Origin of the sequence: Proteus sp. PR00208, assembly GCF_016238545.1 — a bacterium.
Lineage (GTDB): Bacteria > Pseudomonadota > Gammaproteobacteria > Enterobacterales > Enterobacteriaceae > Proteus.
Genome location: NZ_JAEHQE010000001.1, coordinates 345,117 through 402,787, shown reverse-complemented (window position 1 = coordinate 402,787; position 57,671 = coordinate 345,117). Strand labels below are relative to the sequence as shown.

The 57,671-nt window shown below is 37.0% G+C and carries 59 protein-coding genes and 1 other annotated feature (1 of these 60 only partly in view); of the genes, 24 read left to right on the top strand and 35 right to left on the bottom strand.

The window, feature by feature from the left end:
* The 5 genes from JEP36_RS01905 to JEP36_RS01885 form a co-directional block, all read left to right on the top strand.
* On the top strand, positions 1–597 hold the 3' portion of the coding sequence (locus JEP36_RS01905) for a hemin-degrading factor (RefSeq protein WP_198619624.1). Its footprint begins 453 nt before the window's first position; 597 of the gene's 1,050 nt are visible here — the last part of the coding sequence; its start codon lies beyond the left edge, outside the window; it ends in the stop codon at positions 595–597.
* 15 nt (positions 598–612) lie between these two features.
* Positions 613–1,428 (top strand): heme/hemin ABC transporter substrate-binding protein, encoded by an 816-nt coding sequence (locus JEP36_RS01900; protein ID WP_198619625.1) that lies wholly within the window; start codon positions 613–615, stop codon positions 1,426–1,428.
* A complete protein-coding gene (locus JEP36_RS01895; protein WP_198619626.1) occupies positions 1,428–2,432 on the top strand; it encodes a FecCD family ABC transporter permease in 1,005 nt (334 codons plus the stop codon). Before JEP36_RS01900 ends, JEP36_RS01895 begins: the two co-directional genes overlap by 1 nt.
* Positions 2,429–3,223: a heme ABC transporter ATP-binding protein gene (locus JEP36_RS01890; protein WP_198619627.1), complete on the top strand. Its 795-nt coding sequence runs from the start codon at positions 2,429–2,431 to the stop codon at positions 3,221–3,223. Before JEP36_RS01895 ends, JEP36_RS01890 begins: the two co-directional genes overlap by 4 nt.
* 527 nt (positions 3,224–3,750) lie before the next feature.
* Positions 3,751–4,119 (top strand): helix-turn-helix domain-containing protein, encoded by a 369-nt coding sequence (locus tag JEP36_RS01885; RefSeq protein ID WP_069369334.1) that lies wholly within the window; start codon positions 3,751–3,753, stop codon positions 4,117–4,119.
* Between the two features lie 93 nt (positions 4,120–4,212).
* Here the strand turns inward: JEP36_RS01885 and JEP36_RS01880 are convergent, their stop codons facing one another.
* The 19 genes from JEP36_RS01880 to thrS all read right to left on the bottom strand — a co-directional run bounded on the left by JEP36_RS01880 (position 4,213) and on the right by thrS (position 22,831).
* Positions 4,213–5,232: a lipoate--protein ligase A gene (locus JEP36_RS01880; RefSeq protein WP_198629814.1), complete on the bottom strand. Its 1,020-nt coding sequence runs from the start codon at positions 5,230–5,232 to the stop codon at positions 4,213–4,215.
* A 77-nt stretch (positions 5,233–5,309) separates the two neighbouring features.
* Positions 5,310–5,801, bottom strand: coding sequence for a C40 family peptidase (locus JEP36_RS01875; protein ID WP_036937364.1), 492 nt, complete (start codon positions 5,799–5,801; stop codon positions 5,310–5,312).
* Between the two features lie 149 nt (positions 5,802–5,950).
* The gene (gene arnF / locus JEP36_RS01870) at positions 5,951–6,349 is read right to left on the bottom strand and encodes a 4-amino-4-deoxy-L-arabinose-phosphoundecaprenol flippase subunit ArnF (RefSeq protein ID WP_198619629.1); all 399 of its coding nucleotides are present in this window, start codon (positions 6,347–6,349) and stop codon (positions 5,951–5,953) included.
* Positions 6,346–6,687 (bottom strand): 4-amino-4-deoxy-L-arabinose-phosphoundecaprenol flippase subunit ArnE, encoded by a 342-nt coding sequence (gene arnE / locus JEP36_RS01865; protein ID WP_198629813.1) that lies wholly within the window; start codon positions 6,685–6,687, stop codon positions 6,346–6,348. Before arnE ends, arnF begins: the two co-directional genes overlap by 4 nt.
* Positions 6,687–8,351, bottom strand: coding sequence for a lipid IV(A) 4-amino-4-deoxy-L-arabinosyltransferase (gene arnT / locus JEP36_RS01860; protein ID WP_198629812.1), 1,665 nt, complete (start codon positions 8,349–8,351; stop codon positions 6,687–6,689). Before arnT ends, arnE begins: the two co-directional genes overlap by 1 nt.
* Positions 8,352–8,358: 7 nt before the next feature.
* Entirely contained in the window at positions 8,359–9,252 is an 894-nt protein-coding gene (arnD, locus tag JEP36_RS01855) for a 4-deoxy-4-formamido-L-arabinose-phosphoundecaprenol deformylase (protein WP_198629811.1), read from the bottom strand.
* Positions 9,253–9,261: 9 nt separating this feature from the next.
* The gene (gene arnA, locus JEP36_RS01850) at positions 9,262–11,244 is read right to left on the bottom strand and encodes a bifunctional UDP-4-amino-4-deoxy-L-arabinose formyltransferase/UDP-glucuronic acid oxidase ArnA (protein ID WP_198629810.1); all 1,983 of its coding nucleotides are present in this window, start codon (positions 11,242–11,244) and stop codon (positions 9,262–9,264) included.
* Positions 11,244–12,224, bottom strand: coding sequence for an undecaprenyl-phosphate 4-deoxy-4-formamido-L-arabinose transferase (gene arnC, locus JEP36_RS01845; RefSeq protein ID WP_198619632.1), 981 nt, complete (start codon positions 12,222–12,224; stop codon positions 11,244–11,246). The genes arnA and arnC overlap by 1 nt, the downstream gene beginning before the upstream one ends.
* Positions 12,225–13,370: a UDP-4-amino-4-deoxy-L-arabinose aminotransferase gene (gene arnB, locus JEP36_RS01840; RefSeq protein WP_109372452.1), complete on the bottom strand. Its 1,146-nt coding sequence runs from the start codon at positions 13,368–13,370 to the stop codon at positions 12,225–12,227.
* 133 nt (positions 13,371–13,503) lie between these two features.
* A complete protein-coding gene (locus tag JEP36_RS01835; protein WP_198619634.1) occupies positions 13,504–14,253 on the bottom strand; it encodes a vitamin B12 ABC transporter ATP-binding protein BtuD in 750 nt (249 codons plus the stop codon).
* Between the two features lies 1 nt (position 14,254).
* The gene (gene btuC, locus JEP36_RS01830) at positions 14,255–15,271 is read right to left on the bottom strand and encodes a vitamin B12 ABC transporter permease BtuC (RefSeq protein ID WP_198625557.1); all 1,017 of its coding nucleotides are present in this window, start codon (positions 15,269–15,271) and stop codon (positions 14,255–14,257) included.
* A 380-nt stretch (positions 15,272–15,651) separates the two neighbouring features.
* Entirely contained in the window at positions 15,652–15,948 is a 297-nt protein-coding gene (gene ihfA / locus JEP36_RS01825) for an integration host factor subunit alpha (RefSeq protein ID WP_023582381.1), read from the bottom strand.
* 4 nt (positions 15,949–15,952) lie between these two features.
* Positions 15,953–18,340 carry a phenylalanine--tRNA ligase subunit beta gene (gene pheT / locus JEP36_RS01820; RefSeq protein WP_109372455.1) on the bottom strand — a complete coding sequence of 796 codons (2,388 nt, stop codon included), beginning with the start codon at positions 18,338–18,340 and terminating at the stop codon, positions 15,953–15,955.
* A gap of 14 nt (positions 18,341–18,354) precedes the next feature.
* On the bottom strand, positions 18,355–19,338 hold the full coding sequence (gene pheS, locus JEP36_RS01815; RefSeq protein WP_023582383.1) for a phenylalanine--tRNA ligase subunit alpha: 984 nt from the start codon (positions 19,336–19,338) through the stop codon (positions 18,355–18,357).
* Between the two features lie 99 nt (positions 19,339–19,437).
* Positions 19,438–19,561: a sequence feature (Phe leader region), on the bottom strand.
* On the bottom strand, positions 19,513–19,560 hold the full coding sequence (gene pheM, locus JEP36_RS17905) for a pheST operon leader peptide PheM (RefSeq protein ID WP_120655563.1): 48 nt from the start codon (positions 19,558–19,560) through the stop codon (positions 19,513–19,515). It overlaps the preceding feature by 48 nt.
* A gap of 107 nt (positions 19,562–19,668) precedes the next feature.
* The gene (rplT, locus tag JEP36_RS01805) at positions 19,669–20,025 is read right to left on the bottom strand and encodes a 50S ribosomal protein L20 (RefSeq protein ID WP_006537111.1); all 357 of its coding nucleotides are present in this window, start codon (positions 20,023–20,025) and stop codon (positions 19,669–19,671) included.
* 42 nt (positions 20,026–20,067) lie between these two features.
* Complete coding sequence (gene rpmI, locus JEP36_RS01800) at positions 20,068–20,265, bottom strand: 50S ribosomal protein L35 (protein WP_004263702.1); 198 nt, start codon at positions 20,263–20,265, stop codon at positions 20,068–20,070.
* A gap of 94 nt (positions 20,266–20,359) precedes the next feature.
* Entirely contained in the window at positions 20,360–20,899 is a 540-nt protein-coding gene (gene infC / locus JEP36_RS01795; protein ID WP_036937410.1) for a translation initiation factor IF-3, read from the bottom strand.
* A gap of 3 nt (positions 20,900–20,902) precedes the next feature.
* On the bottom strand, positions 20,903–22,831 hold the full coding sequence (gene thrS, locus JEP36_RS01790) for a threonine--tRNA ligase (RefSeq protein ID WP_198629809.1): 1,929 nt from the start codon (positions 22,829–22,831) through the stop codon (positions 20,903–20,905).
* 380 nt (positions 22,832–23,211) lie between these two features.
* Between thrS and JEP36_RS01785 the strand changes: the two genes are divergently transcribed.
* The gene (locus JEP36_RS01785) at positions 23,212–23,652 is read left to right on the top strand and encodes a PACE efflux transporter (protein WP_198619637.1); all 441 of its coding nucleotides are present in this window, start codon (positions 23,212–23,214) and stop codon (positions 23,650–23,652) included.
* A 4-nt stretch (positions 23,653–23,656) separates the two neighbouring features.
* Here the strand turns inward: JEP36_RS01785 and JEP36_RS01780 are convergent, their stop codons facing one another.
* Together JEP36_RS01780 and JEP36_RS01775 are read right to left on the bottom strand one after the other, a co-directional pair.
* Entirely contained in the window at positions 23,657–24,346 is a 690-nt protein-coding gene (locus JEP36_RS01780) for an AraC family transcriptional regulator (RefSeq protein ID WP_109372519.1), read from the bottom strand.
* A gap of 99 nt (positions 24,347–24,445) precedes the next feature.
* Positions 24,446–24,784, bottom strand: a complete 339-nt coding sequence (locus JEP36_RS01775) for a tRNA-binding protein (protein ID WP_088495790.1) — start codon at positions 24,782–24,784, stop codon at positions 24,446–24,448.
* Positions 24,785–25,047: 263 nt separating this feature from the next.
* Between JEP36_RS01775 and JEP36_RS01770 the strand changes: the two genes are divergently transcribed.
* Positions 25,048–25,641 carry a GNAT family N-acetyltransferase gene (locus JEP36_RS01770; RefSeq protein ID WP_198619692.1) on the top strand — a complete coding sequence of 198 codons (594 nt, stop codon included), beginning with the start codon at positions 25,048–25,050 and terminating at the stop codon, positions 25,639–25,641.
* Between the two features lie 99 nt (positions 25,642–25,740).
* Positions 25,741–26,454: a MarC family NAAT transporter gene (locus tag JEP36_RS01765; RefSeq protein WP_198625554.1), complete on the top strand. Its 714-nt coding sequence runs from the start codon at positions 25,741–25,743 to the stop codon at positions 26,452–26,454.
* On the opposite strand, the gene JEP36_RS01760 is transcribed toward JEP36_RS01765, so the two are convergent.
* The 3 genes from JEP36_RS01760 to JEP36_RS01750 all read right to left on the bottom strand — a co-directional run bounded on the left by JEP36_RS01760 (position 26,451) and on the right by JEP36_RS01750 (position 29,664).
* Positions 26,451–27,122, bottom strand: coding sequence for a transglycosylase SLT domain-containing protein (locus JEP36_RS01760; protein ID WP_109372521.1), 672 nt, complete (start codon positions 27,120–27,122; stop codon positions 26,451–26,453). The genes JEP36_RS01765 and JEP36_RS01760 overlap by 4 nt on opposite strands.
* 692 nt (positions 27,123–27,814) lie before the next feature.
* Positions 27,815–28,069, bottom strand: coding sequence for a colicin E3-like toxin immunity protein (locus JEP36_RS01755; protein ID WP_198625553.1), 255 nt, complete (start codon positions 28,067–28,069; stop codon positions 27,815–27,817).
* A 14-nt stretch (positions 28,070–28,083) separates the two neighbouring features.
* The gene (locus JEP36_RS01750; protein ID WP_232797440.1) at positions 28,084–29,664 is read right to left on the bottom strand and encodes a colicin E3/pyocin S6 family cytotoxin; all 1,581 of its coding nucleotides are present in this window, start codon (positions 29,662–29,664) and stop codon (positions 28,084–28,086) included.
* A gap of 375 nt (positions 29,665–30,039) precedes the next feature.
* Between JEP36_RS01750 and JEP36_RS01745 the strand changes: the two genes are divergently transcribed.
* Positions 30,040–30,372: a colicin E1 immunity protein gene (locus JEP36_RS01745; protein ID WP_232805390.1), complete on the top strand. Its 333-nt coding sequence runs from the start codon at positions 30,040–30,042 to the stop codon at positions 30,370–30,372.
* A gap of 26 nt (positions 30,373–30,398) precedes the next feature.
* On the opposite strand, the gene JEP36_RS01740 is transcribed toward JEP36_RS01745, so the two are convergent.
* The gene (locus tag JEP36_RS01740; protein WP_311748540.1) at positions 30,399–31,322 is read right to left on the bottom strand and encodes a colicin-like pore-forming protein; all 924 of its coding nucleotides are present in this window, start codon (positions 31,320–31,322) and stop codon (positions 30,399–30,401) included.
* Here JEP36_RS01740 and JEP36_RS01735 point away from each other — a divergent pair.
* From JEP36_RS01735 to JEP36_RS01710, 6 genes are all read left to right on the top strand, one after another.
* Complete coding sequence (locus JEP36_RS01735; protein ID WP_311747406.1) at positions 31,314–31,532, top strand: tyrosine-type recombinase/integrase; 219 nt, start codon at positions 31,314–31,316, stop codon at positions 31,530–31,532. The genes JEP36_RS01740 and JEP36_RS01735 overlap by 9 nt on opposite strands.
* 329 nt (positions 31,533–31,861) lie before the next feature.
* Positions 31,862–32,719 carry a metal ABC transporter substrate-binding protein gene (locus JEP36_RS01730; RefSeq protein WP_232797469.1) on the top strand — a complete coding sequence of 286 codons (858 nt, stop codon included), beginning with the start codon at positions 31,862–31,864 and terminating at the stop codon, positions 32,717–32,719.
* Entirely contained in the window at positions 32,716–33,603 is an 888-nt protein-coding gene (locus JEP36_RS01725) for a manganese/iron ABC transporter ATP-binding protein (RefSeq protein WP_006537128.1), read from the top strand. The genes JEP36_RS01730 and JEP36_RS01725 overlap by 4 nt, the downstream gene beginning before the upstream one ends.
* A gap of 2 nt (positions 33,604–33,605) precedes the next feature.
* Positions 33,606–34,517: a metal ABC transporter permease gene (locus JEP36_RS01720; protein WP_099073583.1), complete on the top strand. Its 912-nt coding sequence runs from the start codon at positions 33,606–33,608 to the stop codon at positions 34,515–34,517.
* A complete protein-coding gene (locus JEP36_RS01715) occupies positions 34,514–35,371 on the top strand; it encodes a metal ABC transporter permease (RefSeq protein WP_198619644.1) in 858 nt (285 codons plus the stop codon). The genes JEP36_RS01720 and JEP36_RS01715 overlap by 4 nt, the downstream gene beginning before the upstream one ends.
* Positions 35,372–35,525: 154 nt before the next feature.
* The gene (locus JEP36_RS01710; RefSeq protein WP_198629807.1) at positions 35,526–36,398 is read left to right on the top strand and encodes a fructosamine kinase family protein; all 873 of its coding nucleotides are present in this window, start codon (positions 35,526–35,528) and stop codon (positions 36,396–36,398) included.
* A gap of 135 nt (positions 36,399–36,533) precedes the next feature.
* Here JEP36_RS01710 and JEP36_RS01705 read toward each other — a convergent pair whose 3' ends face one another.
* Complete coding sequence (locus JEP36_RS01705; RefSeq protein WP_109372526.1) at positions 36,534–37,073, bottom strand: YniB family protein; 540 nt, start codon at positions 37,071–37,073, stop codon at positions 36,534–36,536.
* Between the two features lie 204 nt (positions 37,074–37,277).
* Between JEP36_RS01705 and hxpB the strand changes: the two genes are divergently transcribed.
* The 4 genes from hxpB to JEP36_RS01685 all read left to right on the top strand — a co-directional run bounded on the left by hxpB (position 37,278) and on the right by JEP36_RS01685 (position 41,456).
* The gene (gene hxpB, locus JEP36_RS01700; RefSeq protein WP_198619646.1) at positions 37,278–37,946 is read left to right on the top strand and encodes a hexitol phosphatase HxpB; all 669 of its coding nucleotides are present in this window, start codon (positions 37,278–37,280) and stop codon (positions 37,944–37,946) included.
* A 309-nt stretch (positions 37,947–38,255) separates the two neighbouring features.
* Complete coding sequence (locus tag JEP36_RS01695; RefSeq protein WP_198619647.1) at positions 38,256–38,822, top strand: metal-dependent hydrolase; 567 nt, start codon at positions 38,256–38,258, stop codon at positions 38,820–38,822.
* A gap of 243 nt (positions 38,823–39,065) precedes the next feature.
* Complete coding sequence (locus tag JEP36_RS01690) at positions 39,066–40,457, top strand: L-cystine transporter (protein ID WP_198619648.1); 1,392 nt, start codon at positions 39,066–39,068, stop codon at positions 40,455–40,457.
* Between the two features lie 135 nt (positions 40,458–40,592).
* On the top strand, positions 40,593–41,456 hold the full coding sequence (locus JEP36_RS01685) for a hypothetical protein (RefSeq protein ID WP_311748536.1): 864 nt from the start codon (positions 40,593–40,595) through the stop codon (positions 41,454–41,456).
* An 87-nt stretch (positions 41,457–41,543) separates the two neighbouring features.
* On the opposite strand, the gene htpX is transcribed toward JEP36_RS01685, so the two are convergent.
* From htpX to JEP36_RS01660, 5 genes are all read right to left on the bottom strand, one after another.
* A complete protein-coding gene (htpX, locus tag JEP36_RS01680; RefSeq protein ID WP_088495802.1) occupies positions 41,544–42,422 on the bottom strand; it encodes a protease HtpX in 879 nt (292 codons plus the stop codon).
* Between the two features lie 430 nt (positions 42,423–42,852).
* Positions 42,853–44,205 (bottom strand): OprD family outer membrane porin, encoded by a 1,353-nt coding sequence (locus tag JEP36_RS01675; protein ID WP_198619649.1) that lies wholly within the window; start codon positions 44,203–44,205, stop codon positions 42,853–42,855.
* A gap of 912 nt (positions 44,206–45,117) precedes the next feature.
* A complete protein-coding gene (gene prc / locus JEP36_RS01670) occupies positions 45,118–47,178 on the bottom strand; it encodes a carboxy terminal-processing peptidase (RefSeq protein ID WP_109372531.1) in 2,061 nt (686 codons plus the stop codon).
* Positions 47,179–47,197: 19 nt separating this feature from the next.
* Positions 47,198–47,893 (bottom strand): RNA chaperone ProQ, encoded by a 696-nt coding sequence (gene proQ / locus JEP36_RS01665; protein ID WP_198629806.1) that lies wholly within the window; start codon positions 47,891–47,893, stop codon positions 47,198–47,200.
* A 95-nt stretch (positions 47,894–47,988) separates the two neighbouring features.
* The gene (locus tag JEP36_RS01660; RefSeq protein ID WP_088495806.1) at positions 47,989–48,486 is read right to left on the bottom strand and encodes a GAF domain-containing protein; all 498 of its coding nucleotides are present in this window, start codon (positions 48,484–48,486) and stop codon (positions 47,989–47,991) included.
* A 278-nt stretch (positions 48,487–48,764) separates the two neighbouring features.
* On the opposite strand from JEP36_RS01660, the gene yebS reads away from it, so the two are divergent.
* From yebS to JEP36_RS01645, 3 genes are all read left to right on the top strand, one after another.
* A complete protein-coding gene (yebS, locus tag JEP36_RS01655) occupies positions 48,765–50,015 on the top strand; it encodes a membrane integrity lipid transport subunit YebS (RefSeq protein ID WP_198619650.1) in 1,251 nt (416 codons plus the stop codon).
* Positions 49,963–52,281, top strand: coding sequence for a PqiB family protein (locus JEP36_RS01650; RefSeq protein WP_198629805.1), 2,319 nt, complete (start codon positions 49,963–49,965; stop codon positions 52,279–52,281). Before yebS ends, JEP36_RS01650 begins: the two co-directional genes overlap by 53 nt.
* 211 nt (positions 52,282–52,492) lie before the next feature.
* The gene (locus JEP36_RS01645; protein WP_023582410.1) at positions 52,493–52,735 is read left to right on the top strand and encodes a DUF1480 family protein; all 243 of its coding nucleotides are present in this window, start codon (positions 52,493–52,495) and stop codon (positions 52,733–52,735) included.
* Between the two features lie 307 nt (positions 52,736–53,042).
* Here JEP36_RS01645 and JEP36_RS01640 read toward each other — a convergent pair whose 3' ends face one another.
* The 4 genes from JEP36_RS01640 to ftnA all read right to left on the bottom strand — a co-directional run bounded on the left by JEP36_RS01640 (position 53,043) and on the right by ftnA (position 55,671).
* A complete protein-coding gene (locus JEP36_RS01640) occupies positions 53,043–53,387 on the bottom strand; it encodes a YebY family protein (RefSeq protein WP_109372534.1) in 345 nt (114 codons plus the stop codon).
* Positions 53,388–53,434: 47 nt separating this feature from the next.
* The gene (copD, locus tag JEP36_RS01635; RefSeq protein ID WP_198629804.1) at positions 53,435–54,331 is read right to left on the bottom strand and encodes a copper homeostasis membrane protein CopD; all 897 of its coding nucleotides are present in this window, start codon (positions 54,329–54,331) and stop codon (positions 53,435–53,437) included.
* Positions 54,331–54,723 (bottom strand): copper homeostasis periplasmic binding protein CopC, encoded by a 393-nt coding sequence (gene copC / locus JEP36_RS01630; RefSeq protein WP_023582413.1) that lies wholly within the window; start codon positions 54,721–54,723, stop codon positions 54,331–54,333. Before copC ends, copD begins: the two co-directional genes overlap by 1 nt.
* A 444-nt stretch (positions 54,724–55,167) precedes the next feature.
* On the bottom strand, positions 55,168–55,671 hold the full coding sequence (ftnA, locus tag JEP36_RS01625) for a non-heme ferritin (protein WP_075673382.1): 504 nt from the start codon (positions 55,669–55,671) through the stop codon (positions 55,168–55,170).
* A 700-nt stretch (positions 55,672–56,371) separates the two neighbouring features.
* Between ftnA and JEP36_RS01620 the strand changes: the two genes are divergently transcribed.
* Together JEP36_RS01620 and JEP36_RS01615 are read left to right on the top strand one after the other, a co-directional pair.
* Complete coding sequence (locus tag JEP36_RS01620) at positions 56,372–56,806, top strand: universal stress protein (protein WP_072062602.1); 435 nt, start codon at positions 56,372–56,374, stop codon at positions 56,804–56,806.
* A gap of 315 nt (positions 56,807–57,121) precedes the next feature.
* The gene (locus tag JEP36_RS01615; protein ID WP_023582416.1) at positions 57,122–57,502 is read left to right on the top strand and encodes a DUF2628 domain-containing protein; all 381 of its coding nucleotides are present in this window, start codon (positions 57,122–57,124) and stop codon (positions 57,500–57,502) included.
* The last annotated feature ends 169 nt before the right edge of the window (positions 57,503–57,671 follow it).

Here is a 57,671-nt window from a genome sequence, read left to right as displayed (position 1 = left end):
GCACTTATTCAAGCATTTTTATCTGAAGAAAACCCCGTTCTAAATATCACTCCTGTTGAACCATACTCAAACACGCCTGTTAGTAATGAATTAGCGGAACAACTTGAACAACAATGGCGTTCAATGACTGACGTTCACCAATTCTTCAAATTACTAAAAGAAAATAACTTAAGTCGTCAACAAGCATTCAAAGCGGTTCCTGATGACCTTGCTTATCAAGTTGATAACAACGCGCTGAAAACCTTATTAGAGCTCGCTAAAGAAGCGCAAAACGAGATCATGATATTTGTCGGTAGCCGTGGCTGTGTACAAATTTTTACAGGCCAAATTGATCGTCTAGTACCGCATCAATTTGAAAATAGTGAGCAAGTTTGGATCAACGTTTTCAATCCTGCTTTTACACTTCATTTAATTGAAAGTGAAATTGCAGAGAGTTGGGTAACACGTAAACCAACTCAAGATGGGTTTGTTACCAGCCTTGAAATCTTTGATAACAAGGGACAGCAAATTGCTCAACTCTACGGACAACGCACTGAAGGTACTGCTGAGCAACTACAGTGGCGTGAACAAGTGAATACCCTCACTAAAATCGCCTAATCGGAGAATTATTTAATGAAAAAATGGCTTCTTTTGATCCTGTGTAGCGTCATGTCGTTCATTAGCTCTGCCAATGAACGTATCGTAACCATTGGTGGTGATATCACAGAGATTGTTTTCGCATTAGGTGCAGGCGAGCAGATTATTGCAAGAGACAGCACCAGTTTAGTTCCTGAACAAGTGAAAACACTTCCTGATGTGGGTTATATGCGAATGCTAAACCCAGAAGGAATTTTATCTGTCAAACCAACGTTGATCATTACCAGTGAACTCGCTCGCCCTTCTTTAGCATTACGTCGTATTAAAGAAGCTGGAGTTGCTGTTAAAACGATTACAGGTACACATTCATTAGAAGCCATTAATGAAAAAATAGACACCATTGCGACGGTTTTAAATAAAGAACAAGAAGGCAATCAACTAAAAGAGAAACTCGCCCTCTCTATTAAGCAAATTTCAACCACTCCTATCAATAAGAAAGTCATTTATATCATGAGTCATGGTGGTGTTGTTCCAATGGCTGCGGGTCAAAATACAGCTGCGGATACCATTATTTCACTGGTCGGCGGTAAAAACGCCATGCAAGGGTTTACAAGCTATCGCCCACTTTCTCAAGAAGGTGTTATTGCAAGCCAACCTGATATTTTGTTAGTAACCAAAGAAGGTATTAAAGGTATTGGCGGAATTGAAAAACTATGGGAGTTACCTGGCATAAAATACACACCAGCGGGTAAAAACAAGCATTATGTTGTTGTTGATGACATGGGATTATTAGGCTTTACCCTTTCAACACCAGAAGTCATGCATCAAATTCGTCAAGCGTTGGAGCAATAATGTCTCGTTTTCGTTCACCGTGGATGAGTATTTTAGTTTTACTCTTTTTACTCACTACGGTTACATTAATTTCTGTGAATAGCGGTGCATTAGCCCTTTCGTTTCATACATTATGGAATAGCTCTTTTGATGATATGGAATGGCAAATTTGGCTAGATATCCGTCTACCTCGCGTATTATTAGCCATTCTTGTTGGAGGAGCTTTAGCAATATCGGGCGCAATAATGCAGGGATTATTTAGAAACTCATTAGCTGATCCTGGTTTACTTGGTATTAGTAGCGGTGCAGCACTAATGGTTGCCATTGTGATTATTCTACCGTTCTCTTTTTCGCCAGCCTTTGCATTTTACAGTCATATTGTTGCCGCCTTTATTGGCGGTTTAATTGTGGCAATGATTATCTTCTCATTGCATCAATTAAGTGATGGTAATTTAGCGCGGTTATTGCTTGCCGGTATTGCTATCAATGCGCTATGTATGTCTTTTATTGGTGTATTAAGTTACATCAGTACCGACCAACAGTTACGTCAATTCTCACTTTGGATGATGGGTTCATTAAGCCAGATTGACTGGAAAACTTTATCTATTGCAACCATTGTGATCATTCCTGTCAGCATTTTGGCATGTTGGCAAAGCCATAAATTAAACCTATTACAACTTGGTGATGAAGAAGCGCATTACTTAGGGCTAAATGTGAGAAGAACCAAGTTTATTTTGTTACTTCTTAGCGCCATTTTAATTGGCTGTGCTGTCGCACTGAGTGGTGTTATTGGATTTATTGGACTTGTTGTTCCGCACCTTATTCGTATGCGCATTGGGAGTAATCATGTATGGCTATTACCTGCCACTATTTTAGGTGGTGCGACACTATTACTCGCTGCTGACACATTATCACGAACATTGGTATCTCCAGCAGAAATCCCTGTGGGGCTCATTACAGGATTAATTGGTGGTCCTTATTTCCTTTGGCTGATCTTACGACAACCCGCAGGAAGAATGTCATGATTGAAAAACAAAACACGCCATTACTTTATGGAAATAATTTAACTTACCGAATCGGCAATAAGACCATTATTGATGATGTGTCGCTTTCGTTTAATGCTGGGGAATTAGTTACCATTATTGGCCCTAATGGCGCAGGAAAATCATCGCTATTACGCTTATTAACAGGCTATACAACACCAACACAAGGTCAATGTTATTTTAAACAAAAAAACTATTCACAATGGAATAGCCAGCAATTAGCGCAAAACCGTGCTGTTATGCGACAAAATAGTCAGCTTTCATTTTCATTTTCAGTCGAAGAAGTGGTTGCTATGGGAAGAACACCTCATGGGCAGCAACATAAAAAAATGGCAATTGAAACCGCACTACTCCAAACAGACTGTTTAAAATTTAAAGATAGAGACTATCGTCAATTATCGGGAGGAGAACAACAGCGAGTACAACTTGCTAGAGTGTTAGCGCAATTATGGCACCCTACACCACAAGAAGCCGTATTGTTCCTTGATGAACCAACCTCCGCACTTGATCTTTACCACCAGCAACACAGCTTACGTTTATTAAAAAAATTGGCAAAAACACAAAATCTTATGGTGTGTTGTGTTTTGCATGATCTTAATTTAGCGTCTCTTTATGCTGATAGAATTTTATTACTGCATCAAGGAAAGTTAGTTTGTGAAGGTACACCACACAGCGTACTCACAACAGAAAATATACAAAAATGGTATGGCGCAGATGTGAGTGTTAATACTCATCCAGAACATTTATATCCTCAAGTTTTTCTACGCCCCTAAAAAGAGCACCACCTAAATTTTTATTACCAAGCCACCTTTTAGCATTACTTTCTAATAGGTGGCTTAGTTAATTTATTATCAATAAACTTATCAATTGAAAATAAAATGGTGAAGGTAATATCACATTAATTGATTAATAAATCTTATTTTAATTTTTCGATACTCAGTCAAATAAATTGAATTTCAAATACACCTTAATCAATGATTAGCTTGCGTTTCACACCAAAAAGCATAACAGAGCGACAAATAAAAGGTATAACAGAACTATTAAGTTAAAAAAATAAATCAATAAATTCAACAAAGTAAAAGTCATACAAAATATCATTTTTAATTAGAAATATTCAGCAAACTGAACTTTACTTAAACTATATAAGTCACGCCTATCGTTGTGATAATGATTATCAATCACGAAAAGCACTTTTTGCCTACCTGTTATTTTCCCCATGCTTAAAATAGGTTATAAATAACATACGTTACTATTCTATTTACTTGGGCACTGTGTCCCCACCATTTTTGTGGGAGGTTTTATGGCTGAAAATGTCGTTAATGATATTCTGAAATGGTTAGAAACCCAGTTACAACGTAACGAAGGTATAAAAATCGATACGATTGCAAATAAAAGTGGCTACTCTAAGTGGCACTTGCAACGCATTTTTAAAGATTTTAAAGGCTGCACATTAGGCGAATATGTTCGTAAACGTCGCTTATTAGAAGCTGCTAAATCATTACAAGAAAAAGATATGTCTATTCTAGATATCGCTTTAATGTATGGTTTTAGCTCTCAAGCAACATTTACACGTATCTTTAAAAAGCATTTCAATACTACACCCGCTAAATTTAGAGAAAATGGCAAAATGCCAGACACTCATTGCTTTATGTCATGTGAAAATCACTAATCAATTTCACATCACAGTATTCTTCATGAAAAAAACCAGCTTTTTAGCTGGTTTTTATGCTTATTGTTTATCGTTTTCTAACATTGATAAAAATTACGCTATCGCTGTCACAAGCCATTCTTGAAGCTCGTTAAGCTCTATTTTATTATTAGGATATCGCTGAATGAGTTGCTCAATAAGCGCTTTTAGAGACTCAGGTGTGTAACGTTGCCCTACCAACATCTCTGATAATGCTTCTAATGGCGCAGGATCTAAACTGTCTGTATATATTTGACTTCTAATAACGTTGCCACGCTCAATATCAAAATGCAGCTCAACGCCCCCCCATTTAAAACGATTATCTAAAAGATGTGAAAATGCAGGTGCTTGTCCAAAATTCCATTCCCAGCTACTTTGTTTAGTGAAAGTTTCTTCAAAACCGGGTAAATCAGGTAATTTTTGCGGTGAAATAATCTCTGCTTCTACTCGTTCACCATAGTATTCAAAAAAGCTTTCAGTGATAGTTTCACAAAGTTTTTCATGGGTAATATTAGGTTGAAGCTCGATCAAATTAGCCACTCGAGAGCGAACAGAAGTGATACCTTTAGCTTGAAGTTTTTTCGGATCTGGATTGAGGTAATTAGCTAGTCTAGATAAGTTAGAATTTATTAATAATGTACCATGATGAAAACCACGATCTTTAGTCTCTTTATAGGCTGATCCAGAAACCTTTCTTTCACCATCATCTTGAGGAACCACCAAATCGTTACGTCCTGATGCCGTAGCATTAATGCCCGCTTTTAACAATCCATCAAGAATAATTTGAGTTGAAATTGTTTTATTATATTCTGGCTTTCCTGCCATAAAGGTAAAACAGGTATTGCCAAGATCATGGAAAACAGCCCCACCACCACTTGAACGGCGAGCTAATTTCACACCATCTTCATCCATTTTACGGGTATTACACTCTTTCCATGGATTCTGTGCTCGACCAATAACTACCGTATTATCGTTACGCCAAAGAAAAAGTACGCGTTGATCAGCGGGCATTTGTCTAAAAATACACTCTTCAACAGCAAGGTTAAACCAAGGATCATAAGACTCGGAAATTAACAGACGCAATTTGCCTGACATAAGGAATACCTATATGAAGAAAATAAGGTATAAGATACCATAACTCTCAATATATTAGGCTGTTAAATGGCACGAAACTACAATCGGCGAGCCTGCCAAAATGTCTTTTTCCAATAGACATTATCAAGGGATGAACGAGTTACTCCTTTGCTAGTTGATGCATGAATAAATGTATTATCAGTATCATAAATACCGACATGAAGCCCATTTTCACCACCGCCCGTTTTGAAGAAAACCAAATCACCAGGCATTAAATCACTTTTACTGATTTGTGTACCATATTTGGTTTGATCAATGGTCATTCGAGGAAGTTTTATATCAAAACGATCACTGTAAGTTTTATACACGAAGCCTGAACAATCAATACCAGAAGGCGTCATTCCACCATAGCTGTAAGGCGTACCATACCATTGCTCAAGTTGCGATTTTAATTGCACTATCACCATGATGGGATCGGAAAGTTGTGTTTTTAAGGGAGGCGCTGGTGGAATACGCTTAGACGGACTAGATGAACACCCAGCCAGCAGAATAATACAGAGTAAGAAAGGATAAAAAACGGACTTTCTCATTGCATCCACCATTGTTATTACCATAGATTTTAAAATCTATCTGCTTTTTTAAGCAAAAACAAGTTATTGAAGATGAATGAGTGATGATTGGTAGAATAAATCGCACAATTAACAACAGGGATCAGAAAATAAATTCTGCAATCATTAAGTTAATGTGATTGTGCTTCTTTCGTTTTTTGGCTTATTAACCACACTCCGACCATGATAAATGCTACACCCGCTGTTTTTGTCCATGATGGTGTTTCTTGAAACCAAGGCAATATCACTGCAAGAATATAAACAAACACATAACTCAAGCTGATCAGCGGATAGGCTTTATTTAAAGGAATGGTACGTAAAGTGAATAGCCAGCAAACCATAGAAAGAACATAACCGACAAGGCCAGCAAACACGATAGCGAGTGGCGTTACATTGGCCCACAACCATGAAAAATCAACCCACTGTTTTTCTAGCTGTAAAGCTGGTAATTCAGACATACCAAACTTTAGCAACAATTGAGCTGCCGTCACTAATAATGCGCTTCCAATTGCCCATAGATAGCCTTTCATACTTGTATACTCATCAATATAATACCAATCATAATTGACGCGATACCAATCCAATGTTTTACATTAACGGGCTCTTTATAAACAAACTGGCCAATTAATGTCACCACAATAAAGTTAATACTTAACATAGGATAAGCAATACTAAGAGGCAGAATTTGTAATAATCGTAACCAAAACAACATCCCCAAACCAAGCATTGCAATGGCAATAAAAAGCCAGAAAATCGTTTTTCTGGCTTTTGTTAATGAGTCACTTTGCCAGCTAACCACCGCTTGCTTTTGACAAACTTGCCCTATGCAGGTCAAAAAGCTCACGATCAGCAATAAAACAAATGACATTAATTACGCTTCTCATAAGTTAAAATAGCAACTCGATGGTTTGTCACCAGCTCTTCAGGTCTTGGTAATTGTGCTAGTTTCTTAGGATCTTTAAAGGTAATAACAACTGAAACATTCCCTTCTTTTCTTGCTTCTTCTAACCACTGAGCAAAATTATCAGGCTTAATTAATTTATGCTGAGAATCAGGGTACTCTTCAACACCGTAAGTTAATTCGCCTGTTCTTTCATAAAGGTAAATATCGCTACGCTGTAATTCCCACGCTAATCCCGCGCCGATACCAACACTATTGCTCACAATGTATTTGCTTGCGTTTAATGTCTCTATATTTTGGCGAATAAATTCTTGAGGTAACTTTCCATCTACGCTGCTATTTGGTATTGCCTGACCGATACATAAGCTAACGCCTAGCGAACAAGACGCCGCCCATAACCAGTGTTTTCCATTAAGTGTAGAGCAAAGATAACCAATAATGCCCCATAATGAAAATGCCACTATAGCTAATACCCATTTAGACCATTCATATGGCATATATATAGGTTTTGAAGAAGCGAGTTGGATAATTAAAATAGCGATAACAACAGCAACACCAATAAAGATATTGATATAACCATTTATACGCAGCGCTTTCATTCTAAATTTGCGTGCACAATCTACGCCATATTTCGCCATTAGCATTGCTAGCGGCGCCATAAACGGCAGCATATACGTCGGTAGCTTACCTTTCGCAATACTAAAAAATAAGAATGGAACGGCAAACCAGCATAATAAGAAAAATAATTCAGGACGCTTACGTCTTTTCTTCCATGCGCTAGTTAATGCTCCAGGCAATAGACCAAGCCACGGTATAACGCCGAGTAATACAACAGGAATGTAGTACCAAAATGGAGAACTATGTTGAGCATCTTCACCCGAAAAACGCTGAATATGTTCAACCCAGAAGAAGTAGTGCCAATAATCTGGCTCTGCCTTAGCAATAGCCAATGCCCACGGCAAACTAATTAATGCTGCACTAAATACGGCAAGTAAGCCATAGAGCAACATTTGCGTAAATTGTTTTTGATACAGCGTGATAGGTATCATAACAATGACCGGAATAGCTAACGCTAAAAATCCTTTGGTCATAAATGCCATACCACATGCAAGCCCTAATGTTATCCACGCCAATATTCGTGTTTTTACTGTGGTAGCTTTAAGCGCCCAAAAACAGCAAACCATACTTGCGGTAACCCAAAGTGCCAACATAGGATCTAATACACTGTAAGTACCTACGCTAAACACTAAGAACATGGATAAATAGATTAAACTAGAAACAAAGGCAACTTGGCGGTTACGCCACATCATTCTTGCCAATAAATAGACAAGTAATGTGCTTAAGAGAATAGAAATAACTGAGCCAAAACGTACAGCAAAATTGGTGTGGCCAAAAATTAATTGGCTAACATTATTGATCCAATAACCTGCTACGGGCTTCTCAAAATAGCGAATATCGAGCATATGAGGAACAATCCAGTTCCCGCTCACCACCATTTCACGGCTAATTTCCGCATAACGGGTTTCATCTGGTTGCCATAATAACCGGCTGTTCAATGGAAATAAGTAGGTAAGAACAAAAAAAAGAGCCAAGAGGATGGCCCCGATTTTACTCGCCCGGTTATTCAACATAGTTTCGTTAGACCTCTTGTTGGCACCCTAACCAGCCTTCTCGACCTGGAAAGTCAGATCGAACAACTTTACCCATCGGAAGCGTTTCTTTATCTAGTGGTAATAAATCGCTTAACGGACAGAATTCGATGCCTTCATTTGCAATCATTGCCAGTAACTGCTCAAATTGAGCGGCTTTTGACATTCCTTCAACTTCGGTATGGATAGTATAAACAGGTATTCCACTGTCTTTTTTGATTTCATCAATAATAAATTGATTAAAATCTTCATCCTTTACCTTTGTACCAACAACTTCATCATAAGTTGGTAATGTTACTGGAATTTGCACCGTACCGATAGAACCATTTTCTAAAATGGGCCTAAAAGGATGCGTTCCTCGACAATCGCTATTGTAATCGAATTGAAAAGTTTCTTTCACTGTTAATACGCGTTCATCTGCTCGCCATCCAGCAACTGCCGAACATTTTACAGGGTTTTCAAGTGCTTTTTCCAGTGCTTCAACACCTAAACGAACTTGTTGCATTAATTCTTCTGTTGACCAGCGCCCGACTTTTGCTTGCCAGCCTTGATGATCCCATGAATGCAATCCAACTTCATGTCCCGCATCTTGGGTTTCTTTCATCAAATAACCTAAATTTTTAGCAATTTTTTTACCCGGCCATGCTGTTCCTGCTAATAAAATATCTAAGCCGTACAGTGATGCAGCATTAGATCTCAGCATTTTCCATAAAAATTTAGGCTTTAAAAGGCGCCATAAATGGCGCCCCATATTATCTGGACCCACACTAAAGAAGAAGCTGGCATGAATGTTATATCTGGCAAATACATCCAGCAGTTGTGGAATACCTTGTTTCGTTCCTTGATAAGTATCCACATCAACTCTCAAACCAACTTTCTTCATTATTTATTCCTATTTAGTGCCTAATTCTTCAACTGCGCCACGTAAGAAGAAATCTAATGTTTCTTCTACTGTTTGGCGAGTTTCAATACTTGGTTTCCAATCCAATAAACGCTCTGCGTTTTTAATGCTTGGCTTACGGTGTTCAACATCTTGGTAGCCTTTACCATAGTAACTGCTACTTTCAATTTTCTTGAAGCCTGCAAATGGAGGGAAGTGACCACGTAACTCATGTTTTTCAAAGCAATCTAACAGCATTTCTGCTAATTCGCGAATACTTGCTTCGTTAGTTGGATTACCGATATTGATAATTTGGCCGTCACATTTGTTATCACGGTTTTCAATAATACGGAATAAAGCTTCAATACCGTCATTAATATCAGTGAAACAACGTTTTTGCTCACCACCATCAACCAATTTAATTGGAGAACCTTCAACCAAGTTCAGAATTAATTGTGTGATTGCACGAGAGCTACCAATACGTGCTGAATTTAAGTTATCTAAACGAGGTCCCATCCAGTTAAATGGACGGAATAACGTAAATTTAAGACCTTCTTTGGCGCCATAAGCCCAAATAACTCGGTCTAATAACTGTTTAGATACAGAGTAAATCCAACGTTGTTTATTGATTGGGCCAACAATCAGACGTGAATTATCTTCGTCAAACTCTTTATCATCACACATACCATAAACTTCTGATGTGGATGGGAAAATAATACGCTTATTATATTTAACACAATAACGTACAATTTTTAAGTTTTCTTCAAAGTCTAATTCAAATACACGTAATGGATTACGGGTATATTCAATTGGTGTTGCAATAGCCACTAATGGCAGAATAACGTCACATTTTTTAATGTGGTATTCAATCCATTCTGTATGAATGCTCACATCACCTTCAATAAAGTGGAAACGTGGATTACCAATAAAGCGCTCAATTGCAGAAGAACCGATATCCATACCATAAATATCATAGTTATCATCTTTCAATAGACGCTCTGTTAAATGGTTACCAATAAAGCCATTCACACCTAAAATCAGAACACGTTTACGACGTTTTACTTGTGCCGTTGCTTTGGGTCCAACACGAACATCAGTCACAATGCCCATTTCTGCCGCTAAACGACTTCCTTGAACATAAAGACCATTTTCACTTTGGCCAGTAACAACTTCGATTGCACCTTTCGCACACGCAATCACTAAAGGTTCTGTTGAAATGACAGTACCAGGACGTTTGCCTTGATTATCAGCAATAGCGCGTGAACGCCAGATAATCATTTTGCGTTCACCTAAGAAAGTGAATGCACCTGGGTATGGTTCTGTAACAGCACGTACTAAGTTGTGGACTGTTTTTGCATCTGCATTCCAGTCGATTAAACCATCATCAGCGCAACGACGGCCAAAATAAGTTGCTTGGCTTTCATCTTGTGCAGTTGTTGAATAATCACCTGATGCAATATGTGGCAACGCGTTAGAAAGTAACTTATCAGCGGCTTCTCTTACTTTTTCATGTAAAATCAGAGAAGTATCATTATCTGCAATAGTGACTTTTTCTTGAGCAACGATATCACCTGCATCAGCTTTCGCTGTCATTTTATGCAGAGTAACACCCGTTTCTGTTTCACCGTTCACAATCGCCCAATTAATTGGTGCGCGGCCACGATATTTTGGTAATAAAGAACCGTGTAAATTAAACGCGCCTTTTGGTGCCAAATTCAGGATCTCATCACTTAACATGTGACGATAATAGAAAGAAAAAATGACATCAGGTTTCATTTCACGAATACGTTCAATCCACAATGGGTGATTGACATTTTCAGGTGCAAATACTGTCAATCCCATTTCTGCACTCACACGAGCAACAGATGAGAAGAAATGATTTTCATTAGGATCGTCAGTGTGGGTAAATACAGCCTGAATATCATAACCTGCTTTTTCAAGTGCTTTCAAACCAACACAGCCAATATCGTGATAGGCAAATACTATTGCTTTCATTAGTCTTTTTCCTGATCTTCGTTGGGTTTATTAATACCAACCACTTTTTGGATAAAATACCGAGGACGCGCTCTTACATCATTATAAATTCGGCCTATATACTCACCTAATAAGCCCATTGCAACGAACTGCGCACCGATAAACATAAATAAGATTGCAAAAAGTGTGAATACACCTTCAGCAGCCCACATTGCACCGAAAATAATACGTAAAATAATCAACAGTAAAGCTAAGACAAAGCCAGATACAGCGATCACACTGCCGACAATGCTTAATAAACGTAATGGTGCCGTGGTTAGACAAGTTAATAGGTCGTACATTAAATTAATCAGCTTTAAAAAACTGTATTTTGAATCGCCATATTCACGCTCTGCGTGTGCAACATCAATTTCAATAGTACGACGAGCGAATGTGTTCGCAAGAATTGGAATAAATGTACTTCTTTCGTGACACTGTAACATCGCTTCAACAATATGGCGACGATAAGCACGCAACATACAACCGTAGTCTCCCATAGAGCGACCCGTTGCTTTAGTGATCATTGAGTTGATCATTTTTGAAGCGGTTTTACGAAACCATGAATCTTGGCGGTTACGACGACGAGTTCCGACAACGTCATACCCTTCTTCAGCAGTCGCGACAAGTCTTGGGATCTCTTCAGGTGGATTTTGTAAATCAGCATCCAATGTGATCACTAAATCACCATCAGCCTGATTAAAACCAGCCATAATTGCGGAGTGTTGGCCGTAATTACGGTTTAAAATAATTGCAATAACGTGATTTTCTTCAATGGCAGCCGCTTCTTCTAACATCTTAGCTGAATTGTCGCTACTACCATCATCAACAAGGATCAGTTCATATTCTTGTCCTAATTGTTTACAGCTTTTAATTGTACGTTCTAAAAGCTGAGGAAGGCTCTCTTCCTCGTTATAAACGGGGATTACAACCGATACTTTCTTGATTTCATCAAATGTTGACACTTAAATATGCTCCGAAAGAATTTCATTGATCGCATCTACAACGCGAATAACATCTTCATTACTCATATCAGGAAACAGCGGCAGCGAGCATAACGTTGCAGAGTTCCATTCTGATTGAGGAAGGGATAAAGAAGGATAGCGCTCACGATAATATTTTTGGGTGTGCGCTGCGCGGAAATGAAGCCCTGTACCAATATCTTTTTGCTTCAATTTCTCCATAAAAGCATCACGATCGATACCACAGGCATTTTTATCAACTCTCACCATAAACAGGTGATTTGCATGTAAATGTGAATATTCAGGGACACTCAACATTTCTAATGGAGAATCTTTGAGTTTTTCACGATACAGTGCAACCAACTCAGCACGTTTAGCATTCATTTCATCTAAACGCCCTAATTGCACCACAGCAATCGCTGCATGAATATCAGATAAGTTGTATTTATAGCCAGGTTCAACAACTTCTGCTTGAGGTTTACGACCTTGAATTTGTCTATCAAAGGCATCTACCCCTAAACCGTGGAATTTTAAGCAACGTACTCTATTGGCTAATTCGTCATTATCAGTAACAACTAATCCGCCTTCTGCACAAGTTACATTTTTAATCGCGTGAAAAGAGAAAATAGAGGTTCCTTTTTCACCAATCCATTCATTTTTATAGCGAGTACCAATAGCATGCGCTGCATCTTCAATAAGAGGAATGCCTGCATCTTGTGCAACTTTTCTTAATGCATCAAGATCGCAAGGTGCACCCGCATAATGAACCGGAATAATTGCTTTCGTTCTAGGTGTAATTGCTTTTTTGACGTCTTCTGCACTCACCATCAAAGTATCACGGTCAACATCAATCATCACGGGCTCTGCACCAAGTAATGTGATGATGTTCATCGTCGAAACCCAAGTTTGTGATGGTGTGATAACTTCATCACCAGCGCCAATTCCCATCGCCATTAAAACAACATGCATACCCGCAGTGGCAGAGCAAATTGCGATAGCATGTTTGCTACCAAATTTTTCACAAAAATCTTGCTCTAATTGATGATTTTGAGGGCCTGTTGTAATCCAACCTGAACGCAGTACATCCTCAACGGCTTTGATTTCTTCATCGCCAATCGCAGGGCGAGAGAAAGGAAGGAAGTGACTCATAAAAATGTAGCCTAGTTAATGAATGAATAAAAAACAATTATATACAAACTATTGTTCACCGACATCCGTCTTATTAAGAAAACATTAAAAAATCCTTAATAATTACTTGGGGATAAGCTTAACAATAGTCATATTATTGCAAAACCCGCCAATCAATATGATCAACATCATTGATGCACTTGATATTTGAATTAAATGTAGTTGATAATAATTTTTCGTCCAATAAGAGTGCAGATGCGCCAGAATTAACCAAATATCCATTTTTTATGAGCCAAACTCTGCCTGCTTTTTGATAAGAATGATTCAAATTATGTGTACTCATAATAACGGCACCACCTTGTTGGCAAAATTTATCAACCCATTTATCCAAAATTGCCAACTGTACGACATCTAAATTATTCGTTGGTTCATCAAGTAATATTAATTTTCCTTTTAAATCATAACTTGACCATAATTGGATAAATGCACCAACAATTCTAACCCTTTGCCATTCGCCTCCTGATAAATGATGAATGTTTTTTGACAATAATTTGTCAATTTTAAAATCATTTAACAGCATATTTAATTGCTGAACATCCATTTTCGACAATTTATGATATAGCGAGAGATAATGAAAAACAGGCATAAATGACAAAGCTTCCAATTGTTGTATAACAATGCTCTGCATTCTAGAAAGATCATCATATTTATAATGTCTTATTGAAGTTTCGTTTAGAATGATTTCACCATTAAATGGAAGCTCTCCTGCGATTGCCATTAAAAGTGTGCTCTTTCCCGCGCCATTTGCGCCAATTAAGTGAACACGTTCGCCATAATTTACTTGTTCTGTAAATGCGTTAAGTCGATTATTAACACTTAAATTCTCAAGTTTAAGTAACGCCATATTACAAACGCCCCATCTCTTTTGTTGCCAATAACCAGATAAATAAAGGCGCACCAAGCGTTGCTGTAATCACTCCTATCGGAACTTCTGCACCATTTAAAATCAAGCGAGATAGCAGATCAGCAAGCAATAATAATCCGCCACCAGCAAGCGCGCACGCGGGTAATAACGTTTTATAATGGGTTATTCCACATAGTCTTAATAAATGCGGTACAACAAGCCCTACAAAGCTTATAGCGCCCGCTAAAGCAACGCTCAGCCCTATCAATAACCCAACGGCTAAAATAAACCAATTTCGCCATTGATTAACGGATATACCTAATTGCTTTGCTCTGAATGAACCCAAAGATAAATAATTAAGAACATCAGCTTGTAGAATAAGAATTAAGACAATAGGAATAAGAGTCCAAAATAAGATTTGATGACGCCAATCAATGCCACTAAAACTCCCCATCAACCAATACATTAATTGTCTTAAATCCAAAGCTGAACTGAAATAAACCAGCCAAGTCATTATCGCGCTTGCCATAACACCTAATGCCACACCAATTAATAGTAACTGAGCATTAGACAGTTTTCTTATGCGAGTAAAAAACATTAATAAGAGAGTGATCCCTAATGCACCGAGTATCGCCGCACTACTTATTAACCAAGGACTTAAACCAATTTGTAAAACAATGATTAATACAACACACACTCCCGCACCACTGCTTACTCCTAGTAATCCTGGCTCTGCGAGTGGATTTTGGAATAGTGCCTGCATAATAGCGCCTGCAATTGCTAGGCTGGCACCAACAGCCACTACTGCAAGTATTCTTGGTAAACGGATCTGCCAAACAAATAAATGGGCTTCATCTGTTAACCATTGATGTGGAAATAACGTAATCTCACCAACAGAGAGGGAAAAAACAAACAAGAAACATAATACTAATGTCATTAGAAACAGCTTTTTTCTGTCGTCAATGCGTTGTCTTTTAGTAAATTTAATCAGAGGATTTATTTCTTTTTCTTTATTCATTTCATTCCCTATCCATGCAACAACGGCTCTTACTGTTTTTATTTATAAAATAATTTTTTAGCAACATAACATGTTCGTATTCAATGATGAAAAACTAAATTTAGAACATGTAAGCCAGTCTCTAATAATGGAGAAAAAATTGGAATTAACTATCACAGTGTTGATATAGGCAAGAGATGAAAAGAAAGAGTCAAAATAAGAAATGAGAATAAAAAGAAAGATAACGAAAAAATAAAAACCTTCCATCCAAATAGAAATATCCATTCAGACTATATCGATAAATATAAACATCCTAATGCGTTTATCATCAAAATTAAATACAGACAATTATGATAAAAAAACGGCTTTCAAAGAAAGCCGTTTTGGATGTTTTTTAAATCTTATTCTTTTGGTGTTGCGCTCTCAACCCGGCTTTTTAACTTTTGTCCTGGGCGGAAAGTAACAACACGGCGAGCTGTAATAGGAATGTCTTCCCCAGTTTTCGGATTACGACCTGGGCGCTGATTTTTATCACGCAGGTCAAAGTTTCCGAATCCAGACAGCTTCACCTGTTCTCCATTTTCAAGAGAACGACGCACTTCCTCAAAAAAGGATTCTACAAGGTCTTTTGCATCGCGTTTGCTAACACCAAGTTTTTCAAACAGATTTTCTGCCATTTCAGCTTTTGTAAGCGCCATAGGTCTAGTCCCTCAAGGATGCTTGGAATCGCTGTTTCAATGCTGCTACACAGTTACTCACTGTTGCAGCAATCTCATCTTCTTCCAGTGTATGCTCGATATCCTGCAAGATTATGCTAATAGCGAGGCTTTTATAGCCCTCTGCTACTCCCTTACCACAATACACGTCAAATAAGTTTATGCCAACTATTTGATTTCCGCCAACTTTCTTACATTCGGCTAAAATATCCTCTGCAGCAACATCATTCGGAACAACTACAGCGATATCTCTACGATTCGAAGGGTAACGAGAAATTGCTTTTGCTTGTGGTAAACTGCGATTTGCAATTGCATTCCAACGTATTTCGAATACTACCGTACGACCGTTTAAGTCAAGTTTACGTTCAAGCTCTGGATGAACAACGCCAATACAGCCAATATATTCATTTCTCAGATAAATCCCAGCACTTTGTCCCGGATGAAGTGCTGAATGATTAGCTGGTTTAAATGTAATTTCATCTAGCTGGCCTGTCAATTCCAGAATTGATTCAATATTACCTTTCAAATCAAAGAAATCAACAGTTTGCTTCTCTAAACCCCAATGTTCTTCATTACGGTTGCCCGCGATCACACCAGCTAACATAAGTTCCTGACGTATTCCATATTCTGCTTGATTATCAGGAACAAAACGCAGACCTGCTTCAAATAACCTAACTCTAGATTGTTGACGGTTCTGATTATATACAGTCGTAGTCAATAATCCGGTTAATAAAGACAGTCTCATTGCTGACATATCCGCTGAAATTGGATTAGGCAGAATTAATGCTTCTTCATTTGGATGTAGTAAAGATTGGATCTTAGGATCAACAAAACTATAAGTAATTGCTTCTTGGAAGCCGTTGTCTACTAGCATTGTTTTAACGCGTTTTAATGACAAGTTCGCTTCGCGATGATTAGTCATCACCAAATCAGCGCGTAATGGTACATCTGGAATATTGTTGTAACCATAAATACGAGCAACTTCTTCAATCAAATCTTCTTCGATTTGAACATCAAAACGCCAAGAAGGAACTGTTGCTAACCAGCCATCATTTTCAACAGAAACGTTGAAACCTAAGCGAGTTAATGAATCCAGAACTTGTGCATCATCAATTACGTGACCTAATAAACGGTCTAATTTTTTACGTGTTAATTTAACTGGTGCAATATTTGGTAAATGTGCTTTATTGGTTACATCAATCACTTCACCAACTTCACCACCGCAAATTTCTAACAGTAACTTAGTTGCGCGCTCAATTGCGTTGTATTGCAGCTCAAAATCAACACCACGCTCAAAACGATGAGAGGCATCAGTATGCAAGCCATAACGACGTGCACGGCCTGTGATGGATAATGGAGAGAAGAATGCACACTCTAAGAAAACATTTTTCGTTTCTTCATTAACACCTGATGATTCACCACCGAAAATACCAGCCATACCTAATGCTTGTTTTTCGTCAGCAATAACTAATACATCTTCTTTTAATGTAATTTCATTGCCATCAAGTAAAGTCAGTTTTTCACCTTCTTTACCCATACGAACAACAACAGCACCTTCAACGCGATCAAGATCGAACGCATGTAGCGGTTGCCCCATTTCAAGTAGGATTAAGTTGGTGATATCAACAATTGGGTCAATAGAGCGAATGCCTCCACGACGTAACTTTTCTTGCATCCATAAAGGTGTTTTTGCTTTCACATTCATATTAGTGAAAACACGACCTAAATAACGTGGACACGCTTCTGGCGCTTCAACACGCACAGGGAATGTTGCTGAAGAAGTTGCCGCAACAGGCGACATATCAGGTACTTGGCATTCCATTTTGTTAATAACAGCGATATCACGCGCAACACCCAAAATACCTAAGCAATCAGCACGATTTGGTGTAATGCTAATTTCAATCGCATTATCGTTTAATTTTAAGTATTCACGAATATCCATGCCAATTGGTGCATCAGCAGGTAATTCAATAATACCTTCATGATTTTCTGAAATAGCTAATTCAGAAAATGAGCACAGCATACCTTCAGAGGGTTCACCACGTAGTTTTGCTGCTTTAATTTTGAAATCGCCTGGTAATACAGCCCCGACGGTTGCAACCGCAACTTTTAGTCCTTGGCGGCAGTTAGGTGCGCCACAAACGATATCAAGTAATCTGTCACCGCCTACGTTAACTTTCGTTACACGCAATTTATCGGCATTAGGGTGTTGTCCACATTCAACAACTTCACCTACAAACACACCGTGAAAATCGCCAGCAACAGCTTCAACGCCATCAACTTCAAGGCCAGCCATTGTCAGTTGTTCAGAAAGCGCTTCGCTACTAATCGCTGGGTTTACCCACTCACGTAACCAAAGTTCACTGAATTTCATGAGATAATCCCACCTTATTTAAACTGTTTGAGGAAACGAAGATCATTTTCGAAGAATGAACGCAAATCGGTGACACCGTAACGTAACATGGTCAGACGTTCCATACCCATACCGAACGCAAAACCTGAATAAACTTCAGGATCGATACCTACATTACGTAATACATTTGGGTGAACCATACCGCAACCCAACACTTCTAACCATTTACCATTCTTACCCATTACATCGACCTCTGCTGAAGGCTCAGTGAATGGGAAATAAGAAGGACGGAAACGAATTTCCATATCTTCTTCAAAAAAGTTTTTTAGGAAATCATGTAGTGTTCCTTTTAAATTGGTAAAGCTAATGTCTTTATCAACAATTAAGCCTTCAATTTGGTGGAACATTGGTGTGTGAGTCTGATCGTAGTCATTACGATATACGCGACCTGGTGCAATGATGCGAATAGGTGGCTGTTTATCTTGCATAGTACGAATTTGTACACCCGATGTTTGTGTACGCAGTAAACGCTTCGCATCAAACCAGAAAGTATCGTGGTCGGCTCTTGCTGGGTGATGTGCAGGAATATTCAACGCATCAAAGTTATGATAATCATCTTCGATTTCAGGGCCAGATTCTACAGAAAACCCTAATTCGCCAAAGAAAGTTTCAATACGTTCAATTGTACGAGTTACTGGGTGTAGACCACCGTTTTCAATACGGCGACCAGGCAAAGATACATCGATTTTCTCAGCAGATAAACGTTCGTTTAATAATGCTGATTCAAGATAATCTTTACGAGTATTCAGCGCTTGCTGAACCTCTTGTTTAGCCTGATTAATGACAGCCCCTGCAGCTGGACGATCTTCCGCGGGTAAGTCGCGCAGCGTGGACATCTGAAGCGTTAAATGACCTTTTTTTCCCAAGTATTCAACACGAACCGAATCCAGCGCAGCAACATCCTGTGCCTCTTCGATAGCTGCTTTAGCTTGAGCAACGAGTTCAGCGAGATGTGGCATCGTTTCCTCTTCCTTTGACCTGATGAGGTCTATTAGTTGTTATCAATGATGACGAATAAAATTGCCTTTTTAGTTTCTAACCCAGTATTGGGATCTGAAAACAAAAAAGCCTCCATATTGGAGGCTCAGGCGCTACTTTTCGTTTCTTTTCTTACGCGCAAAAGCCCCCTTGAATTAGGCGCTAAAGTAAAAAAAGAAACGGAAAAAAGCGATATTTAACATTGGTAATGTCTCTTAAAATATTAACTTATTGAATTTATATCATTAAGCCACAGATTTAGACAAAATAAAAGAGGGAGAAAACTCCCTCTTCCATTGCTTAATAAATAATTAAGCCAGAGCACCTTTCGCTTTTTCAACTAAAGCAGCGAATGCTACTTTGTCGAATACAGCGATGTCAGCCAGAATCTTACGGTCGATTTCAATGGACGCTTTTTTCAGACCATTGATGAAACGGCTATAAGACATACCGTTCTGACGAGCTGCTGCGTTGATACGCGCGATCCACAGCTGACGGAACTGACGTTTTTTCTGACGACGGTCACGGTACGCATATTGACCAGCTTTGATAACAGCCTGGAAAGCTACACGATATACACGAGAACGTGCACCGTAATAACCTTTAGCTTGCTTTAAAATTTTCTTGTGACGAGCACGGGCGATAACACCACGTTTAGCACGAGCCATATTAAACTCCTAAATGTCTATATTCTGTTAAAAAAGTGATACTTATGCGTATGGTAAGCAAGCTACGACCAGACCTAAATCTCCTTTAGAGACCATGCCTTTTGGACGTAAATGACGTTTACGCTTAGTTGACTTTTTAGTCAGAATGTGACGGAGGTTAGCATGCTTGCGCTTGAAGCCACCACCAGCAGTTTTTTTAAAGCGCTTAGCTGCGCCGCGTACTGTTTTAATCTTTGGCATTTCTATAATCCACTTCGCATTGTTAATAACATAAAATAATAAGGCGAATAGCAATCAGCCTTTAAAGGCTGACGCTATTACTTGAATTGCCCGACTATTTCTTCTTCGGCGCTAACACCATGATCATCTGACGCCCTTCAATCTTATTAGGGAAAGATTCAACAGCAGCCAGTTCATCCAAATCTTCACGGATACGGTTAAGCATTTCCATACCGATTTGTTGGTGTGCCATTTCACGACCACGGAAACGCAGTGTGACTTTGGCTTTATCGCCATCTTCAAGAAAACGAATCAGGTTGCGTAGTTTGACCTGATAGTCGCCTTCATCTGTACCAGGACGGAATTTAACTTCCTTAACCTGAATAACTTTTTGTTTCTTTTTCTGTTCTTTGAGAGTCTTACTTTTCTCATAGAGGAATTTGCCGTAGTCCATAATACGACAAACCGGCGGCTCGGCATTAGGACTAATTTCAACTAAATCAGCACCTGCTTCCTCGGCTTTCTCAAGAGCCTCTTTCAGACTAACAACTCCAATCTGTTCGCCATCTAAACCTGTTAAACGAACTTCATGAGCGCGAATCTCACCATTGATGCGATTCTGACGCGTTGATTGAATTCTTTTTCCGCCTTTAATACCTTATTCCTCCAACTGATGAAGACTTCTGCTTCTAATTTCTTGCAGAAGCTTTTCTTTAAATTCGTTAACGTCGATACTGCCAAGGTCTTTTCCTCGACGAGTACGAACCGCCACTTTGCCTGATTCAACTTCTTTATCTCCACAGACAAGCATGTACGGAACACGACGTAAAGTATGTTCACGAATTTTAAAGCCAATCTTCTCATTTCTCAAGTCTGCTTTTGCACGAATTCCGGCATCTTGCAATTCTTTGACGAGTTTTTGTACATAATCAGCCTGTCCATCCGTGATATTCATCACGACAACCTGCTGTGGTGCTAACCAAGTTGGGAAGAATCCTGCGTATTCTTCTGTCAGAATACCAATAAAACGTTCTAAGGATCCCAGCACTGCTCGGTGTAACATAACAGGTACTTTACGCTCGTTGTTTTCGGCAACATAAGATGCGCCTAAACGACCTGGTAGTGAGAAGTCTAATTGAACTGTACCACACTGCCATGCACGATCTAAACAATCGTAAAGTGTAAATTCTATTTTAGGGCCATAAAACGCCCCTTCGCCTGGCTGATATTCAAATTCAATATTGTTATCAGTTAAGGCTTTTGCTAAGTCTGCTTCAGCAACATCCCATAATGCATCTTCACCGATACGTTTTTCTGGGCGAGTAGACAGCTTAACAACGATTTTTTCAAATCCAAAAGTAGAATATACATCATAAATCAATTTGATGCAGTCATTTACTTCACTTAAAATCTGTTCTTCAGTACAGAAGATATGCGCATCGTCTTGTGTAAAGCCACGAACACGCATTAAACCATGCAATGCACCTGATGGTTCATTACGATGGCAACTACCGAATTCAGCCATACGTAATGGCAAATCACGGTAAGAACGTAAACCTTGTTTGAAGATTTGTACGTGACCTGGGCAGTTCATTGGTTTGATACAATATTCACGGTTCTCTGAAGATGTTGTGAACATGTTTTCTTTGTAGTTTTCCCAGTGACCTGTTTTTTCCCAAAGAACACGATCCATCATAAATGGACCTTTTACTTCTTGGTAATCATATTCTTTTAATTTACAACGTACAAATGTTTCTAACTCACGGAAAATAGTCCAGCCATCATTATGCCAGAAAGCCATACCCGGCGCTTCTTCTTGCATATGATATAAATCAAGCTGTTTACCAATTTTGCGGTGGTCACGTTTGGCCGCTTCTTCTAAGCGATCTAAGTAAGCTTTTAACTGTTTCTTATCAGCCCAAGCTGTACCATAAATGCGTTGTAGCATTTTATTATCGCTGTTACCGCGCCAATATGCACCTGCGATTTTCTGTAATTTGAAGTTATGACAGAAACGCATGTTTGGAACGTGTGGTCCACGGCACATATCAACATATTCTTGGTGATGATAAAGACCTGGTTGAGAATCTTGGCTAATATTTTCGTCAAGAATAGCAACTTTATAGTCTTCACCACGAGAAACAAATGTTTCACGAGCTTCAGCCCAGCTTACGCGTTTTTTAATAACGTCATAATCTGTTTTCGCCAACTCTAGCATGCGTTTTTCTAGAGTGTCTAAATCTTCCTGTGTTAGCGAATGGTCTAAATCGACATCGTAGTAGAATCCATTTTCAATAACAGGACCAATCGCCATTTTGGTGTGTGGCCATAATTGTTTAATTGCATGTCCCAATAAGTGGGCACAAGAGTGACGAATAATTTCAAGACCTTCATCATCTTTTGCGGTGATAATCGCCAGATTTGCATCATGTTCGATTAATTCACAAGCATCTACCAGCTCACCATTAACACAGCCTGCAATACATGCTTTCGCAAGTCCAGGGCCGATATCTGCAGCGACATCCATGACAGAAACTGCATTTTCAAATTGACGTTGGCTTCCGTCAGGAAGAGTAATAATTGGCATTTAAAATCCTTATTTACAGTGGTGACCCATACGCAAGATCACTTGTAAGCTTTTTATTTCATATATATTCAGTACGTTACGACAATTTCTCACTTTACCTCGCGAGGTTTGTACACAGTTATGTACACATATTTATTTTATAAATATCCATAGCATCACTGAGCCTTATCGTAACTCAGGGGGGATATTATCACAGACTATAAAGATTTATACATTTATCTCATCGGTAATTTTAACATCTCTTTTTTTAATACAGGGAGATAGATAGAATTTTTTCTTTAATTTGACTACCATAACGAGCAAGCGGAAACCGTGGCTTTTAAAATAACATTCTCTGGGGCGGACCAGAATCTTCATTGTTAATATATAAGGTGTGTAACGTGTTTTATCTAAAGCCCCGCTCTCGTAAATTAGTCTATGCTATTACCTTTGAAACTCTTGCGATTTTATTAAGCACTGTTTTACTAGCGATATTAAGCCAAAGCCAATCACATAATTCACTACCCGTTGCAATCGCTGTTTCTGTTATTGCCTTGATTTGGAATTATATTTTTAATTCTTTCTTTGAATTAATTGAATCAAAACTAAAAATCAAAAAGCGTACCGTTATGGTACGGCTTACTCATGCAATAAGTTTTGAATTAGGTCTGTTCTTCTTTACCATTCCACTTTATATGTGGTGGTATAACGTGGATTTTATCAAAGCAATTAGTATGGAAATCACGATATTAGTGTTCTTCTTTGTCTATACCTATTTATTTACACTCGCCTTCGATAAATTATGCCCTCGAGTTTATTCAACAGGAAACAAAGTGGTGTAATGGCTTAATCTTGTCGATACTCAGTAGGACTTTTATTAAAGTATTGGCGAAATGCCTGACTAAATGCAGAATGCGAGTCATATCCTACAACTAAAGCAATATTTTCAATATTTACTGATGTGTATTTTAATAATTCAGCGGCTTTGCTAAGTCGCTGCTGAGTGACATATTGCATCACAGATACTCCCACCTCTGCTTTCATTTTTCGTTGTAACGTACTCACTGACGTATTAAAAGCGCAAGCAATATCATATGTGGTTAATGGTGTATGTAATTTATTCACTAACCAAGCATCCAAACTATCGCGCCAACCTTTTTGTATTTTCATTTGAGCGAGTAATAAACGTGTGATCGTTGAATATTGATCTGGAGGTTGAGGATATTGATGTAGCCACTCTAATAAACCAATGGCTGCTGGTGATAACACAAATTGTCCACCTTTCTCACTTAATTGCCATTGAGACGTTGCAGGGAGTTCTAGAATAAGATTTTTATTATCTATATTGCCTGAAAAGGCATGATGAATAGTTGGAGGGATAATCAAACAGTTTTGATTGGAAATCAGAAAATCTTCTCGATTGAAATTAACTTCCATCGAACCCGAAAGCCCGAAAATAATCTGCCATAAATTATCATGCTGATGAGATACCGTCTCTTGTGTATAACATCGCAAATGCAATTGAGGTAATAACAAAAGACACTCCTTTATATCCATCCTGCTATTGAATAATTACTATATCAAAACTCAGCCGAACATCACTATTTAAGAGTGTCTTATCAAGATACTTATTTTTTAGGCTAAACGCGAGCCATTTGGTAAAGGTAAGTTAAACTCAGCCAATACAATTGCTCCTGTTTCATCAGGTGCCCCTGTAATTAAAACTTCAGATTTTATACCTGCAATGCGTTTAACTGGAAAATTACATACACATAAAATACGACGTCCCACAAGCTCTTCAGGTGTATAGTTTACCGTAATTTGAGCACTTGAACGCTTTATACCTAATTCGCCCAAATCAACTTCCATAACATAAGCAGGTTTATTCGCTTTTTTATTTATTTCTGCGCTAATAATCGTTCCTACTCTCATTTCTACTCGTAAAAAATCATCCCATTCAATTAAATCTGTCATTTTTTTACCAATCTATTGTGTTTATGGTTATATCACTATTACTGAATTATAGATTAACACGCATGATGCTGGCTCACCTGTGGTGAGACAATCATTCTCTGTTGAGAAAGAGTCACTCACACTCTTTTTTCTCTATTTTCATCATTCTGAAATTTATCTACTTTTTAATAACCTTTTAAATAACCATATCAATTCATAAATTTGTTATGTATAAAAAGTATTCTTAAGAAATGTGTTTTTATTCCCCCCAGAGAATATTTATGATGAAAAAAATAACAGAGTGGACAACATTAGAAGGAAAACTTGTGCGTTTAGTGCCCCTAAGTATGGAACACTACTCAGAACTCTATGAACTAATTGAAAAAGATAGACCCGATGAGCTTTGGTATACCACCGTTCCTTCAGTAACAGAATTACAACGCGATATTGAGCATAAACTTCAGTTACAACAAAAAGGATTAATGTTGCCTTTTACCATTATTTCTAAAGCTAATAGCCGTGTGGTTGGCATAACAACCTTTATGAATATTGATAGCCAAACTCCAAGATTAGAAATTGGTTCAACGTGGTATACCAAAGAAGTACAAAGAACAGGAATAAACACTGAAGCTAAATATCTCTTACTTAAATATGCCTTAGAAGACTTGCAATGCATTGCTGTTGAATTTCGTACTCATATATTAAATCAAACTAGCCGTAGAGCGATTGAACGACTTGGTGCAAAACTGGATGGTATTTTACGTAATCATAGATTAACGACGACGGGACAAAAAAGAGATACTTGCGTTTATAGCATTACTGATTATGACTGGGGATCGGTAAAAATGCATTTAGAATGGCTTATGAAAAAATACTAATAAACATTAAGAATATTACGAGGAAAATAACTTTTATCTCGTTTAATTTGTTATCATAATTACTCCTTAATTACCTGTTATTGGGAGCTTTTATATTCCATGCACTCTGTTTACCAGTTTTTTCAGGCTATCGGTCTTGGTCTTATTTTGCTTTTGCCTTTAACTAATCCATTAACGACTGTTGCTCTTTGGCTTGGCCTTTCAGGCAATATGACAAAGGAACAACGTAATCAACAATCCTTAATGGCATGTGTGTATATTTTCCTTATTATGACCATCGCGTTCTATGCGGGACGGATCATAATGACAACCTTTGGTATTTCGATCCCCGGTCTTCGTATTGCAGGCGGAATGATAGTTGCCTTTATTGGCTTTAGTATGCTGTTTCCAAATACTCCTAATGTCGATGATCCTATTTCAGACGAAAACAATCCACATCGTAATCCCAAAGAACCTAATATTGCCTTTGTTCCTTTAGCAATGCCAAGTACAGCGGGTCCCGGAACAATTGCAATGATAATCAGTACGGCGGCTTCAATTCCCTCACGTACTGATATTGCACAATGGGTATTGTATATCGCCCCTGTGACAAGCTTCTTTTTAATTAGCGTTATTGTTTGGGTATCACTTCGTGGCTCCACCAGCATTATGAAGTATTTAGGCCACAGCGGTATTGACGCTATTTCTCGCGTAATGGGATTTTTATTAATCTGTATGGGCGTTCAGTTTATGATCAATGGCGTTCTTGAAATTATTGCTGATTTGCCTGCTTTATTAAAACAGGCTCAAGCCGCTGCTAATTTGCCAGATTAATTATCACCTGCATGGTAAGCCGCTCTCACTTTTGCTAAATAACGCGGCGCTTGAGAAGCTGGATGATTTTTTTCGACATAACGATAAAAATCATCCGCACTCATTGAATTAATTTTAGCGATGGCATTATCTCTATCTTTATCAAATGTTCTTAATAAAGCGCCTGCGCCATTTACATAAGCAAGGATAGTGGCGTAATAAAGAGTTTCAGGATCGGCAATACCAACAAGGTGACGCTCTCTTAATAATTGAATATAAGCTGTACCCAAATCGATATTAATGGCGGGATCTTTTAGTTGAGCCGTTGTTGGTTGCCCTGCCTTACCTCTATTTTGGTAAACATCTCTTCCCGCAGTTGATGCTTTAATTTGCATTAACCCAACTGCATTTGATTTGCTAATAACTTCAGGTCTAAAGTTTGATTCAACTTGGATAATCGCCTTAATTAATGTTTCATCAACATCGTAACGGCTTGATGCTTGCTGTATATGGTTATCAAAAGGTGTTGATTTCCATTGTGCCGTTGAAATTGAAGCATTATTAACGCGGTTCTCTACTGGTTTTTGGCTTAAGAATCGTGATGTTTCTTTTTGAACAGGTTGACGAGCATGATCAGCACAACCAGCAAGAAGCAAAATTGCCAAAGAAAAGATGATGTTTACTTTCACGTTTTATCCTTTTGCATAAAGGGTTGCACGAAGACATGTTTTATATATCAATAATTTATAGATATATTATTCTATTTTCATTCAAAAATGCATGCTAAAATATGGCAAAACATGAGAAATAAATCAATCTATTACGACTTCTAGTGTGTGCGTTTTATCTCAAATTAGCTCTTCTATTATACTCTCCATACTATCCAAAAACTAACTAGATCCGAGATGAACCTCATGAAGCGAACCCAGAAAGAAAAAAAGATAATGGAATTATTTAAGCCTGAGAATCTTGCATGAGTAGCTGGTGAAATAGGCTCCCCTCCTTTTGAGGTTTCTGATGTAGCTTAATGCTTAAAGGATAGGATTCTTTTAACAAGAAAAAGATTCTCGAATCTACTTACAAAACACTAGATGGTGTTGTTAAGGATGGCTTATTAGAAAAGATATCCCGTTACGAGAGGCGACAAAACAAATACCGAGACTAAGTAATTCATCCTGATGTTCATTATGTCATTAGTCGTTATGGATTGCAGGGGGAATGCCATGTTGTGAAATATGAAAATAGCGGAGGAGATTTTATTGAAGGCGAATGTGTTAAGATTAATTAAATAACTGACTTTTTTTAGTATTCACTTAGAACAAAAAGCCTCCGTTAAGAGGCTTTCAAAACGATACTAGTTAATATTATATACGTTTGTTCATTACCACTTATCACGGTAATCAAATGCTACCTGGTAATCGTATTTATTTAGCTCAATTTTATGTTTAAGGTGCTTCTGCAGATAAGGAACCCACGCAGAAATAACATCAAAACCGCCGTTATTGATGATGTTTTCTGTCGGCTTAACGGTTTGTTCAATAACCGTATCATCATCACCCAGATCTGTTGAATATTCTTTTCCAATAAAGTCTTCCGTTTTTTTATCAAACCATTGTAAATGTACTTTCAATCCCATGATATTTATTCTCCTTACAAATATTTTTTGATATTACGTTTTGGATCAGCCGGTTTTATCTGATTACCGGTTTTCGGATCAAAGGCGCCGATATGCTGTCCGTCACTGGCTCGATACCCCTCCAGTTCACCATGCTGAGAGTCCCACTCGTAGATTTTACGGCCTTTGTCTCCGAACCAGCGCGCACGTTTACCACCTCCGCCTTGTTTAGGCGTTTTCCACTTTCCTTCTTTTAGCTCACCCAACCCTTTAATTTCTTCAGTCTTCGGTGCTGGGTGATAATCATGACCTTTTTCTCTAACACCTTGGCGTTTTTTATCCTTAGCCTCATTGACCTTATCTTCAGCTGCTTTTTTCTTGCTCTCAGCTTTTTTGCGACTCTCAACTGCTATCGCTAGCGCTTTTCTCGCTTCATTTAGCGCTATTTCAGGCTCTTTAACCTTCGCGTTATAAACTAATTTGATTGCATTGGCAGGTAATGAAGAATATTTTTTTAACCACTCATCATATTCCGCTTTTTTAGCTTCATATGTTTTTTGTAATGAGGCAACATTTACCTTTAATGTATCCTCTTTCTTCTTCGCAACGTCTAACTCAATAATAGCTTCATTTAAAGCTTGTTTTGCCGCTTCAAGAGGATAAAGCGCAATCCAATCTTTTTTCGCTTGCTCTATCAGTTTTTTTTCATCTTCTTGAGAAAGTTGCTCACTAATTGAAACATATAGAGGTTCATTATCATTACCAAAATCAACAATAGCATGATAATTTTTTAGCTCAATAGAAGGAAGATACTGTGATACTGGAGGCTGAGTATTCACTACAGTTCGTTGCTTCTTCCATTCTTTTTCTTGTTCAAGCTTAATTTTTACAGGCTTCATATTAGGAATAATTTCTGCTGTATAAATACCTTGCATTCCTGTTGGTTTAGCTTGAACAATGGGTACTGAGAGTGCTCCGTTAACAGAAATAACTGTTTTCTGTTTTTGTTTAATTTCATCAAAAGCAGAAGTAATATAGGTATCAACCACAACTTGCTTTTCTTTGATAAATCTCCCTATTTCAGTAGCAATCACTGATGCAGGTAATGTCGATACCTGATAGGCCTTCTTTTCATCATAAATATGTAAAAAACCATGCTTATTTAATAATGCCATTTCCTCCTTCGTAGACATTATATTGTTATTTGGCATTAAACCTTCAATTGCAATTCCCCATGGCGTAAAACGATTTAATAATGATGCCTTACTCACTAATTGTGCGACATTATTTTTAGCAAAATTAAACGCCGTTGTAATAGCTGTTTGAGTTGCACTTAAATTACCACTAGCAATAGTAAAATTAAGTACCCCATTTTTTAGTGGGAATAGAAATACGGTACTACCTACGGGAATAACTGAGGCGGCTTCAGGGCTCTCACTTAAATTTATATTATCGTCATAATATTCGCTATAACCTCCGCTCTCTTTCTCGTGATTTCCAGTTTCATTATCTTCTCTATCATCACGGTCATTATCAGTATATTCAGAATTATCATTTGAACTACTAATACCATCAGTGATTTCAATACGAATATCATTATCATCATAGTCACTCATATAAACTCCTTTTTATATTAGAAACACATAACACCTGTATTTAAATACAGTATAAATTATGAGGCAATAATCTTATTTCGGTTATGTTCGGAATAATCATCATTAAAAACTAACTCATCCTTAAGCTAAGTAGATTTAATCAGTTATCAATTTCTGGTGTCTTATTGGTATCATGATTTTCTTCCTTTCCTTTTTGTCTGAGTTCTTCTTCCTCTTTCTGTGCTTCTTCTATCTCACTCACAATAAGTAGCACTAAAATTAAAATCGCTCAGCATAAAAAGGTAAATTGACTAAAATAAAAACAGCCAAATTATTAAAAATAAGAAGCATTACCATTAAAATGGTGTAGAGATAATTTTTCATTAGGAGCTGGATATGACTAAAAAATATTATATTAATAATATGTTCTGGGGCTATTTTATGATGTTGGTGATGGTTTATCTTAATTATAACGATCACACTATTGAAGGTTTATTAATGCTAACTTTAAGCATACCTAGTGCAATTTTTTTTCCTTTCTCCAAAATGCTTATCGAAAAATTCGCATTAAAATATACAACAAAAAAATTCTGGAATACTGGATTATTTATAAATACACCAGCTAAGCATGGTGGAGTAGCTCTATACCACTTATTTTGTTTTATATTTTCAATTCCATTTAGCATGATATATCTAGCTTTATATTTCACAAAAAATAGGGTAAATTAAAATAGATTATCCTATTACCCTACATATTAAATACCAATCGCACCGCTGATTTTTTCAACCAAAGCGTCGTCAATCAAGGCACCAACTGTTGCAATTATGAGGGCATACCCTAAAATTCCAACAGGTCCACCAATAATTAAACTAAAGGCAAAGGCTGTCAATGCCACTGCTGCCATACCAGCAGTAATTGCAGTGGCTTTAACAAAAAATGGACGCCAATTTCCCGTTTTAACCGCTTTTTTAAATTCAACAAGTAATTCCACGGCATTAATCGCGTGATTGGTATATCCAAGCCCTTTACTAAATTTACCTAAGTTTGAAGCTAACTGTTTTGCATCAATAGATTCTAATGTTTTTATAATAGCAGCTCGATCTTTGGTATTAATTTTATTATTAATATTCTGCCCATATTTTTCATATGTACGTAAAGCATCTTCTACACTTCTGATTGTTTTCCCTTTAGATTGCTCTGCTAACTCTCTAGATAATTGTGCTGCTTTTTTACCAAATTCCTGTATCACTTTCTCGTAAAATGAAATTGTAGATTTCACCCAATTTTTAATATTATTAAACTCTTTTTCCTTCTGAGGACGCGGATCTTTATCCTTAAGTTCAATTGCAGGGAAGCCCGAATAAGCATATAAAGGCGGTAAGTTTGAATTTCTAGGAAACACAATAATTGCGTCATTAAATTGGTGTGGATATGGTGCTTCTATTCTTTTGTTTTCTACCTTATTAGGTAATTCTACTTTTTCTGGATATGAGAATTTTTTATTTTCATTTGAGTAATTTTGAATAACATTTCCTTGTAAACCAGGGCCGCTAGAGGAGCTAGTGGGTCTAAGCAAATATTCAATCCCCATATTCTTAATATCTACATGATAACTATTAGCAGCGTCATTAACTTCATATACAGGGACTTTTTTAGTCACTAAAACACTATCTGTGATGTAAGCAAAGCTTCTTTACGTAATCGATTTTCGTCAGCTTTACCAGAGAGAGAAAACAAACCTACTTTTCATGAAATAAGAAGCTTATCTGCAAGACTTTATGAAGAAGAAAAAAGCGCTGAGTTCGCTAAAAAAATATTAGGCCATAAATCCATGCAAATGACTGATAGATATTTAGATGATAGAGGTACCGGCTATACTGAATTGTGAGCTAATAGTGAGCTTTTGTGAGTGTGTAAAAGTAACTTATTGATATTCAGTGATGAATATTTAAATAACCTTTTACACAAATAGTTACGAACTATTGTTAATTTTTGTGACAAAACTCGACAATCTACTTAACATTTATTGGAATACATGTTGTTATCTTATTTCTGGTCGTTATCAAATGAAGCTTTTTACACAGAGATAACTTGACTTTTTTGAGATGATATTGATAATCATTATCAATTGAGAAAATAACTCTGCAACTATAAGGCAATAATAATATGGATATATTTCGCTCTGTAAACAAACTTTCACTTACGGCTTTATGCCTTATGGCATCCGTATTTTTAACAGCACCTACACAAGCAAAAGATAAACTAAAAGTCGTCACCACATTTACTATCATTCAAGATATCGCTCAAAATGTAGCTGGAGATGCAGCTATTGTCGAATCAATCACAAAACCTGGTGCTGAAATTCACGATTACCAACCTACTCCTAAAGATATTGTAAAAGCTCAAAAGGCTGATCTTATCTTATGGAATGGCTTAAACCTTGAACGTTGGTTTGAACGCTTTTTTAATGAGTTACGTAACGTACCTGCTGTTGTTGTCACTGAAGGCATCACACCAATGGCAATTAGTGAAGGTGCTTACAAAAACAATCCTAACCCACATGCGTGGATGTCACCGAATAATGCATTAATTTATATTGAAAATATTCGCAAGGCACTTGTTGAACACGATCCCGATAATGCGGCTATTTATAATCAAAATGCGGCACGCTACGCAGAAAAAATTAAACAGCTTGACGCACCATTAAGAGAAAGACTATCCCGTATTCCACAAGAAGCGCGTTGGTTAGTGACCAGTGAAGGTGCATTCAGCTATTTAACTAATGACTATGGCTTTAAAGAAGTTTATTTATGGCCCATCAATGCAGAAGAACAAGGCACACCACAACAGGTTAAATATGTGATTGATACCGTTAGAGAACACAAGATCCCTGTTGTCTTTAGTGAAAGTACAATTTCAGATAAGCCAGCTAAACAAGTAAGTAAAGAAACTGGCGCAAAATACGGTGGTGTTCTTTATGTTGACTCACTTTCCGCTGAAGGTGGCGAAGTTCCTACTTATATTGATTTGATTACTATTACAGTAGATACAATTGCGAAAGGATTTGGGCAATGAGCAATATAAAAGCTAATCCTACGTTGACTGTTGATAATGCCACAGTGACTTACAACAACGGTCATACGGCTATTTTCGATGCAAGTTTCTCTATCACTGGTGGCACTATTTGTGCCCTAGTGGGTATCAATGGCAGTGGTAAATCCACACTATTTAAAACCATTATGGGGCTGGTGAAGCCCTCTAAAGGAAAAGTGACGTTAAACGGTAGCCCAATCCAGCAGGCGTTAAAACAAAATATGATCGCCTATGTTCCACAAACAGAAGAAGTTGACTGGAATTTTCCCGTCCTCGTTTCTGATGTTGTAATGATGGGGCGTTATGGAAAAATGGGATTTTTTCGTATTCCTTCAAAACGTGACCATGAAGTTGTTGAAGCATCATTAGAGCGCGTTGGCTTGTCAGGCTTAGGGCATCGCCAAATTGGTGAACTTTCTGGCGGTCAAAAAAAACGTGTTTTCTTAGCTCGAGCAATGGCTCAAGAAGGTACTGTTTTATTACTCGATGAACCTTTTACTGGTGTCGATGTTAAAACAGAAAATGCCATTATCGAGCTGCTACGCAATTTGCGCGAAGAAGGCCACTTAGTTTTAGTTTCAACTCATAACTTGGGAAGTGTACCTGAATTTTGTGACCACGTTATTTTAATCAATAGAACAGTGTTAGACAGTGGTCCAACTGAAACGACATTTACACAGAAAAACTTAGAGCACGCATTTGGTGGTGTGTTACGTCACATTAGCCTATCGGGTTCTGATCTTCATGATGATGACGATCCTCGTTCACTCACTGTCATTACCGATGATGAACGTGCTGCGGTCTTTTATGGTCATCAAGAAGAACACACTCCAGCGCACCAAAGCCAGCGCAAACAAGGAGATTAGCCATGCTAGATTTACTCCTACAGCCTTTTGAATATAACTATATGGTGAAAGCGATTTGGGTGAGTGCCTTAGTCGGTGCTGTCTGCGCTTTTCTTTCATCCTATCTTATTTTGAAAGGTTGGTCGTTAATGGGGGATGCCCTTTCCCACTCAGTTGTTCCCGGTGTTGCAGGGGCTTATATATTAGGTTTGCCTTATGCAGTTGGTGCTTTTTTTACGGGTTTGCTTGCCGCATTATCAATGACATTTATTCGTCATATCACACGCCTTCGTGAAGATGCCGTTATTGGTTTTATTTTCTCCACTTTTTTTGCCTTTGGTCTGTTGCTGGTTTCGCTTAAACCGACAGCCGTCAACGTTCAGACCATCATTCTCGGAAATATTTTAGGTATTGCTGATGAAGATGTATGGCAAGTTGTGATTATTACAGGTGTCTCTTTCTTAGTTTTATTTTGTATTTGGAAAGACTTGCTGGTGGTTTTTTTTGATGAAGTTCATGCAAAATCAATCGGTTTATCGCCACTAAAATTAAAAATTATCTTTTTTACTCTTTTGAGCGCATGTACTGTTGCGGCTCTTCAAACTGTTGGCGCCATTCTTGTCATTGCTATGGTAGTGACTCCTGGTGCAACGGCTTATTTACTCACAGACCAATTCAAACGACTTGCTATTATTGCTATCTGTATCGGCACAATCACAAGTGCAGTAGGTGCTTATCTTAGCTACTTCTTTAATGGTGCAACAGGTGGTGTGATTGTCACAATGCAAACATCACTCTTTTTGTTGGCTTTCTTATTTGCCCCTAAACACGGTATGTTAGCCGCTCGCCGTCGTGCTCGTCAGAGTTCACAACAATTGATCACACAATCTCATCAGCATAAAGGATCAACAAAACCAGAAGAGGTGAAACTATGAATGAGTTGTTGGCGTTTTTCATTGAGCCTTTTCAATACCCGTTTATGCAACGCGCTATTATTGCAGCCATTATCATAGGTATCGCCTGTGCTATTTTATCTTGCTATATGGTATTAAAAGGCTGGTCTTTGATGGGAGATGCAATCTCTCACGCTGTTTTACCCGGAGTTGTTCTTGCTTATGTCACCGCAATCCCGTTAACAGTAGGCGCCTTTCTTTCAGGTCTATTTTGCTCTTTTGCCACGGGTTATTTAAAAGATCACAGTCGCATTAAAGAAGATACTGTGATGGGAATTGTGTTCTCAGGTATGTTTGCAGTGGGTTTGGTCATTTTTGCCAGTGTCGATACAGACCAACATTTAATGCATATTTTATTTGGTAATATTTTAGGCATTACACCTGATGTATTAACTCAAATTAGTATTATCTGTGTAATCACCATCACTATTATGCTTGTTAAGCAAAAAGATTTTATGCTTTATTGCTTTGATCCTAACCAAGCAAGGATTATTGGTTTACCTGTCACATTATTGCACTATGGATTGTTGTCTATTTTGGCATTAACTATTGTTGCTTCAATGCAGGCTGTTGGGATTATTTTAGTGGTCGCCATGCTTATTTCACCGGGGATCACCGCGTATTTATTAACACGCAGTTTTTCACGCATGATTATGTTAGCAATTGTATTTTCTGTCGCATCTAGCGTTATAGGAACATTTATTAGTTTCCATATTGATGGAGCAACAGGCCCATGTATTGTGCTAACGCAAGCTGTATTCTTTATTATTGCGTTACTCTGTAATCAGATAAAATTGGCAAAAATAAAGCGACAAACAAAACCCGCTAACGCCTGATAATATTCTTTATCTTAGCAAAAACGGGATAATCATCCCGTTTTTTAGCTTTATACTTTATTGGTTTAATTAAAGTGTTATTGTCATAGTATAAACATCGCTCGTTATTATTTTATTTGGGTCTACTAAGTAAACAACTTTGCGAGGTGTAAGTATGTGGCAGAATATAGGTCGTTTACTGGAATCAAACTTGGGATTTTCAGCAAAGATAAACGAAAAAATCCACCTTTCTAGCGGCGATATTCATCATACATGGAAAATTTATTATGGTGAAACGCCAGTTTTTGTGAAATCTAATTTGCGTGAATTTCTGCCTAATTTTAAAAATGAAGCAGAACAACTCGAAATGTTGGCAAAAAGTCAAACCATTCGAACACCTCGGGTTCTTGGTATCGGTAATAGTAAAGATGCCAGTTTTCTACTCCTTGAATTTTTGCCTGTTCAACCATTTACACCTCATAGCGCCTACTGTTTTGGACAACAACTAGCAAGACTACATCAGTGGGAAGATCAACCTAGCTATGGCTTTGATTTCGACACCCAAATCGATACAACACCTCAACTCAATAGCTGGGAAAAACGCTGGAATCACTTTTATTCTGAAAAACGTATTGGTTTTCAGCTACAACTAGCTTCCGAGAAAGGCATGATTTTTGGGGATATCGACGAGATAATTCAAATCATCAATCATCGCCTTGCTGATCATAATCCACAACCCTCTCTGCTTCACGGCAACTTATGGCCTAAAAACTGTGCTGAGATTGGTCAATCAGAAGGTACAGTATTCGATCCTGCTTGTTATTGGGGTGATCGAGAGTGTGATATCGCGATGTTACCACTTTGCACAGCAGTGCCTGCAAATATTTTCGATGGTTATCAAAGCGTTTGGCCATTATCAGATAAGTTTTTATCACGTCAGCCTATTTACCAACTCTATTTCTTCCTCAACCGTTGTAATTTATTTGGGGGCGAAGAAAATTATTTAGAAGTCAGAAAAATAATTGATGACCTATTAGCAACACCTTAATAGGAAAAGAGAGAAATAGCTCTGAGATAAGATACGTAAACTAAAAAATATAACCTCGCCAGATTCAGTTGTGCGAGGTTTATTTTTCCCTTCAGTTAATATCAATGAACCGTCCTCGTTCACTTTAAAGCAGTATTACCATCCTAAAAATTTCATCAAGAAATAACCTATTGCAATAACAACTAAAGGTGACAGATAAAGCACCATAATTTGAGTAAAGATAGTATGTCGCGGTAATTTGATATTTTGTTGCAACTCCTCAGCCGTCACACCACTTTTCATTGCACGTTCGATAATAAGCTGATCTTGTATATTTTCTTTCAAATATTTCACTTGGCGATAAATTCGTAATCCTGATGCGCTGAATGCTAAACCAATAAACATAAAAAGAAAAATGACAAAAAAAGTGATATTTTCTTGGCTAAACCCCATTTGAGTATTAGGGATAGGTGAATTTCTCCAGAAAAAACCTAAAAAAGGTGTGTTAAATTGCACCATTTCCGCTAATACACGAAAAAAGTCATTAATTACGGCATTTACACCATCACCACTTGGGCGTTGTATTGCAGCCAACCCTGTCAATGATACGGCTGTCGAAATAAAGGCAGGAATAAAAATAAGCCAGCCAAGTACACGCTTTAAAATGGCATACAATCCTGCATATTGATAACTCATCACATCCTCACTAGTAGAATTCGTCAATATTTATCTGTTTTGTTTATCGTAGTCTAATTAACGGCTAATACGACAATAAATTAATAGTAGCTATTCTCTCTATTTATTTTACAAAATAAATAAGAAACTGATTAAAAAGATTTTCCTTGTAACTCTTGCTACAATCGCCACTCGACAACATAGACCTTATTTATGGAGAGTAACATGTCTTTTAAATTCCCTATTGAAGCTGCAATATTTGATATGGATGGTTTATTAATCGACTCTGAACCATTTTGGCAGCAAGCAGAACATGAGGTCTTTGCTGAATTAGGCGTCGATTTATCCCTTGCATCGGCAATGCCCGATATGGTTGGGTTAAGAATAAATGAAGTCATTGATTTATGGTATAGAGCATCACCTTGGCAAGACGTTTCAAAACAAGAAGCAAAACAAAAAATGGTTTCTCGTGTTGTCAAATTGGTTGAAGAAACAAAGCCACTATTACCGGGTGTTGAACATGCCTTAGAGCTTTGCAAATCATCGGGGTTAAAAATTGCACTTGCTTCAGCATCTCCTGATTTTATGCTTGAGCGTGTACTTGAGTTGTTTAATATTCGTCATTACTTCTCAGCCGTCGTGTCTGCTGATGAATTACCACACAGCAAACCACACCCTGAGGTTTATCTAAACGCAGCTAAAGCACTTAATCTTGATCCTATCCACTGTGTCTCATTAGAAGATTCTCGCAATGGTATGATTGCTTGTAAAGGCGCAAGAATGCGCTCTATCGTTGTACCAGCAACAGAACAATTTAATGATAAACAATGGGGCTTAGCTGATGTAAAAATTGCATCACTCAATGAGCTAACACAACTGCATTTATTAGGCTAATTTCCATAAATAAAAAGGATATCTTGCCTTGTCAGATATCCTTTTTGTTCTATTTTTAATGTTTATCGCCTCGCGAGCCATTTTCTACTTTTAAGTATTCCTTTTATATATTTTGCTTACTGCCATTCGCTGTTATCTCACTTTTTAGTTTCTTATCCTAAATTCGATCATTTTTAAATCAATCAAATAAAATATCCCCGTTATTCCTTAATATTTAAGACAATTTTTATCTTTTTTGTCTGTTAGTTATCGTCAAAACCTTTTATACTTCATTACTGTATAAATGAACAGCAAACGAACAGATATGGAATGACAGCAGAAGGACATCTACTTTTTTCTGTAGCAACACTTGTGTTAGCACAGAAGCTTGAAATAACGCCAGCTCTTGCTGATGGTGATTGGTTTCACATGATCCCTGCTGTCTTATTAGGCTCACTTCTACCTGATTTAGATCACCCTGGCTCTATTCTCGGACGATTATTCCGTATTATTTCTCTGCCGCTATCAAAGCTCTGTGGTCATCGAGGTTTTACGCATAGTTTACTTGCGTTTTGTGGTTTAGCTATTTTGTGGGAAACCCAAGTTTCACCACGTTGGGATATTTCTGCCGATATCTTCCATGCCCTTTTATTGGGTTATCTTAGTCATCTCATTGCAGATATGTTAACTCCCGCTGGCGTTCCTTTCTTGTGGCCTTTGAAAATACGTTTTGCATTACCTATTTTAGGTAAAAAGAATAATAAAAAAGGCGAGAGATTTATCTCTGTTTTGATCCTTGTTGGCGCACTTTTTTTACCTCCACACCTTACTGTTACACTGCCTTCGCAAGTCAACAACTGGTTACAGATGTACCACGATAAGCGCACTAATTTTTAACACCCCCTGACAAAACCCTACATTTTTCTATTTATTTATAAATTCTTACATCTTTTTATGCCTACTTTCCTTGTTTTTATAACCAAACGATTATATAAAATAATAATTAATTATAAAAAGTTATTAACAATCCTGTTACCATATAACGAATTGATGCTGTTATATCCTTTCTTATTACCTAAGAACTCATATCGCATCCAATCGTTGAAATTATATAAATAAAGATCTCGTTGGAGAGTTAAGATGAATTTTCCGTTAATCATTAACGTACTCGTCTTTGTTGTGCTATTACTCATCTTGGCTAAATTAAGTCAACGTCAGTGGAGCCTTTCAAAGAAAGTTCTTGTTGGTTTAGTTTTTGGTGTCGCTTTTGGACTAGCACTACACGCATTTTATGACTCACACGATCCTATTATTAAAGAATCTATTCTTTGGTTTAATATCGTGGGCAATGGCTATGTACAGCTGTTACAAATGATCATTATGCCATTAGTATTTGCCTCTATTCTTAGTGCTGTAGCTCGTTTGCATCAAGCATCATCACTAGGAAAAATCAGTGGCCTAACTATTGGTACACTGTTATTTACCACCGCTATTTCTGCCTTAATCGGTATTGTTATTGCTAACCTATTTGGCTTAACAGCAGAAGGCTTAGTACAAGGTGAACAAGAATCACAGCGCTTAATTGCGCTTGAACAAAATTACATGGGCAAAGTTTCTGACTTAACGATGCCACAGCTTATTTTGTCATTTATTCCTAAAAATCCATTTGCTGATTTAACAGGTGCAAGCTCAACATCGATTATTAGCGTTGTTATCTTTGCAACTTTCTTAGGCATGGCTGCATTGAAATTACTCAAAGAAGACCAGCCTCGTGGTGAGAAAGTTTTAGCCGCGATTGATTGCCTACAATCATGGATCATGAAGCTGGTTCGCATTGTTATGATGCTAACACCTTATGGTGTAATGGCTCTGATGACTAAGGTTGTTGCAAGCTCAAATATGCACGATATCATTCAATTAGGAAGCTTTGTTGTTGCCTCTTATGTTGCTATTGGCTTAATGTTTGTTGTTCATGGATTACTTGTCAGCTTCACGGGTTTAAACCCTATTAAATTCTTCAAAAAAGCGGGACCTTTATTAGCATTTGCATTTACAAGCCGCTCAAGTGCTGCAAGTATTCCGTTAAATATTGAAACTCAAATTAAACGTGTTGGTGTTCCTGAATCTATCGCAAGCTTCTCATCATCTTTTGGTACAACCATTGGTCAAAATGGTTGTGCGGGTATTTACCCTGCGATGTTAGCTGTTATGGTTGCGCCTACCGTGGGAATTAACCCATTAGATCCAATGTGGATCGCAACTTTAGTGGCTATCGTGACTGTTAGCTCTGCTGGTGTTGCTGGCGTGGGTGGTGGTGCAACATTTGCAGCCCTTATCGTTTTACCTGCAATGGGCTTACCAGTGACATTAGTTGCTCTGTTAATCTCAGTAGAGCCGTTAATTGATATGGGACGTACAGCATTAAACGTTAGTGGCTCAATGACAGCGGGTACAATCACCAGTCAAATTATGGGACAAACGGACAAAGCAGTCTTCAACCAAGATGAAGAAACTGAACTTACCGTAAAATAAACGTTATCTACCTCTATTGATAAAGCCAGTTCATTTGAACTGGCTTTTTTTTGTATCTATATTAAGTTACCTATCTTCTATCTATGCAATTCACCAATATCAATAAAAAACCTATAAATATAACAAGGTAAAATCGTGCAAAAAATTATGCGAGTTTTACGTAAACTCTATAAATATGAAAATAGCCAATATGATCCAGAACGCCAAGTTTCACTGTATCCCCTTGATATTCTTTCAGACAAAGACCAAACCTTATTATCTGAGGCCAATTGGCAACCTAATATCATAGAAAAATTTGCTGATCACACTGATGTTATTTCGAAATTAAATAGCTTAAAGAATGATCCATTACTCACCCAAAAGCGTTGCTTAGATGCTTTTGTTGCGGGTGTTGGAGGCAGTTATCTTAGAGGTCGTTCTGTTCTAGGGGCTTTTCATAAATTACAAAATCTGCCATTACATAATTATGAAGAAAAACCTCAATATGCCTGCTGTTGGGTTTGTCGTGATGGGGATCAGCAAAAACATATTAATGACAGCTATTTTCAATATTGCCTCTATTACGGTAATTCTTATACGGGCAATCCTTCCTATGCTTACTTGAATTTAAAACATCTACTGACCGTCGCTCCAGTCAGTCCAACACTCGCAGATAAAGAGATCTTTAAGCAATTACTCCATTTATTACGCCAAGCTCCTGAAGATGAAACTCCGGGTAAGTTTGAAAAGCGGTTAAATGAAGCTAAATTAATTTCTGGTGATAAATATACCAAACGAGGTATTTTGCACTCACTTGCCTTAGTTGGTGTTATTCCCAATGCCTATATTCCATTATCTTTGGATCATTGGGCTAATTTCGGCGATATTACCATTGCAGAAAATCAACTTAATAACACAAAAGGTCGCTCTGATATGGAAATGCCGTGGGCGGGCTGGAAAGGCAGTCTTAAAATTGATGAGGAAAAAATGGTGACATACTTTGGCGAGTATTTAGATTAAAGCCCTATTCTTCACAAATAGAAAGCGCCCAATACTTTCATATTGAGCGCTTTAATTTTTTGAGAGTTGGCGATTAAACTCTCAATCTTATTTCAGATACTCACCATTGCGCAGTGCTTCAATACGCTTATCTAATGGCGGGTGAGATAAAAATAACTCGCTGAATGACTTATTACGGCCATTAATACAGAAAGCCATCATGCTACTTTCTTCTTGCGGCTCGTAACTCGTTTTCAAACGTTGTAATGCAGCTATCATTTTCTCACGGCCAACAAGCTTTGCAGAACCAGCATCCGCATGGAATTCACGATAACGAGAGAACCACATTGTAATAATGCTGGCAAGAATACCGAATACAATTTCCAGAACCATTGAAACTCCCATATAGACCCATGGGTTTCCATTGCTATTTTCACTCTCTTCATCATTAGAAATAAAGTTAGCAACAAATTGAGCGATGATACGAGAAATAAAGATAACGAAGGTATTCACAACACCTTGCAGCAAGGTCATGGTTATCATATCACCATTAGCAACATGGCTAATTTCGTGGGCAATAACCGCTTCTGCTTCATCACGGCTCATACTAGCTAACAAACCAGTACTCACGGCCACCAGCGAAGCATCACGACGAGCACCTGTCGCGAACGCATTAATATCAGGTGCGTCATAAATTGCTACTTGTGGCATTTTAATACCGACTTGTTCAGATTGTCGTCTTACCGTATCTAATAACCAACGCTCTACTTCTGAAGTTGGGTTTTCAATAACTTGACCACCCACTGAACGTAATGCCATCCATTTTGACATTAATAGTGAAATGAATGCACCACCAAAGCCAAATAAGCCCGCCATGATCATCAAGCCTTGAACACTACGACCTTGTATACCTGTTAAAGATAAGATGATCCCAAAAACAAACATAACGGCTAAGTTTGTTAACAGGAATAAAGCAATTCTCATCATATTGATACTGTTCCTATTTTATCTAATTATCACATTGCTAAAGCTGTCTTATAAATAAGGCTTTTTCAGATTTTATCAAGCCTTTTAACTTATTTAATATTAAAAACGATATAACTTTACATTTTGATAAAAAAATAGCCAGTGAACACCTAATATTAGGCATCATTTAAAACTTAAATATAAAGTGTGATTGATAATAGATGATATGAATTTTCTGTTTTGTCGAACGGAAGGAATTTATTTAAGAAAGGCTTGTATTGTTTAATATCATAACAATGGGTTTACCATAAAAAAACAGCGCAAGTTGGCATATAGACGCCATCTTTTACGATAATCGATAGAGCAGCTATCTCTGTATTTTTATGCACGACTCACAATGTATGCAAGTCGTGCATCTGATACGAGCAATAAACTCAATTAACGCTATAGATTACATTTTAAAACGATATGTTGTTGTCATAGAGCCAGACAATGAGTGAGCTCGTTGTGAGTGACCATCATAAAGTTTTGGTGTGGTATAGTCGTTTTCTTGCTGGTGGTGCCAGCCAATACCACCGCTTAAAGAAACAGAAAGATTTGCGGTTGGTTTCCAGTAGCTAAATAAACCAAACTGTCCTTGTTTTAATCTTTCGCCAGAATAGCTGAATTCACTATAGTTGGTACGCGCGCCAATAGACAGCTCTTTGCTAACTCTGTATTCAGCTTCCAATGCACCCATAACCTCACCATCACGTACATAGTCGATATCTGCGTAAGCTGGTGAGTTAAAGCGTCCACGGGTATTACCAATTGGGTTACGAGCAAATTGACCAACACCATTAGCTTTTTCTGCATCGGTATACGTCACGCCTGTACGTAATGTCCATGGTGACTCAGGAATACGCCATTCCATAGTACCTGCAAAGTGCCATGCGTCATTATCAAAGTTACGTTTACCCTTATTGGCATCACTTAATGTACGTTTACCATCACTGCCGTAATCATGATAATAAACAACACCGCCAACAGTAACATCTGAGGTTAATTTATATTTTGCTTCTAAACCATGTTGACGGAATACATCATCCGCTTGACCATAGAAATAAAATACTTTTAACGGTTTGGAGTTGTAGTTAATGCCACCCGTAAGAACATGATCGATATTATGTCTAACACCATTACCATCACTGAAATACATTCTGTCGATATTTGGGCTATCACGACGCATTACTTTTCCGTCAAGGAATAGTAAATCTAAGCTCCAGTCGCCCATTGCTGTATTAGTTGCATAACCATTGTAGCTGTTTAATGATAAACGCTGTGAGTTTGTAAAAATACCGGTATTTTTCAGTGTAAACCACCCTGCTTTACCGTTAATTAATACAGGATCTAAATCGAATTTAACTTTTGCAAAACGTTGACCAATTTTGTTATAGCCTTTTGCATCGCCATCATCATTATATAAAATTGCACGAGAGGCGAAGTCTTTACTTGCACCTAATTTGATACCACCATAATAAGAGACATCAAATCCTAGAATGCCACCTAAATAACCTGATCTGAAATCAGCTTGGAAGTTTTGCCCCCAAGCATTAGCAACTTGCTTTCTGTAGCGTTGCTCTTCTTTATCAAAACGGTTTTCAGTTTTCAAGTATTTCCACATATTGATTGTAGAAAGTTCAAGTTCTGAATCTGAAATAAACGCACTTTCTTTAATTGAGTCTTCCCAATTCGCAGCATTAGCAGCGCTTACCGCTAAGAAGCAAGGAGACAACATAAACAATACTATTTTTTTTACTTTCATTTAAATGCAACCTGGTTAATAAATATTTGAATTAAGTTATACTGACTTATATTCAGCAAGTTTAATAAAACACCATTTCTTTATTTAGCTAAAAAATAACCTTTGATTAAATTTATAGTTGCACCATTTTCAAGCAATAGAGTCATTTTTTGGCGTAAAAAATCCAATATGGATATCTCACCATATTTATATTCACTTATTTTTTTGCAATAAAATCCTATAAGCAAATTATAGATTATTTGCCTTTAGTCATTATCCCTTACGTAGAGAACCTTACTCTGAAAATATATTATTTTAGTTATGATATGTTGCTCTAAAAATATATTTTTGAACTTATAGAATAAAGATAACTCATCATTTAGGTAAGATTTTAGCTAACGCGTCAATATCCAAAAATGACGCAAATATTTCATAATCTGTATACTATAGTAATCTTATGTCAATTTTAGAGATCATTGTCACAACATGTTACATTTATTACAATAGATATGCCTTCAAATGAGATCTTAATCACAATAAATAATCCCTTTATCTTTTCATTCCACTTATTAGATAAGAAACTCACTTCTTATCTAAAAATTAACCTAGTATTCTCTCTATAGCTTACAAAACTTATTCAAGATATATTTCGAATTAAAAATTAAGTGACATAAAGTAAAATTTAAATATCCATTTATTAATAATTATTTATATTACTGGTAACTTAATATAGTGAATAACTAAAAATATGAAGGGTCCTATCCAAGAAGATATTATTGGTTTTGTTAAGAAGATTTTTGATGAAAAGCCTGATGAGCATTGATTGGCAATGATAATCTTATATCTTGATCAATATAAATACAAAACCCCCCAGCAATTGGTTATCCAACTATTGGGGGGTTACTTTAAGTATCCGTTGTTATAACTGATAACTTAATTTAATAATTTCTTAGGCTTAAGCACTTTTGAGAGATCAACCGCGATTGCAGCAGTTTCATCTAAATAAGGATCTGGCCCCTCATAATCCTTAGGCAAATCATCGAGTGATTTCAACGCAGGCTTACCCTCTAATTTAAAACGCTCATTAATGCGGTTTAATTTAATGGCTTCCAGCTCTTTGTTTTCTTTCTCTCTTTCAGCGAAGTTTAAGATAACAAATTTATCTTCACCTTTTGCTTTAGCATCGTTATAACGCTGAATATCAGTAAAGATATATGAAAACTCTCTGTCATTTGCAATACGCTTAGTATGCTGTTCAGTTAATGGTGCTAACGCCGCTTTCAGCTTGTCTGAATACTCAGATAGCTGATAGCTTGCTGGAGAGATACTATCCCAAGGCAATGCGTTATCTTCAAAACTTTCACCCATTTCAGCACTATCAAAGCTTGGTAACAGCAAATCAGGTGTTACCCCTTTAAGTTGAGTACTACCACCATTAATTCGATAGAATTTTTGAATAGTGTATTGCACTGAACCTAAACCAGGCCAATCAGGGCTTAGCATTTGATCGTAAACACGGGTTAATGGGCGATATTGCTGAACTGTTCCTTTACCGAACGTTTGCTCACCGACAATTAATGCTCGTCCGTAGTCTTGCATTGCAGCAGCAAAAATTTCAGAGGCAGAAGCACTAAAGCGATTCACGATAACAACCAGTGGCCCTTTATAATACACGACATCATCTTTATCGAAATCTTGTCGTACACGACCATTATTATCTCTGACTTGCACAACGGGACCACTTGGAATAAATAATCCTGAAAGTGAAATCGCCTCGGTTAATGCTCCACCACCATTGCCACGCAAATCAATGACTAAAGATGAAACATTATCTTTCGCCACTTTTTGTAACTGTGTTTTTACGTCATTGGTTAAGCCAACATAGAAGCTTGGAATATCCAAAATTGCAACTTTATCACCGTTAATTACTTTTTCAGTTAGCTTAACAGCTCTGTCTTCTAAACGGATTTGCTCTCTGACTAAAGTGATTGTTCTTGGTTTAGCGCCTTTCTCATCAGAAATAACTTCTAATTTTACTTGGCTACCTTTCGGCCCTTTAATCAAAGCAACGATATCATCAAGTCGCCAGCCGACAACATCAACCATCGTTTTATTTTGTTGCCCTACAGCAATAATTTTATCGCCAACTTTCAACTCTTTGCTTTTTGCAGCGGGACCACCCGTTACCATAGAGTTGATCATAGGATAATCATCATCCATCTGTAATACAGCGCCAATGCCTTCTAAGGATAGACTCATTTCAGAATCAAAGGCTTCGGTATTTCTTGGTGATAGATAACTTGTATGAGGATCAATTTCGCGGGCGAATGCCGACATAATGATTTGGAAAACATCTTCGCTTTGGCTTTGCGTTTGACGACGTAATGCAGCTTTATAACGCTTAGTGAGTGTCTCTTTAACTTCGCTATCTGTTTTTTCAGATAGTTTCAGCGTTAGCCAATCATATTTTACTTTTTCATCCCAAAGTTTATCTAGCTCAGCTTGAGTTTGCGGCCACGGCGCTTTTGTTCTATCTAACTCAAACTTATCTTGACCAGTTAAATCTATGGGTTTATCTAGGCGGTTTAAAGCATATTGAAAACGTTCAAAACGTCTTTTTTGCGCTAAATTAAAAAGATCATAAAGGGGCTGAAGCTCACCTTTTTTCAGATATTCACCTACTTTGGTTTTTTCTTTATCAAATTGGGCAATATCTGATGCTAGCAACACATTGTGGCTATAATCTAATAAATTAAGATAGCGATTAAAAATCTTTTCAGAAAAGCTCGCATCTAGCGAGAACTGACGGTAATGAGAGCGTTCAAAACGAGAGGTTACTCGCTCGCTCACGGTAGAATGCTGTGGCTCTTGCTTTAAGTCGGGTAACTGATCAATAGTTACCATTGCTGGAGTGGCTGGTTTTTCAGCCATCACAACAGAAGTGCCTGTTAACGTTAATCCGATTGCAAAAGCCACATTTAAAAGTTTGTTCATGCTCTGGTTGGCCTCCGTATCAGAACTTTAAATGTTCCGTGCGTACATTCATTGCCAAACCGTTAGGCAATTGTACACGTACACCCTCTTTCGCTATCTCTAGCACTGTCGCGTCCATCACGCTGCTACCAACGTTAACTTTCAGCGATTGACCAACAGTAAGAACTGATGTGTCTTTCACTGGAATTAACTTTTCAGTATTTTGGCGTGGTGGTGCTTTACGAGGTGCTTGAGTCGCTTTTTGAGGACGAGGCTGCTGTTTTTCACCCTCTTTAGGTGGCTGACGACGCGTATTATTTGGCTTTTTCGCTGCCGGACGTTTGCTGGTCTCCTTATCACCTTCAGCTTCGCGCTTCTTAGCACGTTGTTCTGCTCTCTGAGCTTGAACGCGCGCCTTAGCTTCTGCTAATTGTGTACGAGCATGTTCAATATGCTCAGCTTCCAGTTCGCCGCAGTCATTACCATTCAAATCGACACGTTTTGCTCCTTCTTTAACTCCATAAAGGTAGCGCCAACTTGAGGTATATAAGCGTAATGCCGAACGTAACTGTGTTTTACTCAGTTGAGTTTCATCTTTTAGATCTTCAACAAGATCTTGAAAAATGCCAACTTTCAAAGGGCGAGCTTCGCCCTCAGCGATAAAACACTTAGGGAAACGTTCAGCTAAAAAAGCGATGATTTCTTTACTACTATTCAACTTAGGTTGATTTTCCATGAAATTTCCTGATTACAACGGTTTTGCCAACCAGCGCAGGCATGAACAAGCGACATTATAATAGTGTTGCCAACAATTTCTATGGCAAACGCCTGTTAACTTACACAAAATTCACAATATTTTGCTGTATGACAAGTTTTTAAATGCTCGCAGAGCACGTCACACAACGCTTTAAGCCCATTTTCATCTTTTTTATCAAAACGATCAAAAATAGGACTATCAATATCGAGAACGCCGATAATTTGTCCATTTACTTCTAACGGGAGAACAATTTCAGACTGACTTGCACTGTCACAAGCAATATGACCACTAAATTGGTGAACGTCGCTTACTCTTAAAATTCTGTTTTCAGAGTATGCAGTTCCGCAAACTCCTTTCCCAAAACCTATTCTGACACAAGCAATTTTGCCTTGAAATGGGCCAAGGACTAATGAATCACCATCATTAAGATAAAACCCAACCCAATTTATCGTATCTAACTTCTCGTAAAGAAGCGCGCTGGTATTAGCAAGTGATGCGATAAGATCATTTTCACCAGACAACAAGGCTGACAAATTATCAGTGAGTTCCTGATAAAAAAGCGATTTTGGCATCATTAAACCCTATTTGCGTAACTAAAATAGATAACATACTCGTAATTTAGCCTATTTTATCTTGAGGTTGAATACTCCATTTTCAAGAATTGGGTAAAAAAACGATAATATTCACTTAACACCCACAAAAAAAATCAGACACTTTGTATTGTAAAATGAAAGGCATAAATATAATAAAAATGATAACTTGTGAACCATTGAGTATAGGTACTTTTTTTTAGCTTAATCAAACGATAACTCTTGAGAAAACCAACTTAGGCGAATTAACGAGCAACATAGTGAACAATATCGCAACAAAGGAAAAAAAATCAATACGCTGTCAGGAGTGTGATCACCTCGTGACACTACCTCTCACATTGAAGCGTGGAGAGGATGCCTATTGCCCACGTTGCCAAGCCAAACTCGCATCTTATCGATATTGGTCATTAACTCGTCTACTTATTCTCTCTATTACAATGCTTATTTTGGCATCAATAGCATTTACTCAGCCACTAATTAAAATTCATCTATTAGGCACGATGATAACGGCGAATGTGCTTGACGGTATTCGCATGATGTCAGAGCAAGGCTCTCCTCTTACAGCAACGATGGTAGCTTTTTGTGCTATTGCTGCACCACTTAGCCTCCCCATCGCTATTTTATATCTTCATTTAGGATCTCGCTTACGCCTTAATCTTCGCCCAGTCTTATTAATGTTAGGGAAATTAAAAGAATGGGTAATGTTAGATGTCTATTTGATTGGTCTTGGTGTTGCAACAATAAAATTAGGTGATTATGCAACCGTCTATATTGGCAATGGCTTAATTGCTTTTGTTTCTTTAATGATACTCAGCTTATTAATGCTAATTAACATTAATATGGACCAACTTTGGCAACGCTTTTATCCACAAAAAGAAATAGAAAAAAGCCCTGCGACTTGCCATGCTTGTCATTATCATTTTAAAAGAACACCATCAACACACTGCCCACGTTGTAAATCTTGCTATACCCCAAGACAACCAATGAGTTTACAAAAAACATGGGCGGCATTAATTTCAGCAATAATTTTACTCATACCTGCAAATTTATTACCTATTTCTATTTTCTATTTAAATGGTCGACGTAGTGAAGACACTATTTTTTCAGGTGTGCTTTCCTTAGTGAATTCAGGCAATACTCCGATCGCAGTTATTGTTTTTATTGCCAGTGTTTTTGTGCCTTTTTTCAAAATTATAATTATGCTGGGCTTATTATTAAGCATTCATTTTAATTCTCGTATTGACCCCCTACTTCGAATGAAACTATACCGTTTTGTCTCTTGGATAGGTCGATGGTCAATGCTTGATCTCTTTGTGATTGGGCTGATGATGTCATTGATTAATCGAGATCAATTGATGACTTTCACAATGGGACCAGCGGCTTTTTATTTTGGTACTGCGGTTATTCTTACTATCCTTGCCGTTGAATGGTTGGATAGTCGTTTACTATGGGATACTTATGCAACAAGAAGAAAACGACGTTCAGGACACACAAGCCCAAATACGCCGTAAGCGTAAAATTTCGACATTTTGGCTACTCCCTGTTATCGCCATTTTTATTGCTAGTTGGTTGCTTTTCCAACATTGGCAAGATAAAGGCGTACAAATCACGATTGATTTTCAATCCGCATCAGGAATTGTCTCTGGCAGAACACCTATTCGTTATCAAGGCGTTGATGTGGGTCTTGTTAAAGATGTCACTTTAAGCGATGACTTACGTCGAGTTATTGTTACAGCTGATATCCGCAAAGATCTCGCGACTACACTGCGCAAAAACACACAGTTTTGGTTAGTTACACCTAAAGCCAGCCTTTCTGGCGTATCTGGGCTCGATGCTTTAGTTGGTGGTAACTATATCAGCATGTTACCGGGTGACGGTGAAAAGCAGTTTAAATTTATTGCTCAGGAAGTTCGTCCTCAAGCTAATATTGATAAAAATCAGCAGTTAATAACGCTAACGACAGAGAAACTGGGATCACTCAATGTTGACTCTCAAGTTTATTATCGCCAAGTTCCTGTTGGTAAAGTATATAGCTATGCGATTCGCCCTGATAATCAAGGCATTTTTATTGAACTTAGTATTGATAAACAATACGCCCACTTAATTCGCCAAGATAGTCATTTTTGGAACGTCTCGGGCTTTCAAGGTAATTTCAATTTAAAAAGTGGCGTATCAGTGAAAATGGAAAGTGTTTCTGCTTTAATCAATGGCGCAATTGCGTTTGATTCCCCAGAAAACAGCCCTCCAGCACAAGAAAACCAGCAATTTGTTTTACAATCAGCAACCTCCGTAGATGCGGGTAAAGCAATATATGGCGAAGATGGATTAATCATTTCTCTAACCAGTGAAGAAAGTTGGGGCGTCGATGCAGGACAACCTATTCTTTTTAGAGGAATTACTATTGGACAAATCATTCAGCGTAATATGAGTGATGATGGGGTTATTTTTGATGCAATTATTGCCCCTGAATATAGACATTATATTTATGAAAATAGTAAATTTGTTGCCAATAGCCGAATTAACGTCAATATGGGTCTAAATGGCATTGAAGTTCAAGGTGCGACACCTCAAGAATGGCTTGAAGGAGGCATTCATCTTATTCAAGGTACTAAAGGAACACCTAAAGAACAGTATCGCCTTTATCGTAACGACTTTTTTGCTAAAGCCAGTGTTGATGGTAATGAATTACCCGTGACACTCACTTTAAAAGCATCAAGCCTTCCTGGGATACAAAAAGGTTCAGTGGTTCTTTATCATCAATTCCAAGTCGGTGAAATTACTGATGTTCGACCTTTAATGGATGAATTTGATATTGATGTTTATATTTCAAAGCAATATCGCCATCTGCTTACAGAAAAGAGTGTATTTTGGACTGAAGGGGCAGCTAAAGTCTCTGTTAATGGCTCAGGATTAACTGTTGAAGCAACACCACTAAATCGCGCATTAAAAGGCGCAATCAGTTTTGATAATTTCGAAAATATCAATAATAACGTTTCACGTTACAAACTCTATCCATCAGAAACTAGCGCACGAGCTATCGGTGCTCAAATTACTTTAAAAACATATGACGCAAGCAAACTCTCTGAAGGAATGCCTATTCGTTATTTAGGCATTGATATTGGACAAGTCGAATCATTAATCCTTTCACCAGATAGAAAAGCAGTGACTGTATCTGCTGTTCTCTACCCTGATTATGTCAAAACCTTTGCGAGATCAGGCAGTCGCTTCGCTGTTGTTACTCCCGAATTAACAGCATCAGGATTAGATAACTTAGATTCACTTATACAACCTTATATTAAAGCAGAACCAGGCAATGGTGGCGTATATCGTCAATTTGAATTGCAAACATCTAACATTACAGACTCACGCTATCTCGATGGATTAAACCTTGTGTTAAATGCCACTGAAGCGGGTTCGGTACAAATTGGTACACCAATTTACTACCGTGGTCTTGAAGTTGGCGCCGTAACAGGTCTTGAACTAGGAAACATGTCTGACAGAGTATTAATTCACATCCGTATTAGTAAAAAATACCAATACCTAGTTCGAAATAATACTGAGTTTTGGCTCTCATCGGGATATAACTTCTCGTTTGGTTTAACTGGCGGCGTTATTCGTAGTGGTACATTCAAGCAATTTATACGCGGGGGGATCACTTTTGCAACCCCCCCTTCCACACCATTACAAGCGAAAGCAAAACAGGAACAGAATTTCATTTTAAATGATAAAGAACCCAAAGATTGGGATGAATGGGGAACAGCAATACCTAAACCTTAAAAATTAGACAATTCTGCCCTATTTCAGATAATTTATTTAAAGCGGATCACAAAAAATGATCCGCTTTTTTTATTTCCAAAAAATATTTTGGAAATAGATTCCATTTATACTATGCTTAATTTTGTTCGGTCAAAAAGCATTCTTTAAAATAAATGCCACCAACAAAACACAACAGAACACAACACGACATCGCTTAATCCGGAGTTTTATTATGAAAAAGACAACGTTGAAAATTGCTTGCTATGAAATTGAAGATATTACTTTGAAACACTCTTCTGATAACCAATTAACTTATATTCATATTCCATGTGATTATGACAAAGAGTTTTGCATGCAATTAGATGGATGGGATGAAAACACAAGTATTCCAGCCCAATTAAAAGATAAAAATATTCTGCTTTATCGTCATGCTTATGATAAAGATAATCACCACTGGATCTTAAAAGTGGCATAACGAGATGCTAAAGCGAAATAACATAAAAAAAGCCAGATAAATCATTTATCTGGCTTAGGGAAATGGCTCATTGCGAGCCGTGCGCTAAAAAGTAATTGTTGATTACTGCATAAACAAAAATCGAGGACTAACTCAGACTTTTCTATCTCACAACCTACTGTTAAATATTAGCTAACAATATGTAAAGATCCAGTAAACAAACTAGTAGCACACCATTTTCTATTCAAAAAATCTTTGCTTTTAATTTTTATCATTTAAATCAATACGATAAAAATAAAAAATCTTAGTCATATTATCAATCACTTGATTAATTACTCTCACAGAGCAACTTAATCGCATTCTGTATCACTTCTACTGATTTTTTCTTTTCAGGTGCATTAGGATCTGGCAGTAAAATAACATCAATTAACTGTGCTTTTACTTTCCCACTTTCCATTTGTTTCATTGCAATTTCATTAAGTGGATACTGCATCAGTGTTGCTGGATTAATCACAAACCAAGCACCATCAGCACGGCAATTGAGCATCACTTCTTCTCGAGTAAATGGCCAATCGTCACCAAATTGAAGTTTACTGACCGTTGAAATAGGTGCCGCCGAGAATGCTTGAAAAGAGAAAAGCATTAACATTCCCGCTAATAAAAAACGTTTCATGTGGATGTCTCACTTAAGAAATTAGGTTTTTTCGATTATATAACAATCTATACGGGTGAGTTAATCGCAAAGATGGCTACAGTAAAAATAACCATTGTTCCAAGTAATAGTTCAAACCAACTATTTACTAGCAACCATTGAAAGTTATTTTTCTTACGGATATGAGGAACTAAGACATAACGATTGATTACAGCTAGGCCAAACATTAACACCACTAAGCTAATTTTAAGCCATAACATACTTTGATATTCAGATGATAATTGTACTGCTGGCCATTCTGGAATTAACATAACGGCACTGATAACACCAGTAATAATAACCAATAAAACAGCAATATGACCAAAAAGTGAAAACCGCTTCATTGTACTAATGATAGGTTTGATCATTCCATCTGCAAGCTCGTCTTTATTCCGTAAAAATTGCAAACAAGCGACAAATGGCCATAAACCACCAAACCAATAGGCAGCACTAATAAGATGAATACTTTGGTTAACTTTGTAAAATATCGCTTCTGATCCTGCAAACATGGCACCATGACCAATTGATGCATGTAAGATCAACATAATTGAAGCAACAATTAATAAAGAGAAGTTACGTATATAACGTTGGTGTATAAATAAAACGGCTAATGCAACGATTGCTAATACCAATTGCCATTGCCAAACTTGACCAAATGAAGTACCTAATACCGCTTTCCATATTTCGAATGACCAAGCGTCTTCCCATCCATTTCCCATAATACCAGATTGCACAACCATCCATAAATAAGTCGTAATAAAGACAGTGACAGTACTAATGGCTAATGCAGGGCGCAAACGGACTTGAATAAGAGGAATAAACTTATCTTTTGCAAGAATGGCAGCCGAGAAGCTCAGTCCGAACATAAACATGACTGCCACGAAATGGAAAAAACGGCATAAAATATAAACGTCTTCAGGTGTCATTATTTTACACTAAATTGATAAGAACCTTTTGTCTTGTGCCCATCAACAGAAACAACGTTCCAATTAACTAAATAATTACCTTCTGCTAAATCACTTTCTAAAGGCAATAATAATTTAGTGTTGTTAACAGGATCTAAACTCAGTTTTCCTACGGTAATTTCTTTACCGTCGCTATTAGTGACTTTAATTTTGCTAAAGGCTAATTCAATACCTTCAGAAAAGTCTAGTGTGATAACTTTAGGCGCTTGCGCTTGTTCAATAGCAGCACCTTCAGCAGGTAACTGTGATTTTAAGTGTGCGTGTGCTAATGCTTGTTGGTATGACATACCAAGGAATAAAACAGCAATAGCCGATAATTTACCCCAAGATGTCTTAAGTGTATTTAATGACATAATAACCTCTTAAATTACAGGTGATTTTTTTATTTATGAAAATATTTTATAGCAAATTTACGTCAAGATCTTCGCTTCTTGATATTAGAAATAAAAGGTTGTGAACTAACACTCAAAATATATGTTATTTAGACCAGTTTCTGTTTCAAATATCACCCATTTTTACACTTTGAGAAAATATAATACCCATATTGACAGTCTAAACAGTTCAATACATAACCAAATACAACTAAAAGTAAAATAACCACTCTGTATAAATAACATGGGGTAGGTATTTTTTAGGGTAAAAAACAGACAATGTAAGTAAGAGAAGAGATAAGAATAGCAACAATAGAAAGGGAGGTAATAGGTAATATAGAAGAATAAAAAACGCCCTGCTATTCATTCACAGCAGAGCGCAATAATTCATTTATTAATTTAGGCTATTTAAAGCTTTATTAATAATTAGACATGTGCAGATGTTGATAATGTGTTCAGATCTTTATCTAACAAGAATAAAGCTTTTCCACTGTCACCAACCATTGCTAATTTATCAAGGATTGATTTGAATAATTTTTCTTCTTCATGCTGCTCTGCAACATACCATTGTAAGAAGTTAAATGTTGAATAATCCTGAGTTGTCATTGCAACATGCGCTAATTTATTAATCTCAGATGTAATATGTTTTTCATGTTCGTAAGTTTTATCGAATAACTCAGATAATGATGAAAACTCAGCAGGTGGAGCTTCAATCGCCCCAAGTAAAGGCATTGCACCTGTATCACTTAAGTAATCAAATAAGCGGTGCATATGTTCCATTTCTTCACGAGAGTGAGCTTTTAAAAATTTAGCAGCCCCATCAAATCCTTTATCGTCGCACCAAGCACTCATTTGCAAATACAGATTTGCCGAATAAAACTCTAGATTTAGCTGTTCATTCAATTTGTTGATCATATCTTGATGTAACATATTTTACGTCCCTTGCGATGAAAATTAACATTATGGATATTATGCACAGTTAAAAATAAAAATATAGCTATTTAAGTGTGCTTTTATTTATTTTTTTCAATTAACTAGCCGTAATAAAAATAAAAACCAATCTCATTTGTAATATGTTTTAATACTATTAAAAAGCTAAATAGTATTTATTATCATTAAGACAAAACATGTATTTAATCATTGCATAAAACAACCTAACGCATTGAAATATATAAATATAATATTTAACTTTTGACTTTTAATTTTAGCTTTTATATTTATTAACTTTTTCTTTATAATCCAAGAAATTAAAATTAGCATTAAATAAAAATCATATTCCAATCATTAAAAAATATTCAAAAATAAGCTTTACCCTATATCAATAAATATATACAACGTAATATCTACAATAATCATCATTAGAAAAATAAAATATCCTTCTATTACTTGTTATCATTCCCTATTTTTTTATGATTTCTATTTGATATTGCTACATATTTATTTTTCAGACAGCAGTTTTTTTCACTCTTTTCACGTAAAAAAATACATAACTCTCAAAAAATAAAAATAATTCCAATTTTTGTGCAGTTTTTCATTTTGACTGATAAGATTAGTAGGTAACTCATATTTGTATGCACAAAAAGTTAATATAAAAGCCCTAATCATAATAAAAGGTTAATTAGGAGCCACTATGACAAAAACAGTGTTAGTACCCGTTGATTTTACAGAGCTTGGTTTATTAGACAAGGTTGTGTCTCATCTAAAAGCATTGTCTGTCGCTGACAAATTGAATATTCATTTTTTATCAGTCATTCCAAGTTATGAGTCTTTTGTCGGATTTGCATTCGCAGGCCAAGATAGACTAGCAAGTGACAAACAACGTATTGAAATTGCATTATCCACACTAAAAGAAAATTTATCGCACATTGATATTCCCAATAGTACAACTCAATTTTACGTGTCTATAGGCAATCCTCGCGATAAAATTTTAGAAACCGCAAAAAAAATTCAAGCAGAGCTGATTGTCATTGGTTCTCGTAATCCTGGTATGAAAACTTATCTTCTAGGTTCTACCGCATCTTCAGTGGTTAGTTACGCAGAATCATCTGTATTAGTCGTGCGTTAATCACCCACTTCCTGCTTCCATAAGAAATCTGGTATTCGTCATAAGCCAGATTTCTTATTATTTTCACCATAAAATCCATTCAAAATGATATTTTATTTTATCCTGTTTATTTTTAAGAGTAATTATTAAAAATATATTCTGAAGCAATAAGATAATTATTAAAAAATGGCTAGAAATACAGTCACTTTAATGCTTTTTATATAAACTCTTATATTAATAATCTCTTAATAAATTTATATTGTTCATGATGTTAAATTATGTAAAGATACTTTTCTATTAAGGCTAAATTTAATCAACAGAGTAAAAGGAATTAAAATGAATAAAGAACTTTCTGAAAAATGGCAAGAGCGTTTTTCATTTTTTGATAAATATGGCTCACCTAAAACGCCAGAATTTAAAGCTGCTTATAAAGAGCTCTCCTTTGGTAAACGTATTCTTATTGGAATGAATATCTGGGCATTTTTCTTTGGTTTTATTTACTTTCTTATTTTAGGTTTATGGCGCAAGGCATTAACATTATTTGCTATTAATATTGCCATTTTTACTATTATTGGTTTTTTACCTGTAAACAATGGTGTTATCAATGCTGTGGGTATCGCAGTTAACATTTTATGGGCGATAACAGCCAACTATGCATACTACTTAAAAGAAACCAAAAATGATCAAAGTTGGAACCCGTTCGAAGGTGTTCTGTAATAATAAAGGGGCAACGCCCCTTTATTTTCCCTTATATCTTTTTTTTTAATAACACTATATCCTCTTATCCTTATTTCATAGTAATTTTATCCATTACTCTATTTAAATATTTTCATCTAATTTACTAAAATAGAAAATAATGAAATAACACTAAAAGTTCGTTTTTATC

What these genes read in the sequence shown, in the direction of transcription:
- JEP36_RS01720 (WP_099073583.1), top strand. Translation starts at nt 33,606, where the DNA reads ATGCTAGATTTACTCCTACAGCCTTTTGAATATAACTATATGGTGAAA.
- JEP36_RS01900 (WP_198619625.1), top strand. Translation starts at nt 613, where the DNA reads ATGAAAAAATGGCTTCTTTTGATCCTGTGTAGCGTCATGTCGTTCATT.
- hxpB (WP_198619646.1), top strand. Translation starts at nt 37,278, where the DNA reads ATGTCTTTTAAATTCCCTATTGAAGCTGCAATATTTGATATGGATGGT.
- arnF (WP_198619629.1), bottom strand. Translation starts at nt 6,349, where the DNA reads ATGAAAGGCTATCTATGGGCAATTGGAAGCGCATTATTAGTGACGGCA.
- JEP36_RS01885 (WP_069369334.1), top strand. Translation starts at nt 3,751, where the DNA reads ATGGCTGAAAATGTCGTTAATGATATTCTGAAATGGTTAGAAACCCAG.
- JEP36_RS01835 (WP_198619634.1), bottom strand. Translation starts at nt 14,253, where the DNA reads ATGGCGTTACTTAAACTTGAGAATTTAAGTGTTAATAATCGACTTAAC.
- JEP36_RS01730 (WP_232797469.1), top strand. Translation starts at nt 31,862, where the DNA reads ATGGCATCCGTATTTTTAACAGCACCTACACAAGCAAAAGATAAACTA.
- arnT (WP_198629812.1), bottom strand. Translation starts at nt 8,351, where the DNA reads ATGTTGAATAACCGGGCGAGTAAAATCGGGGCCATCCTCTTGGCTCTT.
- JEP36_RS01775 (WP_088495790.1), bottom strand. Translation starts at nt 24,784, where the DNA reads ATGACAGATTTAATTGAATGGGATGATTTTTTACGAGTAGAAATGAGA.
- copD (WP_198629804.1), bottom strand. Translation starts at nt 54,331, where the DNA reads ATGACACCTGAAGACGTTTATATTTTATGCCGTTTTTTCCATTTCGTG.
- rpmI (WP_004263702.1), bottom strand. Translation starts at nt 20,265, where the DNA reads ATGCCAAAGATTAAAACAGTACGCGGCGCAGCTAAGCGCTTTAAAAAA.
- pheT (WP_109372455.1), bottom strand. Translation starts at nt 18,340, where the DNA reads ATGAAATTCAGTGAACTTTGGTTACGTGAGTGGGTAAACCCAGCGATT.
- JEP36_RS01750 (WP_232797440.1), bottom strand. Translation starts at nt 29,664, where the DNA reads ATGAGTGACTATGATGATAATGATATTCGTATTGAAATCACTGATGGT.
- JEP36_RS01745 (WP_232805390.1), top strand. Translation starts at nt 30,040, where the DNA reads ATGACTAAAAAATATTATATTAATAATATGTTCTGGGGCTATTTTATG.
- JEP36_RS01715 (WP_198619644.1), top strand. Translation starts at nt 34,514, where the DNA reads ATGAATGAGTTGTTGGCGTTTTTCATTGAGCCTTTTCAATACCCGTTT.
- JEP36_RS01690 (WP_198619648.1), top strand. Translation starts at nt 39,066, where the DNA reads ATGAATTTTCCGTTAATCATTAACGTACTCGTCTTTGTTGTGCTATTA.
- JEP36_RS01705 (WP_109372526.1), bottom strand. Translation starts at nt 37,073, where the DNA reads ATGAGTTATCAATATGCAGGATTGTATGCCATTTTAAAGCGTGTACTT.
- JEP36_RS01660 (WP_088495806.1), bottom strand. Translation starts at nt 48,486, where the DNA reads ATGCCAAAATCGCTTTTTTATCAGGAACTCACTGATAATTTGTCAGCC.
- ftnA (WP_075673382.1), bottom strand. Translation starts at nt 55,671, where the DNA reads ATGTTACATCAAGATATGATCAACAAATTGAATGAACAGCTAAATCTA.
- JEP36_RS01875 (WP_036937364.1), bottom strand. Translation starts at nt 5,801, where the DNA reads ATGAGAAAGTCCGTTTTTTATCCTTTCTTACTCTGTATTATTCTGCTG.
- JEP36_RS01725 (WP_006537128.1), top strand. Translation starts at nt 32,716, where the DNA reads ATGAGCAATATAAAAGCTAATCCTACGTTGACTGTTGATAATGCCACA.
- JEP36_RS01615 (WP_023582416.1), top strand. Translation starts at nt 57,122, where the DNA reads ATGAATAAAGAACTTTCTGAAAAATGGCAAGAGCGTTTTTCATTTTTT.
- JEP36_RS01770 (WP_198619692.1), top strand. Translation starts at nt 25,048, where the DNA reads ATGAAAAAAATAACAGAGTGGACAACATTAGAAGGAAAACTTGTGCGT.
- arnA (WP_198629810.1), bottom strand. Translation starts at nt 11,244, where the DNA reads ATGAAAGCAATAGTATTTGCCTATCACGATATTGGCTGTGTTGGTTTG.
- JEP36_RS01695 (WP_198619647.1), top strand. Translation starts at nt 38,256, where the DNA reads ATGACAGCAGAAGGACATCTACTTTTTTCTGTAGCAACACTTGTGTTA.
- thrS (WP_198629809.1), bottom strand. Translation starts at nt 22,831, where the DNA reads ATGCCAATTATTACTCTTCCTGACGGAAGCCAACGTCAATTTGAAAAT.
- JEP36_RS01710 (WP_198629807.1), top strand. Translation starts at nt 35,526, where the DNA reads ATGTGGCAGAATATAGGTCGTTTACTGGAATCAAACTTGGGATTTTCA.
- JEP36_RS01620 (WP_072062602.1), top strand. Translation starts at nt 56,372, where the DNA reads ATGACAAAAACAGTGTTAGTACCCGTTGATTTTACAGAGCTTGGTTTA.
- ihfA (WP_023582381.1), bottom strand. Translation starts at nt 15,948, where the DNA reads ATGGCGCTTACAAAAGCTGAAATGGCAGAAAATCTGTTTGAAAAACTT.
- arnD (WP_198629811.1), bottom strand. Translation starts at nt 9,252, where the DNA reads ATGAAGAAAGTTGGTTTGAGAGTTGATGTGGATACTTATCAAGGAACG.
- htpX (WP_088495802.1), bottom strand. Translation starts at nt 42,422, where the DNA reads ATGATGAGAATTGCTTTATTCCTGTTAACAAACTTAGCCGTTATGTTT.
- pheS (WP_023582383.1), bottom strand. Translation starts at nt 19,338, where the DNA reads ATGCCACATCTCGCTGAACTCGTTGCTCAAGCTAAAGCAGCTATCGAA.
- JEP36_RS01645 (WP_023582410.1), top strand. Translation starts at nt 52,493, where the DNA reads ATGAAAAAGACAACGTTGAAAATTGCTTGCTATGAAATTGAAGATATT.
- rplT (WP_006537111.1), bottom strand. Translation starts at nt 20,025, where the DNA reads ATGGCTCGTGCTAAACGTGGTGTTATCGCCCGTGCTCGTCACAAGAAA.
- JEP36_RS01880 (WP_198629814.1), bottom strand. Translation starts at nt 5,232, where the DNA reads ATGTCAGGCAAATTGCGTCTGTTAATTTCCGAGTCTTATGATCCTTGG.
- copC (WP_023582413.1), bottom strand. Translation starts at nt 54,723, where the DNA reads ATGTCATTAAATACACTTAAGACATCTTGGGGTAAATTATCGGCTATT.
- arnB (WP_109372452.1), bottom strand. Translation starts at nt 13,370, where the DNA reads ATGAGTCACTTCCTTCCTTTCTCTCGCCCTGCGATTGGCGATGAAGAA.
- prc (WP_109372531.1), bottom strand. Translation starts at nt 47,178, where the DNA reads ATGAACAAACTTTTAAATGTGGCTTTTGCAATCGGATTAACGTTAACA.
- JEP36_RS01890 (WP_198619627.1), top strand. Translation starts at nt 2,429, where the DNA reads ATGATTGAAAAACAAAACACGCCATTACTTTATGGAAATAATTTAACT.
- arnE (WP_198629813.1), bottom strand. Translation starts at nt 6,687, where the DNA reads ATGTCATTTGTTTTATTGCTGATCGTGAGCTTTTTGACCTGCATAGGG.
- JEP36_RS01755 (WP_198625553.1), bottom strand. Translation starts at nt 28,069, where the DNA reads ATGGGATTGAAAGTACATTTACAATGGTTTGATAAAAAAACGGAAGAC.
- JEP36_RS01650 (WP_198629805.1), top strand. Translation starts at nt 49,963, where the DNA reads ATGCAACAAGAAGAAAACGACGTTCAGGACACACAAGCCCAAATACGC.
- JEP36_RS01675 (WP_198619649.1), bottom strand. Translation starts at nt 44,205, where the DNA reads ATGAAAGTAAAAAAAATAGTATTGTTTATGTTGTCTCCTTGCTTCTTA.
- JEP36_RS01765 (WP_198625554.1), top strand. Translation starts at nt 25,741, where the DNA reads ATGCACTCTGTTTACCAGTTTTTTCAGGCTATCGGTCTTGGTCTTATT.
- proQ (WP_198629806.1), bottom strand. Translation starts at nt 47,893, where the DNA reads ATGGAAAATCAACCTAAGTTGAATAGTAGTAAAGAAATCATCGCTTTT.
- JEP36_RS01895 (WP_198619626.1), top strand. Translation starts at nt 1,428, where the DNA reads ATGTCTCGTTTTCGTTCACCGTGGATGAGTATTTTAGTTTTACTCTTT.
- btuC (WP_198625557.1), bottom strand. Translation starts at nt 15,271, where the DNA reads ATGAATAAAGAAAAAGAAATAAATCCTCTGATTAAATTTACTAAAAGA.
- JEP36_RS01640 (WP_109372534.1), bottom strand. Translation starts at nt 53,387, where the DNA reads ATGAAACGTTTTTTATTAGCGGGAATGTTAATGCTTTTCTCTTTTCAA.